This window comes from Marinobacter sp. MBR-99, assembly GCF_040547575.1.
GTDB lineage: Bacteria > Pseudomonadota > Gammaproteobacteria > Pseudomonadales > Oleiphilaceae > Marinobacter.
On sequence record NZ_JBEPPY010000008.1, the window covers coordinates 1 to 56114 of the forward strand.

Annotated in this window: 54 protein-coding genes and 2 riboswitches (1 of these 56 running past the window's edge); of the genes, 27 read left to right on the plus strand and 27 right to left on the minus strand. The window is 58.9% G+C overall.

All coding sequences use genetic code 11. The features are described 5' to 3' along the window. Nucleotides 1-464: 464 nt before the first annotated feature. From ABIE59_RS08390 to ubiE, 10 genes are all read right to left on the minus strand, one after another. Nucleotides 465-833, minus strand: a complete 369-nt coding sequence (locus ABIE59_RS08390; protein ID WP_354445983.1) for a hypothetical protein — start codon at nt 831-833, stop codon at nt 465-467. Nucleotides 834-1078: 245 nt separating this feature from the next. Then, nucleotides 1079-1801 carry a 16S rRNA (uracil(1498)-N(3))-methyltransferase gene (locus tag ABIE59_RS08395; RefSeq protein WP_354445985.1) on the minus strand — a complete coding sequence of 241 codons (723 nt, stop codon included), beginning with the start codon at nt 1799-1801 and terminating at the stop codon, nt 1079-1081. Further along, entirely contained in the window at nt 1798-2583 is a 786-nt protein-coding gene (tatC, locus tag ABIE59_RS08400; protein ID WP_354445987.1) for a twin-arginine translocase subunit TatC, read from the minus strand. The genes ABIE59_RS08395 and tatC overlap by 4 nt, the downstream gene beginning before the upstream one ends. Then, nucleotides 2580-3044, minus strand: a complete 465-nt coding sequence (gene tatB, locus ABIE59_RS08405) for a Sec-independent protein translocase protein TatB (RefSeq protein WP_354445989.1) — start codon at nt 3042-3044, stop codon at nt 2580-2582. Before tatB ends, tatC begins: the two co-directional genes overlap by 4 nt. An 11-nt stretch (nt 3045-3055) precedes the next feature. Then, entirely contained in the window at nt 3056-3286 is a 231-nt protein-coding gene (gene tatA / locus ABIE59_RS08410; RefSeq protein WP_058092479.1) for a Sec-independent protein translocase subunit TatA, read from the minus strand. A gap of 86 nt (nt 3287-3372) precedes the next feature. Then, on the minus strand, nt 3373-3702 hold the full coding sequence (locus tag ABIE59_RS08415; protein WP_354445991.1) for a phosphoribosyl-ATP diphosphatase: 330 nt from the start codon (nt 3700-3702) through the stop codon (nt 3373-3375). A 12-nt stretch (nt 3703-3714) separates the two neighbouring features. Continuing rightward, on the minus strand, nt 3715-4131 hold the full coding sequence (hisI, locus tag ABIE59_RS08420) for a phosphoribosyl-AMP cyclohydrolase (RefSeq protein WP_058092481.1): 417 nt from the start codon (nt 4129-4131) through the stop codon (nt 3715-3717). A 28-nt stretch (nt 4132-4159) separates the two neighbouring features. Continuing rightward, entirely contained in the window at nt 4160-5803 is a 1644-nt protein-coding gene (gene ubiB, locus ABIE59_RS08425; protein WP_354445994.1) for a ubiquinone biosynthesis regulatory protein kinase UbiB, read from the minus strand. Continuing rightward, complete coding sequence (locus tag ABIE59_RS08430) at nt 5800-6441, minus strand: ubiquinone biosynthesis accessory factor UbiJ (protein WP_354445996.1); 642 nt, start codon at nt 6439-6441, stop codon at nt 5800-5802. Before ABIE59_RS08430 ends, ubiB begins: the two co-directional genes overlap by 4 nt. Then, nucleotides 6441-7223: a bifunctional demethylmenaquinone methyltransferase/2-methoxy-6-polyprenyl-1,4-benzoquinol methylase UbiE gene (gene ubiE, locus ABIE59_RS08435; protein WP_354445998.1), complete on the minus strand. Its 783-nt coding sequence runs from the start codon at nt 7221-7223 to the stop codon at nt 6441-6443. The genes ABIE59_RS08430 and ubiE overlap by 1 nt, the downstream gene beginning before the upstream one ends. Nucleotides 7224-7339: 116 nt before the next feature. On the opposite strand from ubiE, the gene ABIE59_RS08440 reads away from it, so the two are divergent. Beyond that, the gene (locus ABIE59_RS08440; protein ID WP_061330695.1) at nt 7340-7618 is read left to right on the plus strand and encodes a polyhydroxyalkanoic acid system family protein; all 279 of its coding nucleotides are present in this window, start codon (nt 7340-7342) and stop codon (nt 7616-7618) included. Between the two features lie 6 nt (nt 7619-7624). On the opposite strand, the gene ABIE59_RS08445 is transcribed toward ABIE59_RS08440, so the two are convergent. Beyond that, nucleotides 7625-8374 carry a DUF8198 family protein gene (locus tag ABIE59_RS08445; protein WP_354446000.1) on the minus strand — a complete coding sequence of 250 codons (750 nt, stop codon included), beginning with the start codon at nt 8372-8374 and terminating at the stop codon, nt 7625-7627. A 94-nt stretch (nt 8375-8468) separates the two neighbouring features. Next, nucleotides 8469-9392, minus strand: coding sequence for an alpha/beta hydrolase (locus ABIE59_RS08450; protein ID WP_106693860.1), 924 nt, complete (start codon nt 9390-9392; stop codon nt 8469-8471). Between the two features lie 348 nt (nt 9393-9740). Between ABIE59_RS08450 and ABIE59_RS08455 the strand changes: the two genes are divergently transcribed. The 4 genes from ABIE59_RS08455 to ABIE59_RS08470 all read left to right on the plus strand — a co-directional run bounded on the left by ABIE59_RS08455 (nt 9741) and on the right by ABIE59_RS08470 (nt 16054). After that, nucleotides 9741-11108 carry a WS/DGAT domain-containing protein gene (locus ABIE59_RS08455; protein WP_502915340.1) on the plus strand — a complete coding sequence of 456 codons (1368 nt, stop codon included), beginning with the start codon at nt 9741-9743 and terminating at the stop codon, nt 11106-11108. Nucleotides 11109-11286: 178 nt separating this feature from the next. Further along, nucleotides 11287-12390, plus strand: a complete 1104-nt coding sequence (locus ABIE59_RS08460; RefSeq protein WP_354446004.1) for a porin — start codon at nt 11287-11289, stop codon at nt 12388-12390. A gap of 255 nt (nt 12391-12645) precedes the next feature. After that, nucleotides 12646-13806 (plus strand): nitric oxide-sensing protein NosP, encoded by a 1161-nt coding sequence (gene nosP / locus ABIE59_RS08465; RefSeq protein ID WP_354446006.1) that lies wholly within the window; start codon nt 12646-12648, stop codon nt 13804-13806. Further along, nucleotides 13790-16054, plus strand: coding sequence for a hybrid sensor histidine kinase/response regulator (locus ABIE59_RS08470; RefSeq protein WP_354446238.1), 2265 nt, complete (start codon nt 13790-13792; stop codon nt 16052-16054). The genes nosP and ABIE59_RS08470 overlap by 17 nt, the downstream gene beginning before the upstream one ends. Nucleotides 16055-16069: 15 nt before the next feature. Here ABIE59_RS08470 and ABIE59_RS08475 read toward each other — a convergent pair whose 3' ends face one another. After that, complete coding sequence (locus ABIE59_RS08475) at nt 16070-16747, minus strand: response regulator (RefSeq protein ID WP_106694070.1); 678 nt, start codon at nt 16745-16747, stop codon at nt 16070-16072. A gap of 266 nt (nt 16748-17013) precedes the next feature. On the opposite strand from ABIE59_RS08475, the gene ABIE59_RS08480 reads away from it, so the two are divergent. Genes ABIE59_RS08480 through ABIE59_RS08490 form a run of 3 tightly spaced genes read left to right on the plus strand, consistent with a single transcriptional unit; the run spans nt 17014 to nt 19479 of the window. Next, nucleotides 17014-18042 carry an ABC transporter substrate-binding protein gene (locus tag ABIE59_RS08480; protein ID WP_354446008.1) on the plus strand — a complete coding sequence of 343 codons (1029 nt, stop codon included), beginning with the start codon at nt 17014-17016 and terminating at the stop codon, nt 18040-18042. Continuing rightward, the gene (locus ABIE59_RS08485) at nt 18039-18815 is read left to right on the plus strand and encodes an ABC transporter permease (RefSeq protein WP_354446010.1); all 777 of its coding nucleotides are present in this window, start codon (nt 18039-18041) and stop codon (nt 18813-18815) included. Before ABIE59_RS08480 ends, ABIE59_RS08485 begins: the two co-directional genes overlap by 4 nt. Then, nucleotides 18808-19479 (plus strand): ATP-binding cassette domain-containing protein, encoded by a 672-nt coding sequence (locus tag ABIE59_RS08490; RefSeq protein WP_354446012.1) that lies wholly within the window; start codon nt 18808-18810, stop codon nt 19477-19479. The genes ABIE59_RS08485 and ABIE59_RS08490 overlap by 8 nt, the downstream gene beginning before the upstream one ends. 20 nt (nt 19480-19499) lie before the next feature. Here the strand turns inward: ABIE59_RS08490 and ABIE59_RS08495 are convergent, their stop codons facing one another. The 4 genes from ABIE59_RS08495 to ABIE59_RS08510 are packed head-to-tail and all read right to left on the minus strand — an operon-like array spanning nt 19500 to nt 23212. Next, nucleotides 19500-20303: a lanthanide ABC transporter permease protein PedC gene (locus ABIE59_RS08495; RefSeq protein ID WP_354446014.1), complete on the minus strand. Its 804-nt coding sequence runs from the start codon at nt 20301-20303 to the stop codon at nt 19500-19502. 1 nt (nt 20304) lies between these two features. Then, a complete protein-coding gene (locus tag ABIE59_RS08500; RefSeq protein WP_354446016.1) occupies nt 20305-21027 on the minus strand; it encodes a lanthanide ABC transporter ATP-binding protein PedB/LutE in 723 nt (240 codons plus the stop codon). After that, the gene (locus ABIE59_RS08505; RefSeq protein ID WP_354446018.1) at nt 21024-21998 is read right to left on the minus strand and encodes a YVTN family beta-propeller repeat protein; all 975 of its coding nucleotides are present in this window, start codon (nt 21996-21998) and stop codon (nt 21024-21026) included. The genes ABIE59_RS08500 and ABIE59_RS08505 overlap by 4 nt, the downstream gene beginning before the upstream one ends. A gap of 41 nt (nt 21999-22039) precedes the next feature. Continuing rightward, on the minus strand, nt 22040-23212 hold the full coding sequence (locus tag ABIE59_RS08510) for a lanthanide ABC transporter ABC transporter substrate-binding protein PedA1 (RefSeq protein WP_354446020.1): 1173 nt from the start codon (nt 23210-23212) through the stop codon (nt 22040-22042). Nucleotides 23213-23500: 288 nt separating this feature from the next. Here ABIE59_RS08510 and pedF point away from each other — a divergent pair, with 288 nt between their 5' ends. The 3 genes from pedF to ABIE59_RS08525 all read left to right on the plus strand — a co-directional run bounded on the left by pedF (nt 23501) and on the right by ABIE59_RS08525 (nt 26866). Then, nucleotides 23501-23929 (plus strand): cytochrome c-550 PedF, encoded by a 429-nt coding sequence (pedF, locus tag ABIE59_RS08515; RefSeq protein WP_354446022.1) that lies wholly within the window; start codon nt 23501-23503, stop codon nt 23927-23929. 38 nt (nt 23930-23967) lie between these two features. After that, entirely contained in the window at nt 23968-24894 is a 927-nt protein-coding gene (locus tag ABIE59_RS08520) for a substrate-binding periplasmic protein (protein ID WP_354446024.1), read from the plus strand. A 196-nt stretch (nt 24895-25090) separates the two neighbouring features. Next, the gene (locus ABIE59_RS08525) at nt 25091-26866 is read left to right on the plus strand and encodes a PQQ-dependent methanol/ethanol family dehydrogenase (RefSeq protein WP_354446026.1); all 1776 of its coding nucleotides are present in this window, start codon (nt 25091-25093) and stop codon (nt 26864-26866) included. 51 nt (nt 26867-26917) lie between these two features. Here ABIE59_RS08525 and ABIE59_RS08530 read toward each other — a convergent pair whose 3' ends face one another. The 3 genes from ABIE59_RS08530 to ABIE59_RS08540 form a co-directional block, all read right to left on the minus strand. Then, nucleotides 26918-27703 carry an ABC transporter ATP-binding protein gene (locus tag ABIE59_RS08530; RefSeq protein ID WP_354446028.1) on the minus strand — a complete coding sequence of 262 codons (786 nt, stop codon included), beginning with the start codon at nt 27701-27703 and terminating at the stop codon, nt 26918-26920. Continuing rightward, nucleotides 27703-28518, minus strand: a complete 816-nt coding sequence (locus tag ABIE59_RS08535) for an ABC transporter permease (RefSeq protein ID WP_354446030.1) — start codon at nt 28516-28518, stop codon at nt 27703-27705. The genes ABIE59_RS08530 and ABIE59_RS08535 overlap by 1 nt, the downstream gene beginning before the upstream one ends. A gap of 64 nt (nt 28519-28582) precedes the next feature. Continuing rightward, a riboswitch (guanidine-I (ykkC/yxkD leader) is annotated at nt 28583-28695 on the minus strand. Nucleotides 28696-28895: 200 nt separating this feature from the next. After that, the gene (locus tag ABIE59_RS08540; protein ID WP_354446032.1) at nt 28896-29927 is read right to left on the minus strand and encodes an alpha/beta fold hydrolase; all 1032 of its coding nucleotides are present in this window, start codon (nt 29925-29927) and stop codon (nt 28896-28898) included. Nucleotides 29928-30085: 158 nt separating this feature from the next. Between ABIE59_RS08540 and glnT the strand changes: the two genes are divergently transcribed. Beyond that, complete coding sequence (gene glnT, locus ABIE59_RS08545; protein ID WP_354446034.1) at nt 30086-31444, plus strand: type III glutamate--ammonia ligase; 1359 nt, start codon at nt 30086-30088, stop codon at nt 31442-31444. A 185-nt stretch (nt 31445-31629) separates the two neighbouring features. Here glnT and ABIE59_RS08550 read toward each other — a convergent pair whose 3' ends face one another. The 5 genes from ABIE59_RS08550 to ABIE59_RS08570 all read right to left on the minus strand — a co-directional run bounded on the left by ABIE59_RS08550 (nt 31630) and on the right by ABIE59_RS08570 (nt 38602). Beyond that, on the minus strand, nt 31630-32247 hold the full coding sequence (locus ABIE59_RS08550) for a TetR family transcriptional regulator (protein ID WP_354446036.1): 618 nt from the start codon (nt 32245-32247) through the stop codon (nt 31630-31632). A gap of 225 nt (nt 32248-32472) precedes the next feature. After that, nucleotides 32473-33540, minus strand: a complete 1068-nt coding sequence (locus tag ABIE59_RS08555; protein ID WP_354446038.1) for a putative urea ABC transporter substrate-binding protein — start codon at nt 33538-33540, stop codon at nt 32473-32475. Between the two features lie 68 nt (nt 33541-33608). Next, a complete protein-coding gene (gene uca / locus ABIE59_RS08560; RefSeq protein WP_354446040.1) occupies nt 33609-37235 on the minus strand; it encodes an urea carboxylase in 3627 nt (1208 codons plus the stop codon). Continuing rightward, on the minus strand, nt 37226-37864 hold the full coding sequence (locus ABIE59_RS08565) for an urea amidolyase associated protein UAAP2 (RefSeq protein WP_354446042.1): 639 nt from the start codon (nt 37862-37864) through the stop codon (nt 37226-37228). The genes uca and ABIE59_RS08565 overlap by 10 nt, the downstream gene beginning before the upstream one ends. Before the next feature lie 12 nt (nt 37865-37876). Next, nucleotides 37877-38602, minus strand: a complete 726-nt coding sequence (locus ABIE59_RS08570) for an urea amidolyase associated protein UAAP1 (RefSeq protein WP_354446044.1) — start codon at nt 38600-38602, stop codon at nt 37877-37879. Nucleotides 38603-38659: 57 nt separating this feature from the next. Further along, nucleotides 38660-38766: riboswitch (guanidine-I (ykkC/yxkD leader) on the minus strand. 302 nt (nt 38767-39068) lie between these two features. On the opposite strand from ABIE59_RS08570, the gene exaC reads away from it, so the two are divergent. Then, nucleotides 39069-40589: an acetaldehyde dehydrogenase ExaC gene (exaC, locus tag ABIE59_RS08575; RefSeq protein WP_044389289.1), complete on the plus strand. Its 1521-nt coding sequence runs from the start codon at nt 39069-39071 to the stop codon at nt 40587-40589. 277 nt (nt 40590-40866) lie between these two features. After that, the gene (gene acuI / locus ABIE59_RS08580; protein ID WP_354446047.1) at nt 40867-41850 is read left to right on the plus strand and encodes an acrylyl-CoA reductase (NADPH); all 984 of its coding nucleotides are present in this window, start codon (nt 40867-40869) and stop codon (nt 41848-41850) included. Nucleotide 41851: 1 nt separating this feature from the next. Here acuI and ABIE59_RS08585 read toward each other — a convergent pair whose 3' ends face one another. Then, nucleotides 41852-43963: a 4Fe-4S binding protein gene (locus tag ABIE59_RS08585; protein ID WP_354446049.1), complete on the minus strand. Its 2112-nt coding sequence runs from the start codon at nt 43961-43963 to the stop codon at nt 41852-41854. Nucleotides 43964-44190: 227 nt separating this feature from the next. Between ABIE59_RS08585 and pqqA the strand changes: the two genes are divergently transcribed. The 12 genes from pqqA to ABIE59_RS08645 all read left to right on the plus strand — a co-directional run bounded on the left by pqqA (nt 44191) and on the right by ABIE59_RS08645 (nt 54482). Further along, the gene (pqqA, locus tag ABIE59_RS08590) at nt 44191-44262 is read left to right on the plus strand and encodes a pyrroloquinoline quinone precursor peptide PqqA (protein WP_007153157.1); all 72 of its coding nucleotides are present in this window, start codon (nt 44191-44193) and stop codon (nt 44260-44262) included. A 52-nt stretch (nt 44263-44314) separates the two neighbouring features. Next, nucleotides 44315-45244, plus strand: coding sequence for a pyrroloquinoline quinone biosynthesis protein PqqB (gene pqqB, locus ABIE59_RS08595; protein ID WP_354446051.1), 930 nt, complete (start codon nt 44315-44317; stop codon nt 45242-45244). Continuing rightward, on the plus strand, nt 45241-45996 hold the full coding sequence (gene pqqC, locus ABIE59_RS08600) for a pyrroloquinoline-quinone synthase PqqC (RefSeq protein ID WP_319636620.1): 756 nt from the start codon (nt 45241-45243) through the stop codon (nt 45994-45996). Before pqqB ends, pqqC begins: the two co-directional genes overlap by 4 nt. A gap of 11 nt (nt 45997-46007) precedes the next feature. Then, nucleotides 46008-46277: a pyrroloquinoline quinone biosynthesis peptide chaperone PqqD gene (gene pqqD / locus ABIE59_RS08605; protein WP_354446053.1), complete on the plus strand. Its 270-nt coding sequence runs from the start codon at nt 46008-46010 to the stop codon at nt 46275-46277. Beyond that, entirely contained in the window at nt 46274-47410 is a 1137-nt protein-coding gene (pqqE, locus tag ABIE59_RS08610; protein ID WP_354446055.1) for a pyrroloquinoline quinone biosynthesis protein PqqE, read from the plus strand. Before pqqD ends, pqqE begins: the two co-directional genes overlap by 4 nt. Further along, the gene (locus tag ABIE59_RS08615; RefSeq protein ID WP_354446057.1) at nt 47376-48092 is read left to right on the plus strand and encodes an SMP-30/gluconolactonase/LRE family protein; all 717 of its coding nucleotides are present in this window, start codon (nt 47376-47378) and stop codon (nt 48090-48092) included. The genes pqqE and ABIE59_RS08615 overlap by 35 nt, the downstream gene beginning before the upstream one ends. After that, on the plus strand, nt 48047-49216 hold the full coding sequence (locus ABIE59_RS08620; RefSeq protein WP_354446059.1) for an alpha/beta hydrolase family protein: 1170 nt from the start codon (nt 48047-48049) through the stop codon (nt 49214-49216). The genes ABIE59_RS08615 and ABIE59_RS08620 overlap by 46 nt, the downstream gene beginning before the upstream one ends. 99 nt (nt 49217-49315) lie before the next feature. After that, nucleotides 49316-50479, plus strand: a complete 1164-nt coding sequence (ercA, locus tag ABIE59_RS08625) for an alcohol dehydrogenase-like regulatory protein ErcA (RefSeq protein WP_354446061.1) — start codon at nt 49316-49318, stop codon at nt 50477-50479. Beyond that, nucleotides 50463-52211: a PAS domain-containing hybrid sensor histidine kinase/response regulator gene (locus ABIE59_RS08630; RefSeq protein WP_354446063.1), complete on the plus strand. Its 1749-nt coding sequence runs from the start codon at nt 50463-50465 to the stop codon at nt 52209-52211. The genes ercA and ABIE59_RS08630 overlap by 17 nt, the downstream gene beginning before the upstream one ends. Before the next feature lie 65 nt (nt 52212-52276). Continuing rightward, nucleotides 52277-52564 carry a hypothetical protein gene (locus ABIE59_RS08635; RefSeq protein WP_061330666.1) on the plus strand — a complete coding sequence of 96 codons (288 nt, stop codon included), beginning with the start codon at nt 52277-52279 and terminating at the stop codon, nt 52562-52564. 33 nt (nt 52565-52597) lie between these two features. Beyond that, the gene (locus ABIE59_RS08640; protein ID WP_354446066.1) at nt 52598-53974 is read left to right on the plus strand and encodes a class II fumarate hydratase; all 1377 of its coding nucleotides are present in this window, start codon (nt 52598-52600) and stop codon (nt 53972-53974) included. 25 nt (nt 53975-53999) lie between these two features. Continuing rightward, entirely contained in the window at nt 54000-54482 is a 483-nt protein-coding gene (locus tag ABIE59_RS08645) for a CDP-archaeol synthase (protein WP_354446068.1), read from the plus strand. 6 nt (nt 54483-54488) lie between these two features. On the opposite strand, the gene ABIE59_RS08650 is transcribed toward ABIE59_RS08645, so the two are convergent. Continuing rightward, complete coding sequence (locus tag ABIE59_RS08650) at nt 54489-55463, minus strand: metallophosphoesterase (RefSeq protein ID WP_354446070.1); 975 nt, start codon at nt 55461-55463, stop codon at nt 54489-54491. Between the two features lie 371 nt (nt 55464-55834). On the opposite strand from ABIE59_RS08650, the gene msrA reads away from it, so the two are divergent. Beyond that, nucleotides 55835-56114, plus strand: the start of a protein-coding gene (gene msrA / locus ABIE59_RS08655) for a peptide-methionine (S)-S-oxide reductase MsrA (protein WP_354446072.1). Its footprint extends 371 nt past the window's final position; only the first 280 of its 651 coding nucleotides appear in the window; it begins with the start codon at nt 55835-55837; its stop codon lies off the right edge, out of view.

Below are 56114 nucleotides of genomic sequence, written 5' to 3' on the forward strand. Positions count from 1 at the left end.
TTCCCTATCGGAGTATTGGTCCCAACCACCCTCGATCATCAACGCTTCATGAAGCGCAAGCGAGTGCGGGTCTGCTATTTTGGTCACGTCCGTGTTTCCACAAGGTGTTAATCGGCACAATCCATGCCTATAGTGTTGGCAAATGTAGCGGAATTACCATAAAAATCCAAGCCAGCACTGAGCATGTTTTGGGCATGACGGAAATCCATCGTTGTTTATCGATGGATTACCGTTTCCCATTTTAAGCAATATAGATCAGCGACTTAGTCGCTCCTGCAAAACGCTGTTTTCATAAAATCTAGCTAGACAACTGCTCGAATAATCCACCGATGGAAAGGCTATTACCGAGTCTAAAAACGGAAAGAATATCGGTCCTGTATTACTGAAATCCTCCTGGGGACCAGAAAATTGTTGGGGCCACCTAGCGGATTGCGGCAACTACACCAAGTCAAGAAATGTTAAACTTAAAGGTTGTTGTAAATTATTGTTATTAATAATGGAATTAAGACAACTCCAGAGAAAACTGAAAGGAGAAGCCATAACCCATCAAGGTTCTCCCTATCGTGCGCAGAGTTGACGGTTTGTTCAACGTTATCTCGATTCTCTACGGTGTTTGGGGGCTGGGTTAAATGGATCTCGTCTTTTAACGCTTGGACTCGAAATTCTATGTAGAGAGATTTCGCCTTTTCAGGTTGCCCGTTTGACTTTGCGACAGCTTTAGCCCACAGACCATGACGGATGATGCCTTTATCGTATTCCTCAAAAACCATTTTATATAGATTTTCTTCGTCAACCCTGGCCTGAGCTGATTGCTTTTTCAAAGACTCAAACAAAACTCTTCTCCGTGAACCTTTGTCCTCTAGATACTCAGGCACTGCCCTTCTTTACGCCACATCAACTTTCCGCGATTGAAAAAGTCAGGCCCACCGAGTCTATGTATATTACAAATACGATCTCATAGTAAGGGATATTGGTCCAGTTGACGTGTTGCTTCAAATAAATCCAAAGGAGGATGGGCGATCAAACGGCTAGGAGTGTGTCTAGGATGTCTTCTTGTTGTATTTGCAAAAAGGAGAAACTATGTACAACACGCGTCAAACAGCCGGCTGATCAACACCGGAACAGCGGTTTCCACACGCAGAATACGGGCGCCCAGATGCACGCTCTGGCATCCGGCCTCTTCCAGCTTACCCACTTCGTAATCGGTAAAACCGCCTTCCGGCCCGATGCACAGGGCTGCCGGCTCGTTCAGGTGAACGGGGCAGGGTGCGCTGGTGCCGGGATGCGCCACCAGTGCGATTTTATCTGCCAGCAGGGCCGGTAGTTCGTCTTCCACAAAGGGTTTGAACAGCTTGCGGATATGCACCTGTGGCATCACCGTATCTTTGGACTGCTCAAGGCCCAGGGTCAGGTTTTCCCTCAGGTTCTCCTCTGACAGCCACGGCGTTTGCCAGAAACTCTTTTCTACCTTGTAGCTGTTGATCAGCCAGATATCCTTTACCCCCAACGACGCGCAGGTTTGCAACACGCGGCGAAACATCTTCGGCCGAGGCATGGCCAGGATCAGGGTCAGTGGCAGGGGCCGCGGTGGGCGTTGGCTCAGCGATACCCGGAGTTCTGCTTCTGTGTCTGTCAGGGTCAGGATCTCACCGGTGCCCATGGCGCCGTTGACCCGGCCAACCGGAATCTGGTGGCCGGTACTGGCTCTGAGCACGGTTCTCAGGTGTTCAAGGCGGCGGCCGCGGAGCAGCACCCGGTCTGTGCCGGTGAAGTCTTCCTCGAACAGCAGCGCCAGGTTCATGCGGAGTCGGACTCGCCCTCAGAGGCGTCATCTACCCGGCGGTGTGCCAGGCGCCCGAACAGGATGCCGAATTCAAACAGAATCCACATGGGCACCGCCAGCAGGGTCTGGGAAATGATGTCTGGCGGGGTCAGCAGCATGCCGATGATAAAGCAGGCCACCACCACGTAGGGGCGTTTTGCGGCCAGATCCTGGGGTGTGGTGGCACCTGTGAGGATCAGCAGTACTGTGGCAATGGGAATCTCGAAGGCCACCCCGAAGGCAAAGAACATTTTCAGAACGAAGTTCAGGTAACTGCTGATGTCAGGCAGCTCAACTATGCCCTCGGGCCCGATGGCGGTAAAGAATCCGAACACCAGTGGGAACACCACAAAGTAGGCAAAGGCCGCGCCGGCGTAGAACAGGATGACCGAGGTAAACAGCAGGGGAAACGCCAGGCGTTTTTCATGGGCATACAGGCCTGGCGCCACGAAGCTCCAGAGCTGATACAGGATCACCGGGATGGCGGCAAATACCGCCAGCACCAGAGCCAGTTTCAGGGGCGCAAAGAACGGCGAGGTAATGTCGGTGGCGATCATGGTCTGGCCCACCGGTAGCAGCTCGCGCAGGGGTAACGACAGCCAGAGGTAAAGGTCGTTGGCGAACGGGTAGATAAAGGCAAAACATACGATCACCGCCAGTACCATTTTCAGGAGCCGGTTGCGCAATTCGAGCAGGTGCTCGATCAGGGGCATTTCCTGTTGTTCAGGGGGGATCGGGTTACTGCCTGGGTTACCACTCATGAACGATTATCCGAAGGCCGTTCTGATGTTGTGCTGCTGGCCTCGCCGCTGGTCTCGTGATCGGCGCTGTCGCCTTGCGGAGCGGGTTGCGAAGGCTCGGCGGGGGGCTGATTCTTGCTTTCTTCGCCTGCGATCCTGCGGGTTGCCGGTGCGGGCCGTGGTTTGCGGGTCTCGCTATCTGGCAGAATCATGTGTTCGTATTTCTTGGCTTCATCGAGGGCACCGCGAACAGTTTTCTCCATGTCGTCCAGGCCGACGTCACCGGCCTTGCGGAGTTCTTCCCGCAGCTCTTCTGCCTTGAGCTGGCGATCCAGTTCCGAGGTGAACTGGCCCACCATGCGCCGCGCGCCGCCAATCCACCGGCCGGCAGCCCGGGCGGCGGTAGGCAGGCGCTCGGGCCCAAGCACAAGCAACGCAATGATGCCGCAGATCAGCAGCTCAATGAAGCCAATATCGAACATTCAGGCGGTACTCAGCTTTGCTTTTCCCGGGGCTTCTCTTCGGCCGGGGCTTCAGTTTTCTCAGCCTGCTGCCCTTCCAGCGTGCTCTGATCGGCGGATTTTTCCTCTTCGTCGCTCATGGACTTCTTGAAGCCACGAATCGCGCCGCCCAGATCACTGCCGATGTTGCGCAGTTTCTTGGTTCCGAACAACAGGATGACGATGCCGAGTACGATTAAAAGTTGCCAGATGCTGATACCCATGAGGGTTCCTCGTTCAATTGTTGCTGTTCCATGACATTGTACGCCAACGGCGGCCGTTCGCGGAAATCCCCGTTAGGGGTACCTCTTTACGAGTTCCGCGACGCTTTCTCTTCAAGGCCTGACAGGTCGAAACGACTGGCCAGTTCATCAATCACATCTTTTGGTCCGAGCCCGAGCCGGGAAAGCATCACCATGCTGTGAAACCACAGGTCGGCCGTTTCGTACACCACATCCCGGGTGTTCCCGGACTGCTCGGCGTCTTTGGCGGCCAGCAGTGTTTCGGTGCACTCTTCGCCCACTTTCTCCAGAATCTTGTTCAGCCCCTTGGCGTGCAGGCTAGCCACGTAGGAGGTTTCCGGGTCGGCTTGCTTGCGGGCTTCAAGTACCTGGGCCAGGCGTTCCAGTACATCACTCACGGTCTCTGCTCCTCAATCACTGCCGTAGATGGCGTTCGGGTCTTTCAGCACCGGTTCGGCGCTGACCCATTGGCCGTCTTTCAGGGTCCGGTAAAAACAGCTTCGCCGACCAGTATGGCAGGCAATGCCGCCTTTTTGTTCCACTTTCAGCAAAATGACATCGGCATCGCAGTCTAGCCGGATATCCCGGAGTACCTGCTGGTGCCCGGAGCTTTCGCCCTTGCGCCAGAGTTTGCCCCGGGACCGGGACCAGTAAACCGCCTGGCCTTCCTCAACGGTCAGCTTCAGGGACTCGGCATTCATCCACGCCATCATCAGGATGTCGCCGTTGTCGGCATCCTGGGCGATGGCCGGCACGAGGCCGTCTTCTGTCCAGCGAATCTCGTTGAGCCAGTCAGGCTGTACGACGTTAGCGGGGGAATCTTGCATTTTTATGAATCCTGATAAATCCATTCGTTTAACGGCTGCCCCGGAGCATGACCGCGCCGGCAAGGGCAAGCAAGGCCCAGCTCCAAAGTGGCGCATTGGCCGCCAGCTGCATGGCCTGCTCCTGAGTGCCCGCCAGGGCTGCGGCGGCGAGTACGGCGGCAATGAAACCCCGGCGCCACCGGCGGTCGCTGCGCTGTTGCTGCTCTTTCATTAACTCAAGCGTAGCGCGATTCTGTTCTTCCGTTGGGCCGCTGCTTCGAAGCTGTAAGAGCGCATCATGAACCAGTTGCGGCATCTCTGGCGACTGTTCAAGCCAGGCCGGCAGGTGCGTTTGCAGCGATTTGATCAGCCCTGCGGGGCCAATGCGCTGTCGCATCCAGTTCTCCAGGAACGGCTGAGCGGTGCTCCACAGGTCCAGATCCGGGTACAACTGGCGGCCCAGGCCCTCGACGTTCAACAGGGTTTTCTGCAGCAGTACCAGCTGCGGCTGCACTTCCATATTGAAACGGCGGGCCGTCTGGAACAGCCGCAGCAAGAAATGGCCGAAGGAGATGTCTTTCAGGGGCCTCTCAAAGATTGGCTCGCACACGGTACGGATGGCTGCTTCGAATTCATTCACCCGGGTGTCGGGCGGCACCCAGCCGGACTGTATGTGCAGCTGGGCCACCTGGCGGTAATCCCGGCGGAAGAAGGCCAGCAGGTTACGGGCCAGGTAGCTCTGGTCGTCTGGCGCGAGGGTGCCCACAATGCCGAAATCGATGGCGATGTACTTCGGGTCAGCCGGGTTGGAGACGTCGACAAAGATGTTGCCCGGGTGCATGTCGGCGTGAAAGAAGCTGTCCCGGAACACCTGGGTGAAGAAGATCTCCACGCCTTTTTCGGCCAGCACTTTCATGTTAACGCCGGCCGCTTTCAGGCTGTCTACGTCGGCAATGGGGATGCCGTGAATGCGCTCCATCACCAGCACGGATTTGCTGGTGTAGTCCCAGTCGATGAACGGGATGTAGATCAGCGGTGAGTTGTCGAAGTTGCGGCGCAACTGGCTGGCATTGGCGGCTTCGCGCTGCAGGTCCAGCTCGTCGTGGATGGTGGCGTCGTAATCGGCCACCACGTCTACAGGGTGCAGGCGTTTGCCTTCAGACCAGTATTTTTCCAGCAGGCCGGCCATCAGGTACATCAGGCCAAGGTCCTGGCGGATCACCTTGTCGATACCCGGGCGCAGCACCTTGACCACCACTCTCTGGCCATTGGGCAGGGTGGCGGCGTGTACCTGGGCCACGGAGGCCGAGGCCATCGGGTCCGGGCTGAACTCGGCGAACAGCTCCGACACCGGCGCGCCCAGGGATTTCTCGATGATGCCCCGGGCCTGGTCGCTGGGGAAGGGCGGTACCCGATCCTGCAGTTGTTTCAGGGATTCGGCCATGTCGTCGGGCAGCAGGTCCCGCCGGGTGGAGAGAATCTGGCCGAATTTGACAAACACCGGGCCGAGTTCTTCCAACGCCAGTCGCAGCCGGTCGCCCCGGCTCAGTTTCGGCTGGGGGAACAAGTGCCAGGGCGCCAGCAGGAAGAAAATCTTCAGCGGTGTGGGCAGTTCCGCCAGCGGCAGAAACGTGTCGAGCCGGTAGCGGCAGAATACCCAGGCAATTCGGAACAGGCGTTGCAGGCGGGTCACAGGGTCTCCGTATCGTTATCGCTGCCGGTACTTTCCAGTTGTGTCAGTCGGGCTTCCAGGCGTTCAGTGCGCAGGTTGAGCTGGTCAATGTCCTGGAACGTCGCTTCCAGCTCCCTGCGACCTGGCAGGGCCTGGCTTTCTTCGTGCAGATACTCTTCCAGGTTGGCGCTCATGGCATTCGCAGCCTGCCGGCTCCAATGCACGGCACTGCGGATGCGCTTGCCCAGAAAATGCGCAGGAAGGTCGCCCAGGTGTCGCGCCATGGCCGCTTCCCAGTCCGGTTCCAGCTGGTTCAGGGCCCGCTGCAGCTGGTGAGCAAGGGCGGTATTGCCATGGACGCCCAGACGCTTGTCTGCAAACACCCGGTCATCGCCCAGGGCCAGGGCAACAAAGGCCATGGGGCGGCCGGTAATGACCAACTCGGGGGCATCGGCGGGCTGACTGCGCACCTGAACCCGTTCGCCCACACGCTCCAGGGTCCACGTCAAAGGGACCGGTGCGCTGATGTTGAATTGTGCCGGCCCGGTCAGAGCGTCCAGCAGGGCCTGCCGGCCAGCTGTGTCCAGCTCCAGTGCCCGGTTGAGCGCGATCTCTACGATGGCGCTGGCAGCGGACAGAAGGGTCGGGCCGGGGAACATCAGGGTTTGATTCCCACATGCAGGGCGACAATGCCGCCAGTCATGTTGTAGTACTTGCAGTTCACCAGGCCGGCATTTTCCATCATACCCTTCAGGGTTTCCTGATCCGGGTGCATGCGAATGGATTCGGCCAGGTATTTGTAGCTTTCACTGTCGCCGGCAATGAGCTGACCCATCAACGGCAGGGCGGTGAAGGAGTAGGTGTCGTAGGCTTTGCTCAGCAGTGGATTGGTGGGCTTGGAGAATTCCAGCACCATCAGCTTGCCGCCGGGTTTCAGGACCCGGGCCATGTCCCGCAGGGCCTGGTCTTTGTCGGTGACGTTGCGCAGGCCAAAGGCGATGGACACGGCTTGAAAGCTGTTGTCCGGGAACGGCAGGTGCTCGGCGTCAGCCTGTACGTACTCAATGTTGCCAGCGTAGCCCCGGTCGGTCAGCCGGCTGCGGCCTACCTGCAACATGGAGGCGTTGATATCGGCCAGCACTACCTTGCCGGACGGGCCGACCAGGTCGGAAAATTTCATGGTCAGGTCGCCGGTGCCACCGGCAATGTCCAAAACCTGATGGCCGGGGCGAACACCGCTGAGCTCAATGGTGAAACGCTTCCACAGCCGGTGGATGCCCATGGACATCAAATCGTTCATGAGGTCGTATTTGCCGGCCACGCTGTGGAAAACTTGAGCCACCTGGCTGGCTTTCTGGCTCTTGGGTACATTGCGGAACCCGAAGTGGGTTACGTCGTCCTGGCCGTTGCCGGGGGTGCCCGGTGTTTGCTGCTCGCTCATGGGTGTTGGTCCTGTCAGAATCTCAGGTTGGTATTCTAACCTTTGAGGGGTTGGCTACAAGTTTATTGCCGACTTACACTGTAAATCCGTCTCCAAACAACCGAGAAAACTGATCCATGTCTGTCATTGATATTCATCGTGCCCATTCCCTCGACAAAGCCCACGCCCGTGAGGCGGCAGAGACTCTGGCGAAGGACCTGTCGAAGCAGTTCGATGTCAATTACCAGTGGGAGGGCGATCTGCTCACGTTCAAGCGCAGTGGGGTAAAGGGCCATCTGGACCTATCCGACAGCGATTTGCACATCCGTCTGGAGCTCGGGCTGATGCTGCGCCCGTTCAAATCCCGTATCGAGCAGGAAATTCACTCGCAACTGGACCAGATTCTCACAGCCTGAGCCCGGTTAAAGGTTGCCCGGTACCGAGAAGGGTTCCGGGTGGCTCGCCAGTATGTTCTCCATCACCTGTTTTTCCCGGCCGATCAGCCGTTCAATCAGCACGTCGACATCCTCCATCTTCCGGAATGCGCTGTAGCCCCGGTGCAGGAAACTGTGCAGATCGCCCAGCTCGGCCATTTCCGCCGGCCCCCGGCTCATCGACAGCAGCCAGCCCAGGGTGCGGTTGCGCACGTAGCGGTCCAACTGCTGGCCAGTGTCGGCCACCAGTTCCAGTTGCCGGCTGCGGATGCTCAACTGGCCGCTGGCCCGATAAGCGTCGCAATAGTCGCTGGTGGTGATTGAGGCGGTACTCAGGTTGTGCCGGTCAAACCATTGTGCCAGTTCAAGATCCAGGCTCTGGGTGACCAGGTTCAGTTCAACCAGCCCGGCGAAGGTGCCCAAGAGATGGTCTGGTAGCCACTTCACCATCTTCGGGAAGACCCGGTCGATGTTATCGTCCCGTTGGGTCATGCCAGCAGGGGCGTAAAGGTCTGTCAGCAAGAATTCCAGGCCAGTGTGATAGCCAGGGTTCTGGTAAAGGTCCTGGTGCGTGGCTTTCAGCCGTCCCGCTTGCCAGTCGGCGATGCGGCGGGTGTCTTCCAGCAGGGGGTGGGCTGACTTGAGCTGGCGAAAGTCGTGGTATTCCAGTAGCAGGCGTTTAAGCCGGTGGGCGTTTTCTGAATTCACGTCCGTTGTGACCAGGCGCTCACGATACATGCAGGGGCTCCAATAAAACCGGCGACAAGAGGCATGGCCTCAGAAAAAGGCGCTCAGTTTAGCGAAGCGGAAACCGGGCTGCACCTGTTAAGGTTCAGCCCTCGGCGGCAATGGGCAGGGTTTCCAGACCGGGCACCCATTCCTTGCTGTCCAGCGTGATGAAGTGGCTGGGGGCTTCGGTTTCGATGATGCGCATGTTGGTCGGGCTGGTACGGGCACTGGCCAGCATGGCATTGCGATCCAGGATGCGATCCGTCGCAGGTATCAGGAACGTGCCATGGCGCACATGCTGGTACACCGAGGTGTCTGTGCGGACCATCCACTCCATGATGTTTTCAATGTTGCGCACGATGGTCAGATGATCCTTGGTGGCATAGAACAATTTGTTCAGCAGCTGCCGTTTTCTCGGGTTCATCTTGCCAAAGAATGTCTGGCCATAGGCGGATTGCGGCGCGCTGTTGATCAGACGGATCAGCCAGGGCCACATGCCGTGGCTGACCGGCTCCAGCAGGGTGGTCACCAGGGCGTGCAGTTTGCCCTGGGGCAGCACTGGCGCTTCCAGCACAATTTCGACATCTTCGTACAGCTCTGGCCACTGCTTGATGGCTTCAAGAATCACCGCACCACCCCTGGAGTGGCCGTGGATCCGGATGTTGCGGGTGCTGGGCAGGTTTTGCAGTGCCTGATTCAGAATGCAGGCATCATACTCAATGGTACCTTCCAGGTGCTTGATGGGCACTTCCCAGCCCGGGTTCTCCGGCGTGACACCGTTTACCGGAATATGGTAGTTGCTGCAGGTGAGAAGAATCAGTTCGGTGGTCGGGCCGTCATAGGCCTGGGTGAAGTAACAGTGATTTTCCAGAAAGCCGTGGACGCCGATGACGGTATGTTCCGCAGCGCCGCTATGATTCCGCACCGATACGGCGCCTTTACCAACACGGTAAACCCGGCCTGAGAACATCTCTGAATAGGCGCTCTCGATAGGCTTGATCAGTTTGCGAACATGACTGGCTTTCATGATTCATCTCCCCCGGCATTGCAATGGACTGTTATTGGTTTTGGTTGTGCCGGTCTCTCATTTGTACCGCGTTTGGCTGGGCGAGTTAGTGGCACTACCGCCGGGATTTCCGGAGATCTGTAGCCAATCGCGCAGCATCGTGGTCCTTCTCTATAACCATTGCATCATTACATATAACCAGTATAGAGCCGAAGGGTTACTTGCAGGTAATTTTTTGTAACGCTGTGGGCGACGCACGGTGATGGAGCCCCGTAAAGGACTCTGGCACAATGCGGGATTGGCTTTTTACTTATCGGGCACGTTATTCATCGGGGACTATCAGGTTTGAACCAGGAGCAATCGCATCTCATGCTGCCTTCGGATTCGGCCTGGCTGGCTTTGGAACGGCCGGAAAACCCCATGACCATTACCATTATGCTCCGGGTTGACGGCTTGACGGCCGGCCGGTTCCGGGAATTTCTGGAGGTGTACTGGACCGCCTGGGAGCGTTTTCTCTGCCGCCCGGTCTGGAAGGCGCCGGCCTGGTACTGGCAGAAAGACCCCACTTTTTCCGTTTCCCATCACCTTGATGTGGTGATAGACCGGTTTGATCAGCATCAGTTGCAGGACTGGGTGTCGGCGCGGCTGAACGAGCCGCTGCCCCGGTATCGCCCGGGCTGGAAGTTCTGGCTGGCGCCTAACGCCCAGGGTGGTGCGGCCTTGCTGCTGCGCCTGCATCATTGTTACGCCGACGGGCTGTCCCTGCTGGGCATTTTCTCAACACTATGCCCGCCGTCGCCCCGGCAGTACCCGGCCATCTATGGCGCTGCCGAGTTGCCGCAGCTGGAACGGTGGACAACCTACGCCAGGCAATGGTTGGGAAATATGGCTGCCCAGGCAGGCCAGGTTTCCGGCGCGATACCGGATGATGGCCCCACCAAAGGGGCGGGGCACGCCGGGCGGGCACTGGAGGCCAGTGCCCGGATGGTGCATGAGCTCAGCGAGTTTCTGGTGGAACCGGCCGATACGCCCTCTGAGTTGCGGCGGCCATTGCTGGGCCGGCGTAGCTGTCGGTGGTCTGAACCGGTGGCGCTTGACCGTTTTCGTGCAGTCGCATCGGCCACCCATACTACGATCAACGATGTGTTACTGGCCTGTGTGGCGGCTGCTGTGCGCCCACGGCTGGGGATGTCACCAGAACAGTTGGACGATGCGGTCATGCATGCGGCCGTGCCGGTGGATATCCGGTCCCGGATGCCGGAGGGTGTTCGGCCGGAGGACGGCGAGCCCGGCAACTGCTTTGGCACGGTGTTCGTGCCCATGCCGGTGGATGGTGCCAGTGCCCTGGAGCGGCTGTTCCGCATCAAGCATGAAACCCGCAAGCTCAAGAAGAGCTGGCAGCCGGGGATCGCCTGGGGGCTGACGGCCAGCGCCGCGCTGTTGCCGGAGGTGGGGCGCAAACCACTGGCTGACCTGTTTTTCCGCAAGGCCTCTGCGGTGGTGTCCAATGTACCTGGTACGCCGGAGACCCGTTACCTGGCCGGTTGTGCCATCACCGAACAGATGTTCTGGGTGCCCCAGGCCGGCGATATCGGGTTGGGTGTGAGTATTGTCAGTTACGCCGGTCAGGTGCAGTTTGGTGTGGTGGCGGACGAGGCCATTCTGGCCAACCCCCATGAGTTTCTTGATGACTGCTTGTCTGAACTGGACCAGTTCCCGGGTGGTCTTTCCACGTAGTCGTACTTCCAAAGTTTCGTTTCAAATGCCTCCCAAATGAGCAGAAAACCTGCTCGCTGGAAGCATTCCCCCCTGTTGTTGCATCACCGACCATGGAAATCAGGCGTCAGACCTCGCCTGGAGCGATCGGATAACCGGTCCTCTTATCCCAGATTTCCTAAAAACAACCGGGGGATGTATGAAAAACAACAACTTCAGAAAGTCAGGGTTGGCCATTGCCATGATGGCGGCCATGGGAGCCAGTGCCGGAGCCAATGCAGCCATTGAACTGTACAACGAGGACGGCACCAGCTTTTCGGTGGATGGCTACTTCAATGCGTTTTACGTGAACCGTGATGACAAAGTTGCTGACGTGCGCAATTCCGACGTCAAGATGGGTTTTTTGCCGAACACCATCGGCTTCAATTTCAGTAAGGAGATGGGCGACCTGACACTGGGTGGCCGTTCATCGTTCTGGAGCACGATCAACGACAGCCTGCAGTCGCCGACCGACACCGCAATCGATGTGCGTCAACTGTATGCAACCGTGGATGGCAGTTTTGGTCAGGTCCTGATTGGTAAAGATTTCGGCCTGTACGCCCGTTCCAATATCTTCCTGGATGAGATCCTGATGGGATTTGGTTCTCCGGGGGCAGCCACAGGCGTGTCTTTCGGCAATATCCGCACCGGCTACCCCTACCCGAACCCGTCAGCCCAGATCACCTATCGCACACCGGACATGGGCGGCCTGAACGTTGCCGCGGGTATCTTTGAGCCTGCCAACACCACGCCGGGCGCCCAGTCTGAGCAGTCCGCCCCGCGTTTTGAGGCGGAAGTCACCTACAGCGCTGACCTGAACGGCGTGGCCTTGACGGGTTGGGTGAACGGTCGTCACCAGAGCTCGGAGAACGCCACCACCAAGATCGACAGTCGGGGTGTTGGGTATGGTGTGAAAGCGGCCGTGGCCGGTCTGTCCCTGACGGCTTCAGGCTTCACTTCCAAGGGTGATGTGCCGGTATTGATTACCGATGCCGCCCTGGCTTCTGAAGAGGATGCTGATGGTTACCTGATTCAGGCATCTTACACGCTGGGCGCAAACCGCTTTGTGCTGTCGTACGGTGAAACCGATTCCGATCAGGGCAATTTCGAGACCGAGAACACCTCCGTGGCTGTGTTCCATGACGTCAACAGCAACTTCAAGCTGGTGGCCGAATACAACATGTTCGAACAGGAAACCAAGTCTACCGGTGTGAAAACCGCAGACGCCAACACTCTGGCACTGGGTGCCGTTGTGATGTTCTGAGGAGCTTCGCTCCTGTCTATGGCCTTGCAGGTAGCCGGCAGGAAGCCGGTGCGCCTGCGAAGGCCGTCTCAGACTAAAGTGCCGGTTTGCTCTTGCCAAAACCTGGCTGCGTCGCCGGACATTGATTGAAGGGGATAATAATCAATGGCTTATGGAAGATTTGGCGCGCCGACAAAGTGCACTGAAGTCGCATTGGCTGGTGCCTCAGGAGGCGTAGAATCGGTATCAGATTCCCGTATTCCGAGCAGGCTACCGATGACGCCAGTCAGTCAGTTACCCGCAGTGCGAGTCGCCAGTTCCAGCGTCCGCAAGCCCGAGCTGGCCGCCGCTGAGCTTGCCGAGCGGCTTGTGCACAACAACCTGGGTTGCGTGCTGTTCTTCTGCTCTGTTGAGTATGACCTGCAGAAACTGGGGCCTGCTCTGCAGAGAGCCTTCTCTGGTGTACGTGTCTACGGTTGCACCTCGGCCGGTGAGATTACCGAGCAGGGGTACGGCCGTGGCTGCATCAGTGCCATCGGCTTTGATGCCCGTTACTTTGCCATCGACTGCGCCCTGATTCGGCAACTGGATCGGTTCACCCTTCAGGATGCCCAGGGTGTCATAGACCAGATGTTGTCCACCTGCCGCGATGCCAAGCTGGCGCCGGTCAAGGGCAATACTTTCGCCGTTACCCTGCTGGACGGGCTTTCCAGCCGGGAAGAGCTGGTGCTGGCCACCCTCAATGCGGCTTTAGGCACCATCCCTCAGTTTGGCGGTTCCGCGGGAGATGATGAACGCCTGGCCGATACCCACGTTTACTACGATGGTGAATTTCACTGTGGGGCGGCCACCGTCATGCTGGTCAATACCCCGCTGGATTTCCGGGTGTTCTCGACCCACCACATGGAACCGCTGGATGAAAAACTGGTGGTTACCCGGGCCTGCCCACAAAGCCGGACTGTTTACGAGCTAAACGCAGAGCCGGCAGCGGAGGTCTATGCCCGGGCTGTGGGCGTGTCGCTGGATGAGTTGGACCGCAAAGTGTTTGCCCTGCGGCCCCTGGGCGTTCGGGTGGGAGGAAACTATTTCGTTCGCTCCATCCAGCGGGTCAATCCTGATCGCAGCCTGACGTTCTACTGCGCAGTAGAGACCGGCATTGTGATGACCGCCATGGCGCCGGGCTCGCTCCTGGACAGTGTACGAACCCAGATTGAAGCCTCCGAACGGGTGGTCGGCACACCTCTGGTGACATTGGGGTGCGACTGTTTTTTACGTCGGCTCGAAGCTGAGCTGACCGGTCAAAGTGATGCGGTTTCTGAATTCCTTAAAGCGCACCGTGTGGTGGGGTTCAACACCTACGGTGAGCAGTTTAACGGCATGCACATCAATCAGACTTTTACGGGGGTGGTTATTGGCCAGCCTGAGTTCAGTACCTGACCTCCCCGAACCTTCCGGTGAGTCCGTCAAAGACCAACGCATTGCGGAACTGGAGTCGGAAAACCGGCGCCTGCGCGACATTCGCGATGCCCTGATTGTTCGGGTGGAGTCTGGCTCGGCCCACAAGCCGGAGCCTTATGCGGCGTTCGAGCACTCGGTGATACTGGCCGAGCAGGTGCGTGAGCGCACCGAAGCCCTGAACCTGACCATGGAAGAGCTCAAGGCCAGCAACAAGGCCCTGATGCGTGCCCGGGAAGAGGCGGAGACTTCGCGCCAGCGTCTGAACGATGCCATTGAAAGCATTGCCGACGGCTTTGTGCTGTTCGACCACAACCACTGCCTGATTCAGACCAATAGCCGTTTCAGGAGTTACTGGCGCCATGCCGGTGTGCCGGTGCCGGCAGCGGGTACCCCGATAGACAAGGTGAAATCGAAAGCAATGAGCTCCGGGCTGATCGTTGAGGAGCACAGCCACGAGGATGCGGAGGGCACAGTGTTCCTGCTGTCCAACGGCCGCTGGGTGCAGATGACCGAAAGGCCCACGCGGGAAGGCGGGCTGGTGGTGCTGTATTCCGACATCACCGACGTCAAGAACAGCGAAATGGCGCGCCGTATCAAGGCGCTGGAAGAAAGCGAGCGTTGGATTCGCGTGGTCACCGACCATGTGCCGGCACTGATTGCTTACGTGGGTGCTGATCTGACCGTGCAGTTCTGCAACAAGGTTTATCAGGCCTGGTATGGCCGCCCCGGTCAGTCGCCCCTGGGTATGCGCCTGGACGAGGTGCACGAGCCTGAATTTTACCAGCGGCTGCTACCCCAGATTCTGGAGGTCATGGACGGCCACAGCGTGACATTCGAGTTTGACGAAACCGGTGTTCGGGGTGAGCAGCGGTACATGCTCAGATCGTATGTGCCCAACGTTGATGACAATGGCGAAGTGGTCGGCTTCTTCGTGCTGATTCGTGATATTACCGATCGCCGAAAAACCGCACTGGCGCTGGAGCAGGCTTATGACAACCTGGAGAAGCGGGTACGGGAGCGCACAGCGGCTCTGACCGGCCTCAACGCCCAGCTTCGTCAGGAGATCTCGGAGCGTGCAGCGGTTGAGGCGCGCCTCAGAGAGGCCAAACTGGACGCCGAGCGGGCCAATCTGTCGAAAACCAAGTTTCTGGCCGCCGTCAGTCACGATCTGCTGCAGCCGCTCAATGCTGCCCGTCTGTTCACCAGCGCCTTGCAGGAGCAGAGCTTCGGCCCCAGGGCTGAGGGGTTGGTGCGTTCGGTCAGCACCTCTCTGGACGACGTCGAGAACCTGCTGGGCACGCTGGTGGACATTTCCAAGCTGGACGCCGGGGTGATCAAACCGGATGTGACCGCCTTTGATCTGCGGGATCTGCTTAATAACATCGCCCGGGAATTCCGCCAGATGGCCTTGGCAGAGGGGCTGCGGCTGGACTTCGTGCCGTCTTCGGCGGTGGTACAGTCTGACTCCCAGCTGTTGGCCAGAATCCTGAGAAACTTCCTGACCAATGCGATCCGTTACACCGGCCAGGGGCGCATCCTGCTGGGTGTTCGCCGCCGGCATGGTCACGTGTTACTGCAGGTGTGGGACACCGGCCCGGGTATTCCCGAAGACAAGTTGACCGAGATCTTCCAGGAATTCAAGCGTATTCGTCCCAGCGGTTCCCAGGCTGACAAGGGGCTGGGCCTGGGGCTTGCGATTGTCGACAAGATATCCCGCATGCTTGGGCATGAGGTGTCTGTGGCGTCGATTGAGGGCAAAGGCTCGGTGTTCAGTGTACGGGTGCCGCTGGGGCAGTTGCTGCCCTCGCCGGCGGCGACCACGGACATTCAGAAGGTTGAGGTGGATCACGGCATGTCGGGTGCCAGGGTGTGGGTTATCGACAACGATCTGGCGATCTGCGAGGGGATGAAAACCCTGCTGGAGGGTTGGGACTGCCGGGTGGTAACTGCGGTATCTGTGCCCGATCTGGACACCAAAGTGGATATTGCCGGGGCACCGGTAGACCTGATTCTGGCGGATTATCACCTGGATAATGATGAGAATGGCGTCGATGCGGTTGCCCAGATCAATGCCCGGCGCAGTCAGCCGGCGCCAGTGTTGATGATTACGGCCAATTATACCAATGAGCTGAAGCAACACATCCGCGAGCTGGGGTATCTGCTGATGAACAAACCGGTCAAACCCCTGAAATTAAGAACGGTGCTCAATCATGTGTTGAGGGGCTGAACCCCTCAACACAGATCAACGCTTCAGGTACTGGCTGAAATCCACATCACTGGCCGACAGAATGGCCTGCACCCGGTTGTGCACACCGAGTTTGCGCAGAATTGCTGATACGTGGGCTTTCACTGTGGTTTCTGCAATGTTCAGGTTGTAGGCGATCTGTTTGTTGGACTCGCCTTTGGACATTCGTTCCAGTACCAGCAACTGGCGACGGGTCAGGGAGTTGAGCAGCTCCGGAGAAATGGGATTGTCTTCGTGCCGGGCTCTGCGGCTGTTACTTTCCTTGCCGGTGCGAATGATGTCCGAGGGCAGGTATACGTTGCCGTTCAGAATCTGCTGGATGGCTTCGGTCATCTGGGCTCGAGGTGACGATTTGGTGATGAACCCCACTGCGCCGTAGGTGATCGCCTGCAGAACCACCTGCTTGTCCTCTTCGGCAGAAACGATGACCACCGGAATGGTTGGCGCCTCGTTACGCAGGGTGATCAGTCCGTTCAGGCCGTGCATACCAGGCATGTTCAGATCCAGCAGGATGAGGTCGAGGTCATCGTTTTCGCGGGTGATTTCCAGCGCGCTGTCCAGATCATCGGTTTCAATAATCTCACTGCCCTGGAATCCTGAGGCGATCACACTGCTGATCGCTTCCCGGAACAGGGGGTGGTCGTCGGCAATCAGAATCTTATACGCCGGCTCCATGGATGTTTCTGCCTGTTTATTGTCGTCTTCGGGAGTGGTGTCGGATTCATCATAGCGTTTTTCCGACGAGAGTGCGGCATCAAGCTCGGTTAACATGGCGGCCTCCTGTGCAGAAGGTGTCTGCATGGGTGCGATCACCTTCTGTTTATTATTGTGATGGTTTCATTACACGCCATATTGGCCTTGGGTTGAATGCGACCATCGCACCAAAAAACAGGCACCAAAGTACTATTCTTGAAGGGCTGAGGGCTTCGTATCGTGATGGTATGAAGCATCACACAAGAATAACTCAAGCCGTACACCCGGGCCTCAAGGGGTGGTTCTCACGGGGCTTTCGCGTGCTCAGCCTGGTGTTTGCCGCGGTTTTGCTGGTATCACCGGACAACGGCTATTCGCGGGAGCCGGCGGGGTTGCCCGTTCTCGGCATCAGCGTGCTTCAGTTCGGTACCGCCCACTGGGAGCTGGATCATCTGCAACACAGAAAGCTGGACCAGAAGAACGGCTACCGGCTTGACCTGAAACTGGTGGCGAATTTGCCAGCGTCACGGTTGGCAGTCACCAGTGGTTCCGTGCATGGCGCGGTGGCTGATTTGCTCTGGGCGCAGTCGCGATTCCAGGCCGGCACCCCCTACCTGTATGTGCCGTTCTCAAGCCAGATTGGGGATATCGTCGTGCCGGAGGCGTCTGCGATTCGCTCGGTGGCTGACCTGGCAGGCAAACGCATCGGCGTAGCCGGCGGGCCGGACAGCAAGGGCTGGGTGCTGCTGACCAAGGTGGCAGAGCGACAGGGTATCGATCTGGCTCGAGATGCCCGGGTGCAGTTTGCCGCCCCGCCACTACTGAACCAGGCGCTAAAGCGTGAGCAGGTTGATGCCATCGTCACCTATTGGCACTTCTCTGCCCGGCTCAGAGGCGAGGGCGGCTGGCGTTCGGCTTTCGGGATGGCGGACCTGCTCAGGGCTCTGGACCTGGACCCGAACCTGCCGGTACTGGGTTATGTCTTTCCCTCAGAATGGGCGCAACAGCATGCCGGGTTGATTGAACGCTTTGCCCGTTCGCTGCAACAGGCAAAAGCCGAGCTGGCCGGTGAATCTTCGCACTGGCAGCGGTTACGGCCTCTGATGGGGCAGTCCACAGAGGCCGTGTTCGAAGCCCTGCGGGATGGCTTTGTGGCGGGCACCCCGGCGCCGCTGACCGAGCAGCGCCGTGGCGATCTCCAGCGGCTGCTGGTACTCACAGGCGCTGATGCCGAGGCCCTGATGCCCGAAACCCTGTTCTACCGGAGCCCGCCGTGAGCAGCCAGGCAGGTCGCCCGCCGGTCTGGAGCTACTGGTTGGTACTGCCCCTGTTTATTGTGTTCTGGGGGCTGTTTGCCTGGCACCTGGAATCCCCGTTGCTACCCGGACCATTGCAGGTGCTGGAAACCTTGATGAAGGAAGCGCGGGGCGGTCAGCTCTGGTTCCATCTGGGCGCCACGCTGGCACGGGTCGCGGTGGCGTTTACCCTGGCGATGCTGCTGGGTACGTGTATCGGCATTGTGATGGGCCGGTCGCGCACCGCCAACGCACTGTTTGATCCCATGTTGGTGCTGCTTCTGAACCTGCCTGCGCTGGTCACCATCATACTGATGTATGTCTGGTTCGGGCTGGTGGAGGCGGCCGCGGTGATGGCGGTTGTTATCAACAAGATCCCGAACGTTGCCGTCACGGTCCGAGAAGGTGCACGCAGCCTGGACTACCGGCTGGAACAGATGGCTACCGTGTACAGGTTTACCCGCTGGCAGCGGCTCCGTGAGGTATGGGTGCCGCAGCTCTTTCCTTATCTGATGGCGGCCACCCGGGGAGGGCTGTCGCTGATCTGGAAAATCGTTCTGGTGGTTGAACTGCTGGGGCGTTCCAGCGGTGTCGGTTTTCAGCTGCACCTGGCGTTCCAGGTGTTCGACGTTGCAGCCATTCTGGCCTACAGCCTGGCGTTTATCGCCGTTGTGCAATTGATCGAACTGGGGCTGTTACAGCCTGTGGAAAGACGGGCCAATCGCTGGCGACAGCCGGAGCAGGCCCATGCTTGAGCTGAGAATACGCGGTCGGGACTATGCACAGCCCGTGCTGGGCGAAGTGTTTGCCACCATCAAGCGTGGCGACCGCATCTGCTTGCTGGGGCCGTCCGGCATCGGTAAGACCACGCTGATCAATGCCATCGCCGGCCTGGATCACTCAATGCCGGCCGGTGCGGTGGTTGGTCGTGAAACACTGCGAGTCGGGTACCTGTTTCAGGAGCATCGGCTGTTGCCCTGGCGAAGCCTGAAAGCCAACCTCCGGCTGGTGGGCGCGAGCGATGAGGAGGCTGAGCACCTGTTGCGACAGGTTGGTTTGGCCGGTTATGGCCATTACCTGCCGGATCAGCTTTCCCTGGGCATGGCGCGCCGTGCTGCTTTGGCCCGCTGCCTGGCGGTCAAGCCGGATCTTTTACTGCTGGACGAGCCCTTTGCCTCGCTTGACCCGGTCCTGGCCGGTGACCTGAAGCAGCTGATTGCCGGCATACTGGACGAAAGCCCGGATATGGCGATGATCTGCGTAACACACGACAGCGGCGATGCAGAGTTACTGGCAAACCGGCTATGGTACCTTGACGGTAAGCCGGCGCGGTTGCAATGGGACGACCGAGTGCTGGAATCAGGTGCAGTACCTGAGCTTCTGGAACAATTGAGGCGATTGGATATGTTCAGCTCCTGACGCCGGGGAAGCCAGCGGGGTCATGCTGACTTGCTAGCCAGAATCTTCGTTCGCTGGGGGCGGAAACCCGCAGTAGCGAACAATGACAGCACGAGGGTAACGCCGGCGGTGATGCCGACGGCCAGAGGATTCCATTCCAGGTAGAGTGAAAACCGGATCGCTTCGACCGCGTGGGTAAACGGATTGAACTGGCAGATCCAGTAAAGCCATGGGCTGGCTTCGTTCATGCGCCACAGCGGATACAGGGCGGAAGACATAAAGAACATGGGAAAGATGACAAAGTTCATCACTCCGGCGAAGTTCTCCAGTTGCTTTATCCAGGTGGCTATCAACAATCCCAGTGCGCCCAGCATCAGGCTGGTGAGGACCAATGCCGGCAGAATCGCCAGGTACCCCCATCGGGGTGGCTCTACGCCAACCAGCCATGCGATCAGCAGAAAAACGTAAACCTGGGCCACTGATACAAACCCCATGGCCAGCAGTTTGGTAATCAGCAAAAATGGCCTGGGCAGGGGGCTCATCAACAGCACCCGCATGCTGCCCAGTTCCCGGTCATACACCATCGACAGGGCCCCCTGCATACTGTTGAACAGGATAATCATGCCGCACAGTCCGGGCACGATATAGGTTTCATAGGTGATATAGGTCTGGTAGGGGGGGATAATGGAAATGCCCAGAACCGCCCGGAACCCGGCGGCAAATACCACCAGCCAGAGCAGGGGGCGCACCAGCGCACTGGCAAAGCGGGTGCGCTGTTGCCAGAACCTGAGCCACTCCCGGGTCTGAATGCCCAGGAAACAGTGCCAGTAATCAAGGGCTTTCATATCAGCCGGCTCCGGTCAGTTTGTGAAACGTGTCTGTCAGATTCTGTGCGTTTTGCTCCTCGCAGATCACCTGTCCCGTACCATTTGCCAGCAGGCGGCCCTGATGCAGGATCATCACTTTATCCTGCTCCTGAACCTCCTCAATCAGGTGCGTGGCCCAGAGCACAGTCAGCCCGTCTTGCTCGCACAGGGTCCGAACGTGTTCGTTCAGTGCCCGCCGGCTGGCAACATCGAGGCCTACAGTGGGCTCGTCCAGAAGTAACAGGGAGGGTTGATGAAGCAGTGCCCGCGCAATTTCCACCCGCCGCCGGTGGCCGCCGTTGAGCTGGCGGACAGCGTCATTGGCCCGGTCGAGCAGATTAAAGCGCGCAAGCTCCCTATCGCCCCGGGCACGGGCGTCTTTGCGGGACAAGCCATGCAGGGCCGCGTGGTAGTGCAGGTTTTGACGCGCGGTCAAGTCCAGATCCAGAGCATTTTGCTGGAACACCACACCAATCGTTCGCATGGCTTTAGCGGGTTGCTTCTTCAGAGATTGTCCAGACAGGAGCACGTCACCTTGCTGCAGCGCCAGTAGTCGGGTCAGTAAACCAAACAGGGTGGACTTGCCAGCCCCGTTCGGGCCCAGAAGTGCATGGAAACGACCAGAGGTCAGCGCGAAGCTGACCTCCTCAAGAACCGCTTTGTCACCATAGCGGAAGCTGATGTTCCGGGCTTCAATACTCATGAAGTCGGATCGATCACCACACCCCAGGGGTAGCGGCCCACTTTGATGGATTTGATGACTTTGAGCTGGTCGACATCAATCACCGAAACATCGCCAGAGACGCCGTTGGTGGTGTAGAGGAATTTCTCATCCTTATCCAGCGCCAACTGCCATACCCGTGCACCCACCAGCAGGTAATCCAGTACCTCGTATGTCTGGGCATCCACAACGGCGACGTGGTTGGACGGCCCCAAGGCCACAAAGGCGTACTTGCCGTCAGTGGTCAGCTGAATGCCAACCGGCTGAACGCGGTCCTGGGGTACGCCGCGGATCTTGAAATCAATCTTCTTGATCTCTTCAATGGTGTCGACATCAAAGATGTGCACGGTGCCGCCAATTTCGGCAGAGGCCCAGGCGATCTTGCTGTCTTTGGTGAACTCCACATGGCGGGGGCGCTGACCAACGACCACGTTCTTCTCGATTTCAAAGGTCTCGGTGTTGATCCAGTGCAGCATGCTGGTGGTTTCACTGGTGTTGACCGCCCATTTACCGTCCGGGCTGACCGCCATACCCTCTGGTTCGATGCCCACATCAATCTGCGCCAGCACATCCTTGGTTTGCACATCCACCACCGTCACAATGGCATCGTCCTCATTGGCAATGTAAAGATGCCGGTTGTTCGGATGCAGGGCAAACTGCTCTGGGTCCTCGCCGGAGGGCAGGGTGTCGATGATCTTCCGGGTGGCCAGGTCCAGCACCTGAACCGTGTCGTCATCGCTGGCACAGATATAGAGTTTGGTGAAGTCCTTGGACAGTAGAATGCCCCGGGGGCGGGCGCCTACATCAATGGTGTCGATCACCTTGTGGGTTTTGGTATCGATAACCGAGAGGGTATTGTCCTTCTCGTTGGAGACGTAGGCGAGGCTGGCCAGAGCGGGGCCGGATAGGCCGATCATGGTCGCCAGGACAGCGTGTTTAAACAGTGCTTTCATGGTGTTGCTCCTTCTTGCTCTGAGATTGGCGTCGTCCAGGATCAGCCGTTGATGCGACACTGGCTCTCGGGCCTATCAAACCCTAGGGTGTCCATTTCGGTATTGGGGTGCAGAAAACCCTCGAAGGGTGCCTGTGCGACCAGGCTTCTGGGATGAACCAGTGGAATTGGCTGGCGTAGCTGCCCGTTCCAGTTCCGAAAGCTCAGGCTGCGTCCCTTGAAGGCCGCCAGCTGGAACTTGTCGGTAAATAAAAAATCACGAATTGCACCCGCATCGGCCACGTTCAGATCGGTCACCGCCGTGCCAATGGAGCGAACGGCTGCCCAGGCGGCGTAGTCATCGCTGGTGATATCTCTTCCGGCCATGGCGCGAAAGCGATTCTGCAGCTGGCCAGCTCCCCAGTTTTCGATGGTGAAGTGCCAGGTCACCGGTGACATACCCTGAGTGCCAACCACCGGCCTTGGTAGCCAGGTGTTGAAGGGTACGTATTCGCCAAAATCACCGCGTACATCAGCCACGACCACGGCGTCGTAGTTGCGGGCCTGGGTGAAGGCTGGCAGTTCATTGGCGGCGGTGCGGCGCAGATCGGCGTCGAAAGTCCAGGGCTTGTCTTGCACAATCTTCAGCCCAAAACGGTTAGCGGACCGGCGAAACGCGTCGGCCCAGGCTCTGTCTTCGTCGGTCGGGCCGGTAATCAGGAACAGGTTGTTCCAGCGCCGCATATTCAGCCACTGGCCCAGTGAGTCGGTCAGCATGGCGAAGCTGGGCACAGTGTGAAGCAGATTCACGTGGCATTCGGTAGTGCGAAGAGCATCGTCTTTTGCGCCGGCATTGAAGACCAGCGTGTCGTCACCTGCCTGGCCCATGACGGCCCGGACGGTTTGCGCCGGCGCTTGGATGACAAACAGCCGGGTACCTTTATCATGCATCGCCTTAAACGCCGCCAGAGTTTCATCATGGGAGCCCGTCACTTCGCTTTCGAGTTCATAGTTCTGCCCGAGGAATCGGCCAGTGGTTCGGTTGTCAGCCAGCCCCAGCTCGGCTCCGCGCAGACCGGCATCCTCAGGTTCCGAGATAACATTGGATAACACGGGGCCTTTGTCGGGCACCCACTGCAGGTAGCCAATCCGAACATCGAGAGACTCGGCGTGAACGGGCGCTACGCTGAGCAAGGTGAGCAGGGTTGCGAATGCTGTCTTCAATAACAAAGACATTGGATTCTCCGGTTTTTGTTGTGATTCCAGCTTAGGGAACCGTTCGAAGCTCCGGAATATTCATAAAGTAGGAATGTGTTGGTACTAAAGAACGAAATTTGACATCGGGAAGAGGAGACTGCGCAGCAGTGAAACCTGATGACTACGACCAAGGAACTACACCGAGGGGGCCAAAGTGGCATTCTGCCGGCTGTGGCCGCTCCATAGACTACCGGTAAGCCGCTGGCAATTCTGAAGGGAAACAACAACCGCCAGCCTCGAAAGTTAAAAACAAGAGGTGGTCTGACCATGTCCATTCGTATTCTTACCCGATCCCTGCTCGTCGCGACGCTGGTTGCCGGTGCTCCCATCGCCTGGTCCCACGGGGACGTGACACCACAACCGGTTGATACCGGTGCCTTGCCGGATCTTGGCAAGGAGCTGCGCTCTGAAAACCCGTTCCGGGTCGGCAACGAACACGGCTCGCTCAACGAGGAAGCCATCAAAGTGGGTCGCAGTGGCTATGCAGGTAACTGCGCGGTATGCCACGGAATCGAGGCCATGTCTGGTGGTCTGACCCCGGACCTTCGTGAGCTGGAAGAATGGGACGACGAATACTTCATCGGCCGGGTCACCAATGGTACCGGCCGAGGCATGCCTTCGTTCAGGGAAAACCTGGATCAGACCGCCATCTGGGCCATTCGCACCTACGTTGAATCACTGCCCAAGCCTGAATAACCCGGTTTGGCAATGATATTTCGTCAGGAGGCTAGGTGATGAAAGCAGCGTTTCGTGTTCTGCTTGTGGTGTTTACGATGTTGGCGGCGGTGGCCCATGGGCAGCAGCCCCGCTTGCTTATCCCGGATCGTACCCTGGACATCATTCAGGATACCGGTTTCCTGAACGTGGGGATGTACAAGGACTTCCCGCCTTATTCTTTTGAAGAAAATGGTGAAGCAAAAGGCGTGGATGCGGACCTGGGCCGCCAGATCGCCGAGGCGCTGGGGGTGGAGTTCCGGCCCTACTGGATTATCCCCGATGAAAACCTAGGGGATGATCTGCGTAACCACATCTGGAAGGGCCATTACCTGTCCAAAACCCGGGTTGCCGACATCATGATGCGGGTGCCCTACGACAGTGTGTTCAAGTACATGCGCGACTCCACCGGCGAGATGATCAACGAGCAGGTGGTGTTTGTGGCGCCGTATCAACAAGAGCGTTGGCAGATTGTCTTCAATGCCGACAAGCTGGATGAGGTCAATACCGTTGCTAAATTCCAGTACCACCCGATCGGGGTAGAGATCGATACCTTGCCTGCAACCTACCTGACGTCTTCTTTTGGTGGCCGCATGCGTGATCAGGTGCATCACTACATGAGCATTGCCAAGGCCTTTGATGCTATGGCCGCTGGTGAGGTCAGCGCGGTCATGGGGATGCGGGCTGAGCTTGAACACAGTCTCAAGGCCTACCCGGATCGTCCGTTCAAAAAGGCCGCAAATGGCTTTCCTGGTATCAGCAAGCAGGTTTGGGATGTTGGCATAGCCATACGCCATACCCATCGTGCCCTGGGCTACGCCGTAGAGGGCGTGGTTGACCGGATGATCCGGAACGGCGAAGTGGCCCAGCTGTATCAACGGCATGGCCTGTCATTCAGTCGTCCTGGATATTACGACGCGATTCTCGGGCCGGAAGAGGCTGAGTAAACGTCGAGTTTCCCAACCAGCCCGCCATAGTGCGGGCTTTTTCGTATTTGGCGGGGTCTTACTACCAAGTGATGAGAAAACCTGTGCGTGGGGTTAATTGTTGCAAATGCAGGGGCCAACAAGAATGGGTAGAGAGGCGGGAAAAGTTCCCGGTTCGCCATCGAATCTGAAAACAAGAGAATTGGAGAACGCAACCATGAGATCTATCGCGATCGGTAAGACCTTTGCGGCCAGTGCCCTGGCATTAGCCGTTTCCTTCGGGGCCCATGCGGTCACTGACCAAGACCTGCTGAACGACCATCAAAGCATCGACAGTGTCGTAACCTACGGCATGGGTTATCAGGGCCAGCGTTACAGCCCGATGAAAACCCTGAACACCAACAACGTTAAATATCTCCAGCCAGCGTGGGCGTTCTCCTTCGGCGGGGAAAAACAGCGTGGACAGGAATCACAGCCTCTGATCAAAGACGGTGTGATGTATGTGACCGGTTCCTACTCCCGCATGTGGGCGGTCGACGCCCGCACCGGTGAGGAACTGTGGCAGTACGATGCCCGCCTGCCCGACGGCATTATGCCCTGCTGTGACGTGATCAACCGTGGCGCTGCCATTTATGGTGACAAGGTTTACTTCGGTACCCTGGATGCCAAGCTGGTCGCGCTCAATAAAGACACCGGTAAGGTCGTCTGGATCAAGAAAGTTGCGGATTACCAGGAAGGTTACGCCATCACGGCCGCGCCCATCGTGGTCAACGGCAAGTTGATTACCGGCGTGTCTGGTGGTGAATTCGGTATCGTGGGTAAGGTTGAAGCCTACGACGCCAACACCGGTGATCTGCTGTGGACCCGCCCGACAGTAGAAGGCCACATGGGTTACGTTTACAAAGACGGCAAGAAGATCGAGAACGGTATTTCCGGTGGCGAGGCTGGTAAGACCTGGCCTGGTGACATGTGGAAAACCGGCGGCGCGGCAACCTGGCTGGGCGGTACCTACGATCCGGAAACCGATACCCTGTTCTTCGGTACCGGCAACCCGGCCCCCTGGAATGCGCACCTGCGCCCCGGTGACAACCTGTATTCCGCCTCCCGTGTTGCAATCAACCCGAACGACGGAAGCATCAAGTGGCATTTCCAGACCACGCCTAACGACGGCTGGGACTACGATGGCGTTAACGAATTGATTTCGTTTGACCTGAAAGAGAAAGGAAAGACCATCAAGGCAGCGGCCACCGCTGACCGTAACGGATTTTTCTATGTGCTGAACCGTGAAGATGGCTCCTTTATCCGGGGCTTCCCCTTTGTAGACACCATCAGCTGGGCTGAAGGACTTGATCCCAAAACTGGCCGGCCGATCTTCAAGGAAGGCGGTCGACCAGGCAACCCGGCTGACGCCGGCGGCGAAAAAGGGGAGACCGTTGTTGCTTACCCGGCCTTCCTGGGTGGTAAGAACTGGATGCCGATGGCCTACAGCCCGGATACCGAGTTGTTCTATGTACCTTCTAACGAGTGGTCCATGGATATCTGGAATGAGCCGGTTTCCTACAAGAAGGGCGCCGCTTACCTGGGGGCCGGATTCACCATCAAGCCGGCTAACGACGACTTCATCGGCGTGTTGCGGGCCATGGACCCGAAAACCGGCAAAGAAGTTTGGCGCCAGAACAACCCGGCTCCGCTGTGGGGTGGCGTAATGACCACCGCTGGTGGTCTGGTGTTCACCGGCACACCGGAAGGCTTCCTGAAGGCCTTTGACGCCAAAACCGGCGAAGAGCTCTGGAAGTTCAACACCGGCTCCGGCGTCGTCGGCACCCCGGTGACCTGGGAGATGGACGGCGAGCAATTCGTCTCCGTCGCCTCCGGTTGGGGTGGTGCGGTGCCGCTGTGGGGTGGTGAAGTGGCCAAGGTGGTCAGAGACTTCAACCAGGGCGGCATGGTCTGGACCTTCAAGCTGCCGAAAGACCGGGTGGCTGCCAAATAAGCTGCCCTGCCTGATCGACCTTTGGGCTGCCCTCGGGCAGCCCTTTTTGCTTCAGGCCGCCTGATAACGAGCGGTTTTTGCCACAGAGTGGTCGATGTCCTCAAGCACCGCCCGGTCGGTTTTGCCGATTGGTAAGTCATAGGTGATGGTGGCGCCGTAAGCGTTGGGGCTGTGTGGGTCGTGTCGGGTTTTGTCGAAGACCAGCAACCGGGTGCCCAGATAGAAACCTTCCTTGAGATCGTGGGTCACCATGAAGATGGTCGTGCCCGTCTCCTGCCATAGCTTCAACAGCAGGTTATGCATGTCGCTGCGGATGCCCGGGTCCAGCGCGCCAAAAGGCTCGTCCAGAAGCAGCACGCGGGGCCTCATAATCAGGGATTGGGCAATGGCCAGGCGCTGTTGCATGCCACCGGAAAGCTCGTGGGGCCACTTGTTGGCCGACGGGCTCAGGCCAACGGACTCCAGCATGGCGTCTACCCGCGCCAGTGCATCCTTTCTGGCGCTGCCGAACAGCTTGCCGAGCAACGGCTTCTGTTCCAGTTCCAGCCCCATCAGCACGTTCTGTCGAACGGTGAGGTGGGGAAAGACCGAGTAGCGCTGGAACACGATGCCACGGTTACGGTCTGGCTCGGCAGGAAAGGCGGCACCATCCAGCAGAAGATCACCACGGGTCTGGGTTTCCTGGCCCAGCAGCATCTTCAGGAAAGTGGACTTTCCGCACCCGGAGGCGCCTACCAAAGTGCAGAACTCCCCCTGTTTGACCGACAGGTTCAAATTCTCCAGGACTACCTGGTCGCCGTATTCTTTCCAGAGATTGTTAACAGTAATAAAGCTCATCAGTGGCCTCCGGCGTTGTACCATGGGAACAGCCTGCGATTGGCAAGGCGCAGAAGCTGGTCGATGACGATGGCAAGGATGGTGATCCAGATGACGTAGGGCAGGATCACATCCATGGCCAGGTAGCGCCGCACCAGGAAGATCCGATAGCCAAGGCCTTCGGTTGAAGCGATGGCTTCAGCCGCAATCAGGAACAGCCAGGCAGGGCCCAGGCTGAGCCTGACCGAATCAATCAGACGGGGCAGGGTTTGCGGTAAGGCCATACGGGTGATCACCTGCCAGGAGTTGGCGCCCAGGGTCTGGATCTTGATCAGCTGTTCGCCGGGCAGTTCACGAACCCTCTGTGCGACATCCCGCATCATCACCGGCGCCGTGCCAATGACGATCAGCATTACTTTGGACAGCTCGCCAAGGCCAAACACGATAAACAGGATGGGTAATATCGCCAGCGGTGGCACCATGGACAGCGCTGAAACCAGGGGGGCGAGGTTGGCCCGCACCAGCGGCAGGATGCCGTTGAGCAAGCCCACCACCAGCGCCAGCGACGCAGCAATACCCACCCCCATGCCCAGGCGTTTCAGGCTGGCGGCGGTGTCTTCCCACATCAGGTAATTCCCGCTGCGGCGATCTTCCTGAAAGGCCATGCGGTCAACAGCCGCGGTCATTTGTTCAAGGCCAGGCAGGAGTTTGTCATTGGGGTTATCCGCCAGGCGCTGCTGGGAGGCCAGGCTGTATATCAGCATGATCAACAGAAAAGGCAATAATCCCAGCAGGATGGCTGAAACGCGCCCAGGGTGGCGGTTGATCAATCGCATAATAGGTCTCCTCTGGTCACACAACACGGCAAGGTGATCGCGGGGTGGCATCCCTTGCGATTCAGTCTCCCGGGCTTTTGTCCCGCCGTGTAACCTCCCAGAGGTCGGCAACTCTCGGACCAGCCATCCAGGCTGTTGCTGAAAACAGCCAGGACCGGAACCCTAGTCACCCATTTGTCTTCGTTGTGTTGCCGCACACGCTGCGGTGTTGCTGTGAACGGCCGCGCTTTTTAATGGCAGCCTTTGATTATCTGTGTCGCTACAAGCCTCTGCAGGTGGCGTGCCAGATGTTGCAATACCGCACTGCTGGTGCTGTTCGGCTCTAGACTGGGTGCCAGGCTGCGCCGTCCCGGTGCATGACTGAAGAGGACGCACCGTTATGATGCCGGTGCGGACAGAAGTTCTGCCGCGGCTGCCAGAATCTTGGTCTGGCTTTGCGATTCCCTCCCTGCGCCACCGGCAACATGGCCCCATTCGGATGGCAGCACTTCGAGCCTGGCACCGGGCATTTGCCTCGCATCATTTCCGGCATCTTCGGCTGTGAAATAGAGGTCGGTCGCGCTTGGCATCATACGGGTTGGCATGGTCATGGCGGCAAGTGCCGCCTGATAGTTGCCCTGAAATGTCGGGTTGTTGCTGATATCACCCTGCTGCCAGGTGTTGAGCACTGCCAGCAGGTTGTTCGCGTCCTGCCCCAGATGGTCCTGTTCCCAAAATTGCAGTAAATCTTCAATCGACTGGAATCCCAGTTCGCGCCAGTGCTCATGGCGAAAAAACGCCTGGGAATAAGCCCAGCCCGCGTAGACCCGACCAAATGCGCGAAGTCCGCGTGCCGGAGGCAGTTGATAGTGGCCATCCTGATAAAACTGGTCGCACGTCAGGGCGGCTTTCACGCCTTCCAGAAATACCTGGTTGTGTGGGTAGCATCGGCCGGTGCAACAGGTGGCAAGAACGGAGCGAACCTGGTCCGGGAACAGACAGCCCCATTGCAGCGCCTGCATGCCACCCATGGACCAGCCCATCACCAGGGCCAGGCTGGCACCGCCGAACACCTCGTCGACCAGTCGTTTTTGCAGCATCACATTGTCATAAAGGCTGATGGCCGGAAAGCAGCTGCCCGATTGCGACCCAGGCGTATTGGAGGGTGAAGAAGATTCGCCTGCCCCCAGCATGGAGGGGATGACGACGCAATACTTATCGGGATTGAGTGGGCTGTCCGGCCCCACCCAGGGGTAGTTGCCCCCCGCTGCACCACCATAGTACGTGGGCAGCAGGATCAGGTTGTCTTTTGGTGCATTGAGGTGCCCGATCTGATGATAGTGCAGGCATGCCGAACGAAGGGTCTCACCACTGGATAGCGGCAGGTCTCCTGCTTCAAAGTCATCTTTAACCCATTGGTTTTTCGTCATTTTGGTTCTCCCGATTCCAGTCGTTTTCAGGTTCTGGAATTCTGTCTTCTGATCTTATATATACATGCTGGCATGTAAGTTGAATGGTGAAGACGTAGAAAGAAACGTGCCAGATCACACAACGACAGCCCGCGCTAACGGGTACAAGAGGAATCACGATGACTGACCTGACCAACACCCCGGCCCTGAAACAGCAACTGACCGATGCCGGCGTGAAATACGCCATTGCCAGCTATGTGGATATCCACGGTATCAGCAAGGGCAAATTTGTCCCGGTGGCCCACCTGGGCCAGATGATGGAAGGCTCGGAACTGTACACCGGTGCGGCCCTGGACGGCGTACCCCAGGACATCTCCGACGACGAAGTGGCCGCCATGCCAGACGCCAACGGCGTCGCCATCTGCCCCTGGAACCGTCAACTGGCGTGGTTCCCCGGCAACCTGTACCTGAATGGCAAGCCGTTTGAAGCCTGCTCCCGCAACATCTTCCGCCGGCAGCTGGAAGCGGCCGCCGACATGGGTTTCCGCTTCAACCTGGGTATTGAAACCGAGTTCTTCCTGTTCAAGGACACCGAAGACGGCGGCTTTGCCCCGCTGAGCGACCGCGACACCCTGGGAAAGCCCTGTTACGACCCGCGCACCCTGATGGACAATTTCACCATCATGGACGAGTTGGTGGAGGCCATGAACGAGCTGGGCTGGGATGTGTATTCCTTCGATCATGAAGACGCCAACGGCCAGTTCGAGACCGACTTCAAATACGCCGACGGCCTGACCATGGCAGACCGCCTGGTGTTCTTCCGCATGATGGCCAACGAAATCGCCCGCAAACACGGTGCCTTCGCCAGCTTTATGCCCAAGCCTTTCGCTGACCGCACCGGCAGCGGCGCCCACTACAATATGTCCCTGGCAGACCTCAAAACCGGCAAGAATCTGTTCGAGCCCAATGGTGATGATTTGCATGACTGCGGCATCAGCAAAATCGCCTATCACTTCATCGCCGGCGTGCTGAAACACGGTGCCGCTATCAGTGCCGTGATTGCTCCCACGGTCAACAGCTACAAACGTCTGGTACGCCAGGGCAGTATGTCGGGCTCCACCTGGGCGCCGGTGTTCATGTGCTATGGCTCCAACAACCGCACCAACATGGTTCGAATCCCCGGCGTGGGTGGTCGAATCGAATGCCGTGCCGCGGACATTGCCTGTAACCCCTACCTGGGCAGCGCCCTGATCCTGGCCGCAGGCCTGGAAGGTATCCGCGAAGGCCTGGACGCCGGCGCCCCGCACCACGAGAACATGTACAACTACAGCGACGCGGAGATCGCCGAACAGGGCATCGAATACCTGCCCCGTAATCTGGGGGAAGCGGTCGAAGCCTTCGAGGCCGACCCGCTGGCAAAGGAAGTCTTCGGTGAGGCGATGTTCAGGAGCTTCGTTGACTACAAGAAAGGGGAGTGGGAGAGCTACCAGAACCACGTGTCTGAGTGGGAGGTGAGGCGATACCTGAAGATGTTCTGAGTCGCCCCTTCTTATAGAGCCGGGCGCCCGCGCTGGCAAGCGGGTAGCCTGTCAGGGACACGCTGTGAATACGTCCGTGTACGCTTGACGAAAACATCCCTGTTTTCGACAGTCCCTGACAGGCTACCCACTCACCATCGCTACTCCGGTATTGCCTGCGGCTACCGCGCCAGTCTCATAACGCTTTACGGCGATTTCCTTCCCAGGTGAGTCCAGAACTGCCGTTGAAAAAACGGCATTTCCTTCTTCAGCGAAAACAGCTTCGGCGCAAACAGCCAGGTCTGGGTGATGCCCATCAGATAGGTGTAACACAGCAAGCCCAGATCCTTTGGATCTTCCTGCGTCGAGATCATTCCATCCTCAATGGCCCGCCCTACCAGGTCCTGAAACAACCCGATGATCGACTTCGTCAAAGCCCGTTCACGCTTCAACGTCCGGCTCATGGCATCGGTCAGTTCGGTTTTGTTCAACAGAATCTCGAACGATTGCCGATACTGCCGGTTGTTGGCCAACAGACTCAGCCACTGGTCGATAAACCGGTCCATTGCCTCAATCGGCGTATCCCGCATCGCCGCACACTCGGCAACCAGCACCTCAAGCGGTTCCTGGGAGTAGCCCAGTACCGCCTCGTACAGGTCGTCCTTGGTCTGAAAATGCCAGTAAATCGGCCCGCGACTGCAACCGGCTTCCTTGGCAATCCGGCTCAGGGTTGTCAGGGAGTAACCGTCCCGGCTGAACAGGGTGAGTGCGGCTTCCAGGACGGTCTGGCGGGTTTTCTCGGCATCTTCTTTGGTGCGACGCATAAAGGGTTTTTTCTCGACGGCTTACAGTGCAGTTGGAAGGTTGGTGTGGGAATGCCTTTCCAAAACTGTGCGGAGCCAGGGATGGCGGAGCCCAAGCGTCACATGGATGTGCCGAAGGAGCGTGTTTTGGATAGGCATTCCCACACCAACCCACCTGCGAAGTTTAAACAAAAACGGGCACGAATGTTCGTGCCCGGTGGTTTTATTGGTTAAGTTTGAGTGGCGTTAGATTTCGCCATCCGCTGCCATCTGCATGTAGCTATCGTTAAACCGCAGCTTCACATTGCTGGAATCACCCATGATCGAGCCATCCGGAAACTCGATGCCAACAAAGTCAGGACTCATCGCTCCCTGGCCCAGCAAGCCCTTATCAAACGAGAACTGACGAACGCTATCCATCGCCTCCCGGGCTTCATCGCTGCGGATAAATTCCACCGAATTCTCCGGCTTCCAGAACATCTTCATGCCCGCCAGCTGCGCCTCGTAACCGGCCTGATCCGTCCCGGAAATCTCGCCCAGAAACGCCCGGGCCTCCTGCCCCTGCTCCGAGTCAGACGCCAGAATGCTCATGGTCTCATACCAGGCGCCAACCATCGCCTTGCCCAGCTTGGGATTGTCCGCCAACGTCTGTGTGTTCACCAGCGTCAGATCCTTGATATGCCCCGGAATCTGGCTGGAATCGAACAACGGCGTGGCACCGGGGTAATTGGCCACCTCGGTCAGCAGTGGGTTCCAGGTGGCCACATGGCGCACGTCGTTGGTCTGGAAGGCAGACACCAGATCGGCATCGGAAATGTTCACCACCCGGATGTCACGCTCTTCCAGCCCCACGGTATCCAGCGCCCGTACCAGCAGGTAATGGGACACCGACAGCTCAACCAGGTGTACAGTTTCACCCTTCAGGTCCTCAATGGATTTGGCGTCCTTGGATACCAGGCCATCGTTGGCATTGGAATAGTCGCCCACGATCAGCGCCGTGGTATCAATGCCCGATGCAGCCGGAATCGACAGGCCATCCATGCTGGTGGCAACGACTGCGTCAAACTGGCCGGCGGTGAATTGGTTGATGGATTCGATGTAGTCGTTCACCTGCACGATATCCACCTCGATATCGTACTTGTCTGCCCACTTCTTCATGATTCCGAAGTCCTCGGCATACTGCCAGGGCACCCAGCCAGCGTAGATGGTCCAGGCAATGCTGAAGGAATCCTTTTCCTGGGCCAGGGCGCCCATGGACAGGGAGGCGGTCATCAGACCGGCCGCAAGACGTTTTGTGAAAGTGCGTGTTTTCATGGTGTCTCTCCTCGGGCCATGCCCGTGTTTTCGGGTTTGATATTATTTCGATTTGTCACGTTTCCTGATTACTCGGTGATTTCTTCCACGATCACCACGGGGGTGCCCGGGGCGACCGCCTGGCCCGGCTCTCGCCGCACTTCAATGACCTTGCCGGCAATCGGGCTCAGCAGTTCAATCTCCATTTTCATCGACTCCACCACCGCCACCGGGCGTTGGGCGCTGATCACATCGCCGGGTTTGACCAGGCACTCCCAAACGTTGCCGGCAATGTGGCTTTCCACCGCATGCTGGCCTGCAGGCAGGTTGGCGATGTCGTCCTCCCCGGTTTCCTCGATCGGTGCTTCAGAGCTGAAGTTGATCTGGCCAGACTCGATCCAGCGCTGCAGTTCCTCGTCGAAGGCCTGCTTGCGTTTGCCTGTGAAGGCTTCGATCTCGTCGTTGTTGTCCGCCAGGAACTGTTCGTAGTCCTTCAGGTTGAACCGGGTTTCCTCGATGCGGATCGGGTAGTCACCGTTGGGGAAGTCCCGGCGAATCTGTTGCAGTTCCTCGGCGCTGACTTCGTAGAAGCGTACCTGGTCAAAGAACCTCAGCAGCCAGGGTTTGCCTTCCTCGAAGAAGTCCGTGGTGCGGTAGCGGTTCCACATCTGCAGGGTGCGGCCGACAAACTGGTAGCCGCCGGGGCCTTCCATGCCGTAGATGCACAGATAGGCGCCGCCGATGCCCACGGAGTTCTCTGCCGTCCAGGTACGGGCCGGGTTGTACTTGGTGGTCACCAGTCGATGGCGCGGGTCCAGGGGTGTGGCTACCGGCGCACCCAGGTAAACGTCGCCCAGGCCCATCACCAGGTAACTGGCGTCGAACACGGTCTTCTTGACCTCGTCGATGCTGTCCAGGCCATTGATGCGGCGAATGAATTCCAGGTTGCTCGGGCACCAGGGTGCGTCCTTACGCACCGACTGCATGTACTTGGCGATGGCGGTCTGGCAGGCCTCGTCGTCCCAGGACAGGGGCAGGTGCACGATGCGGGCGGGAACGTCCCATTCCGGCTGCTTTTCCAGTTCTTTTTCGGCGCGGATCAGCAGGTCCAGCAGGGCACGCTGGTTCAGCTTCTGGCTGTTGTAGTGCACCTGCAGGGATCGGATGCCGGGGGTCAGTTCCAGAATGGCATCGTGATTCTGCTCGCGCAGCCAGAGCATCAGCGCATGGGCACGGAAACGCAGGCGGATATCCAGCTCCATGGGGCCATACTCCACCAGCACATAGTTGTCGCCGGCGGCCCGGTACACCACGCCGGTTTCATGCACGTCCATGCCCAGGCGGTCCAGAATCGGAGTTTCCGGTTCGATGGGCGTTATGTGGGCGGTGGCAGCGGTCAGTGTGGCGACCGATTCGTCCAGGGCTTCTCGCAGGGCTACCGCCTGATCCTGGCTCACCGGCACAAACTGTACCTTGTCGCCGGCTTTGAGCTGGCCCAGTTTCCAGAGGTCGGCGCTGATCACTGTGACCGGGCAGACAAAACCACCCAGGCTCGGGCCATCGGGCCCAAGGATCACCGGCATATCACCGGTGAAATCCACGGTGCCCACGGCGTAGGCATTGTCATGGATATTGGAGGGGTGCATACCCGCCTCACCGCCGTCGCTGCGCGCCCATTCCGGTTTCGGGCCAATCAGGCGCACGCCGGTGCGGCTGGAGTTGTAGTGAATTTCCCACTCGCTGGCGAAGAAGGTGTCGATGTCCTGACCGGTAAAATAGTCCGGCGCACCGTGGGGGCCATAGGTAACGTGCAGCTTCCAGGTTTTGCCGATGGTCGGTTTCAGGTCTGCAGGCAGGGTGATCGGGTTGGCGGGTTCAGCGTCTGCCAGGGCCAGCACATCGCCGGCCCGCAGGGCCCGGCCGCAGTGGCCACCAAACTGCCCGAGGGTAAAGGTACTGCACGAGGTCAGGTATTGCGGGCAATCCAGCCCACCGCGGAATAGAACATAGGCCCGTGCGCCGTCGGCGGTGGTGGCGCCCAGTTTCAGGGTGGCGCCAGCGGGCACATCAATCACCTGCCAGAACTCAACCGGCTCATCGTTGAGTGTGGCGTCCATCGGCGCACCGGTAAGAGCAATCTGAGTGGCACGATTGAAAGTAAGCACCGGGCCCTTGAGGGTAATCTCCAGCCCCGGTGCTCCCTCTGGATTGCCGAGCAAGCGGTTGCCTAGCCGGAAAGAATAGCTGTCGAACGGCCCGGAGGGCGGAACACCGATTTCCCAGTAGCCGATTCGGCCCGGATAGTCCTGAATCATGGTCAGGGTGCCACCACTGAGCACATCCACGGTGGCGGGGCGGTACTCAAATTCATTGAGGGTGCGGGTAAACAGACGACCTCCGGCAAAGCGCGGGTCGTCCAGAACCTGGCGCACATACTTGAGGTTGGTCTCAATGCCGTAAAGCTGGCTGTTATCCAGTGCCTGCATCAGCCGCTGGCGGGCGGACTCCCGATCCTGTTCGTGCACGATGACCTTGGCCAGCATGGGGTCGTACAGTGGCGACACTTCCGTGCCCGGCTGAATCCAGGTGTCTATGCGAAGGCCGCCGTCCCGAGGCCAGGCCACGCTGGTGAGCAGTCCGGCGCCGGGCTGGAAGTCCTTGTTGGGATCTTCCGCATAGATCCGGGCCTGAATGGCATGGCCGGAAGGGCTCAGGTTGCCGCCCAGTTCGGCCAGGCTCGGAAGGGTGCCTGCGCCCAGTTCCACCATCCAGCGTACCAGGTCGATGCCAAACACCTGCTCGGTAACACCATGCTCCACCTGTAAGCGGGTGTTTACCTCCAGAAAGTAGAACTCGGTGGTATCCGGGTCGTAGATAAACTCGACCGTGCCGGCACTGCGGTATCCAATACGCTCACCCAGCTGGCGGGCGGTGGTGTGCATGCGGGTGCGAACGTCATCGGACAGCCCCGGCGCGGGGGCTTCTTCAATCACTTTCTGGTTACGGCGCTGGGCCGAACAGTCCCGCTCGCCAAGGGCCAGCACCCGGCCCCGGCCGTCTCCGAACAGCTGCACCTCCACATGGCGTGCGTGTTCCACAAACTTTTCCAGGAATACGCCGCTGTTGCTGAAGTTATTCTGGCTCAGGCGCTGGACTGACTCGAAGCTTTTGCTCAGGTCGTCCGGACCATAGCAGCGGGACATGCCGATTCCGCCCCCGCCGGCTGTGCTTTTCAGCATCACCGGGTAGCCGATGGTCTCGGCGGCTTGCAGGGCATCGTCCAGATCGGTCAGCAGCCCGGTGCCGGGCAGCAGAGGTACGCCGGCGTTCTCGGCCAGGGCCCGGGCGGTGTGTTTGAGGCCGAACTGCTCCATCTGCTCAGGCGTGGGGCCAAGAAACACCACGCCCTCGGCATCGCAGCGGCGGGCAAAATCGGCGTTCTCGCTGAGGAAGCCGTAACCTGGGTGAATGGCTCCGGCGCCGCTCTCTCGGATGACCGCAAACAGCTTGTCCTGGTCGAGATAGGTGGTGGCCGCCGAGCCTTCACCGAGGGAATACGCCTCATCGGCCTGGCGCACGTGCAGCGAATCCGCATCCGCCTCGGCGTAGACCACCACCGATGTCATGCCCATGTCCCGCAGGGTGCGAATCACCCGGCAGGCGATGGCACCCCGGTTGGCAATGAGAACCTTGTCGAATGTCCCGTTCAGCTCCATACCAGCACCTCGATCGGTGTCGGGTTCCAGCCGTTGCAGGGATTGTTCAGCTGCGGGCAGTTGGAGATCATCACCAGCACGTCCATCTTCGCTTCCAGCTCGACGTACTTGCCAGCATCGGAAATGCCGTCAGCGAAGGTCAGGCCACCGTCGGCGGTCACCGGCACGTTCATGAAGAAGTTGATGTTGTGGGTAATGTCCCGCTTGGTCATACCCAGCGCTTCATGCTCGGTGACGGCCACCAGCCAGCTGTCCCGGCAGGCGTGCATGCACTTCTTCTCCAAGGCATAACGCGTGGTGTTACTTTCAGCCGCGCAGGCGCCACCCAGGGTGTCATGGCGGCCGCAGGTGTCGGCGGTGATTTCCAGCATCACGTTGTTTTCCGAGGACATCAGTTTTGAACCGGCGGTCAGGTACACGTTGCCCTGCTCGCGGATGGTGTCCACGGCACTGTAACGCTCGGTGGGGTTGTGGGCGTTGTAGAACAGGGTGTCTGCGGCCTGGTTGCCCTCCAGGTCCAGAATCCGGACGGTTTCACCGGCCTTGACCACTTTCAGAAAGTATTCGCCTGCCGGTACGGTTTCACGGAAGGCGGCTTGTTCGGGCTTCAGTGCGCTTTGCTTGATCATGTCCGGCCTCCGTTACTGGAACAGGTGGTACAGGGCGTTATTGGCAAAGGCTCTTGCGGCCTCCGGCGACGAGGTCTTGCACGGGTCGGCATCGGTCACCGGTGCGGCTTTGAACAGCTGGTAGCGCACTGGATTGTGCGGATACTCCGTGGCAGGGTTCATCGGGTGCGGGCAAGTGTGCAGAACCACCAGGGTATCCATTTCAAAACGCAGATCGACGGTGGCACCGGCGTGGGAGTGGTCGCTGACAAACGCCATGTTGCCTTCATCGTCGGTCTTTACCTTGCTGAACCAGTTCAGGTTGGCGGTCAGGTCTTTCTTGCCCAGGCCATATTTGGCCAGTTCGTTGAGAAAGCTGGTGAAGCCATTGCGGTAATAATGGTTATGAGCTTCCTGATAGGTCTTCCTGCCCCAGCGCTGTTCCACCAGATCGGCGTTACAGGTGCCACTGACGGTGTCGTGCCAACCCAGGTCATCGCGAATGATGGAGGCAAATACCCGGCCCATATCGGACAGCAGCACATGGCCTTTGGTGAGCAGAAACGTGTGCTGGTTTTTCAGGGTATCCGGCATGTTGTAACGCTCGAGGTGATTCTCGGGGTTGTACATCAGCATGCCGACGTTGGCACCGCCGGTTTCGTCAATCAGCCGCAGCACGTGGCCGCGACGCATGATGAACGACCAGTGGGATCCGCCGGGAATCAGATCGTCGTAGAGGGGGGCTGCTGTTTCGAGCATAACCTTTTCCTTCTGGGTCGGGTGTCAAAAAAACGAGAGACGTCAGTCACTGAACGATTCTCCCGGGCTTTTGTCCCGCCGTGTAACCTTGGAAAAGGTCGTCAACTCTCGGACCAGGCATCTGTTTTGATGGCGCACAGACCGGAACCCTAGTTGACCATTGGTCAGATTGTTGCGCTTCGATGGTGGCTTCAATCACCGACTTCTCGTTGCGTGCTGAAGCTTCTGCAGGGTTTGTGCCAAAATATAACCTGCTGTTTTCATTAGTTTATTTGTGGGGTTCCCAATGCTGGGTGACTCGCGCTTGTGCGCGCGCACCCTTTTTGTGCAAGGTCATCTACTACCAAGGAACGAGTTTTTCGCCCCCAACGACGCATTCACGGAAATCGGCATGGGGTCTACATTGAATGGGTAAACGCGAAAGGCCGCGTTGCCATGCGACAAACACAACAAAGAGGTCGATATCATGATCTACGCACAACCAGGAAAGGACGGCTCCGTTGTTTCTTTTAAATCCCGCTATGAGAACTACATTGGCGGTGAATGGGTAGCGCCGGTTAAGGGCCAGTATTTTGAGAACATTACGCCGGTCACCGGCGAGGCTTTCTGTGAGATTCCTCGCTCGACCGCTGAAGATATCGAACTGGCCCTGGACGCCGCCCATAAAGCAGCACCGGCCTGGGGCAAGACTTCTCCCACCGAGCGCTCCAACATCCTGCTGAAAATTGCTGATCGTATTGAAGCCAATCTGGAAAAATTGGCCGTTGCCGAAACCTGGGACAACGGTAAGGCCGTTCGCGAAACCCTGAACGCTGATATTCCCCTGGCGGCGGATCACTTCCGCTACTTCGCCGGCTGCCTGCGCGCCCAGGAAGGTCACATGGGTGAGATCGACCACAACACGGTGGCGTACCACTTCCATGAGCCGCTGGGTGTGGTTGGCCAGATCATCCCCTGGAACTTCCCGCTGCTGATGGCGGCCTGGAAGCTGGGCCCGTGCCTTGCCGCCGGTAACTGCACCGTGCTCAAGCCTGCCGAACAGACCCCTGCCAGTATCCTGGTACTGATGGAAATCATCGGCGACCTGCTGCCGCCGGGCGTGCTCAACATTGTTAACGGCTACGGCATCGAAGCCGGCCAGGCCCTGGCCACCAGCAAGCGCATTGCCAAGATCGCCTTTACCGGCTCCACCCCTGTTGGCTCGCACATCCTCAAGTGCGCGGCGGAAAACATTATCCCGTCTACCGTTGAACTGGGTGGCAAGTCACCGAACATTTACTTCTCTGACGTGATGAAGGCTGAGCCGGAGTTCATCGACAAGTGCGTGGAAGGTTTGGTTCTGGCGTTCTTCAACCAGGGCGAAGTGTGCACCTGCCCGTCACGGGCGCTGGTTCAGGAAGACATGTTTGAAGAATTCATGCAGAAAGTGGTTGAGCGCACCAAGGCCATCAAGCGCGGCAACCCACTGGATACCGACGTTCAGGTGGGTGCCCAGGCGTCCAAGGAACAGTTTGACAAGATCATGTCGTACATGGAAATCGGCCGTCAGGAAGGCGCGGTTGTGCTGACCGGTGGTGACCGTGAGCATCTGGAAGGCGAGTTCAACAACGGCTTCTACATCCAGCCGACCCTGTTCAAGGGCGACAACAAGATGCGCGTATTCCAGGAAGAAATCTTCGGGCCAGTGGTCGGTGTGACCACCTTCAAGACCGAGGAAGAAGCCCTGGCGATCGCCAACGACACCGAGTTTGGCCTGGGTGCCGGCGTCTGGACCCGCGACACTAACCTGGCTTACCGGATGGGCCGCAACATTCAGGCCGGTCGGGTATGGATGAACTGCTACCACGCGTACCCGGCACATGCCGCGTTCGGTGGTTACAAGAAGTCCGGTGTAGGCCGTGAAACCCACAAGATGGCGCTGGAACATTACCAGCAGACCAAGTGTATGTTGACCAGCTACGACACCAACCCGCTCGGGTTCTTCTGATCTGCAAGTGGCAGTTGGGGCTCATCCACACGGGCCCCGTTTCGTGTGACCGCACAGGGACGGTGCACATTGTTGGCCTGGCATTTGTCAGGTAGCTCCTTCGCGGAGCGCGGGATCTTTCTACACTCTCCTTAGGCCCTTCCCAGGGCCTTTTTTATTCCTCTATTTTTACAGCCGTTTACGCTACAGTGAGGGCGATTTCGTAAATTATTTTTTTGGCTGAGGCTGACCGCGCGCGCTAGGGCGTTTACTTTGGCCGCTGATTCGAGGAGGGCATATGTTCAAAGGTATTCTGATCGAAGGCAGCCGGGGCGACCAGCAGGTGTCCCTGAAGTCCATAGATGAAGCGCAGTTACCGGAAGGCGACGTGACTGTGGATGTGGCATACAGCACCCTGAACTATAAGGACGCTCTGGCCATTACCGGTCGTGCGCCCATTGCCAAGACCTATCCGATGGTGCCGGGCATCGATCTGGCCGGTGTGGTCACTGAATCTTCCAATCCCGACTTCAAGGCCGGTGACGAAGTGGTCCTGAACGGCTGGGGTGTGGGTGAAAAACACTGGGGCGGCCTGGCCCAGAAAGCCCGGTTGTCCGGCGACTGGCTGATTCCCTTACAGGCTCCGTTTACGGCTCGTCAGGCCATGGCCATTGGTACCGCCGGTTACACCGCCATGCTGTGTGTCATCGCCCTGGAGAAGCACGGCGTGAAGCCTGAGTCTGGCGATATTCTGGTGACCGGCGCCACCGGTGGTGTTGGCAGTGTGGCGGTCGCCATTCTGGCCAAGCTGGGTTACTCCGTGACCGCCGTGACCGGCCGGAAGGAAGAGGAGGCTTATCTGAAGTCGCTGGGCGCCAAACAGATCATGGATCGCGCTGAGCTGAGCGAGCCGGGTAAACCCCTCGCCCGTGAAACCTGGGCTGGCGCGGTGGATGTGGCTGGAGGCCAGGTGCTGGCAAACGTTTGCGCCGGCATGAAATACCACGGTGTGGTCGCCGCCTGCGGCCTCGCTGCCGGTATGGACTTCCCGTCCACCGTCGCCCCGTTCATTCTGCGTGGCGTGACCCTGTGTGGTATCGACAGTGTGATGGCTCCGAAAGCAGACCGCCTTTACGCGTGGAAACGACTGGCCGAGGACCTGTCCCCGGAGCTGCTCGGCAGTATGATCACCGAAGTGGCCTTCGATGATGCCATCGATGCGGCCAGCCGTCTCATGGACGGCAAGATCCGCGGTCGTATCGTTATCCCCGTAGCGGGCTGATTCAGGCCCCGGCCGCGTCCGTGGCCAGAATCCGTGCCTGCTTTTGTTGCTGCTTGTTGCGCACAATCGCATCCACGCACTGGTTCTGGTCGCGGAGAATCACCACGCATTCCAGGCACTGGATACACTCGTCATAATCGATCCGGCCATCCTTGCGAATGGCGTTGATGCCACAGGCATTCTTGCAGTGCTGGCAGGGCTGTCCGCAACGGTCAACCCGCTCCAGCCAGCTGAAGATCCGGAACTTGCCAAGCACCGCCAGCCCGGCACCCAGGGGGCACAGATAGCGGCAGTAGAACTTGTGGATAAACATCCCCACCGCCAGCAGGGCCACGGCGTAGACCACAAACGGCCAGTAGCGCACGAAGAACAACGTGATGCTGGTTTTGAAGGGCTCCACCTCCGACAGCTGCTCAGCCAGGGTCAGCGAATAGAACGATGCAATAACGATGGCCAGCAGCACCGGGTACTTGATCAGGATGAGTTTCCGGTGCCAGCGTTCGGGCACCTTGATTTGCCGGAACCGGAGATTCTGGCCCAGCCAGGCGGCCATCTCCTGCAGCACACCAAACGGGCACAGCCAACCGCAGAACACCCCCCGGCCCCAGATGAACAGGGTGACGAACGTGTAGGTCCAGAGGATGAAGATCACCGGGTCCAGCAGGAACATGTTCAGGCTGAAGCCATCCTTGATGGCCAGCAGCAAGGTGTAGATGTTCACCACCGACAACTGGCCCTGGGCGTAGAAGCCGATAAAGAACAGGGTGAAGAACAGGAAGCCCCAGCGAAACCGGTGGACCAGCTTCGGGTGCCGGGTGAGAGTCTTCTGGCGGGCAAAGAAGATCGTCAACACCGTCAGGCTCAGAACCAGCAAGGCGATTTGCCACCAGCGTTCCTTCCAGAGCCCGATCCACATGGGCGCCCGCGACTGCTCCGGCCCGACAGCAATGTCCACGGCCTCAAACAATTCTTCCGGGAAGGCAACGGGCAGCTCAAAACGGGCAGTGTCCACCACCAGATGATTTCGGGCTAACACTGCATTGAGAGTCAGTGTGGATTCGGCTCCGGGGTTAAAGCCGGCGTTACCGCCTACCCGGAACAGGTTAATCGCCGTCATTTTCGGCATGCCGGCAGCGGCCAGGCCCTGACCCGTCTCCAGCCAGTTCAGGTCGCGCATCTCGACAGACAGCTGATTCTGACTCAGGCCAAAGCGGTCGGGGGTGCTGCCCGGCACAAAGTCCGCGCCAATATGGGGATATTTGCCCTGTGACATCACCAGCATTACCTTGCCATTGTCACCGAGCCGCTCCCGAAAGGCCTGATATCGCTCATCGCCCAACAGGTTGCGACCGACCATGGGAGAGTTCATGTAGGCCAGATAGAGTTCTGAGAAAGCCTCGCCTTCATCGGTTTCGAGGTTGCCGGGATAATCCGACAGCGGACGGCCCAGTTGCTGCTCCACGTCCTCGGCTGTGATCTTGAGGCGGGTGACGTAACCACGCTCCAGCAACTGCTCCCAGCCAAGCGGCTCGTATAGGTCCTGACGTGCCCGGGTGGGCGCGGCCTGGGCGAATCCCTCGAGCATATTGCGCGCCACCTTCAGGGCAGAAGAGAGTACGGAATCATTGATGATCAGAACCGATACCGTAGCCTTACTGACGCCATCAAAGTACACCACATTGCCGGCTGAGCTGCGGCCTGAACGGCCGGAGGAACTGACTACAATCTGTTCGGTGAGTGCGCGCCCCTCATACTGATCGACGAACTCATGGAGCGATTCCTCGCCAAGGCCATGCAGAAACACCGGCTCGTGGTGATGCAGCACCCGCACGCCAGTAAAGCGCCCGCGTGTATCCAGGCCGATCATCATAGTGATGGGTTTGCCGGCAAAGCCGGGCAGTTTGCTGAAGTCTGTTGAAACGTAGGCGTATCCCAGCAGTTCCTGCAGTTGGTAAACCGGATACACCGGGAAATCGGCCAACTGGTCTTCAATCACCGTGGCGGAGGGAAACAGCTCCTGTATGACTTGCCGAGTGTCGTCAGAAAGTTCTGCCCGCAAGGGCGTTGCGGCCAAACAACAAAGCAGTAGCGAGAGCAGAAAGCGCCCGGCCATGGTGGTCTCCTGAGGTTATTATTGTCCTTCTCCCATGCTAGGCCGCTGGGGGCTTGGCTCAATTCAACCTCGGGGGCAATCCCCTGCTACTTTCAGCCGGCGGAAAACAGTTCCAAAGTACCATATGGGGTGCCAGCGTCTGTGATTACGATGAGGGTGTGCTTCTGGTAAAAGCCCGGTGGCACCAACATGCAACGCACTAATAATCACGACAAGAGGTGAGCATCATGTGGACCAAGCCAGCTTATGAAGATCTGCGGATCGGTTTTGAAGTAACCATGTACTTCGCCAACCGGTGAGCCCTGGCCGGCCAGCCCTGCGGCTGGTCGTTCCCGCTCGGGAGATCTTCTGATGCACCTGCATATTCTGGGGTCGGCCGCCGGCGGCGGGTTCCCTCAATGGAACTGCAACTGTCGAAACTGCGCGGGCTTCCGCGCCGGCAAGCTGAATGCCCATGCCCGCACCCAGTCGTCGATTGCTATCTCCGAGGATGGCGAACACTGGATTCTGTTTAACGCCTCACCGGATATCCGCGCCCAACTGGCGGCTTTTCCCGCCATGCAACCGGCCCGTTCACTGCGGGACACCGGGATTTCAGCGGTGGTGCTGATGGACAGCCAGGTGGATCACACCACTGGCTTGCTGTCTCTGCGTGAGGGGCTGCCGATGGATGTGTGGTGCACCCGCCAGGTGCACGACGATCTGAGTTCCGGGTTTCCGTTATTCGCCATGCTGAGTCATTGGAACGGTGGCCTGAACTGGCGCGAAATCCCTGCCGACGAACTGCAGCCATTCCGCCTGCCTTGCGCGCCTTCCCTTGAATTGACCGCCATTCCGTTGCTCAGTAACGCGCCGCCATACTCACCGCGCCGGGACAAACCTCACCCGGGTGACAACATAGGTCTGTTTATTCGCGATACCCGCACCGGGCAAACCGTGTTGTATGCGCCTGGTCTCGGGCAGCCCGATGCCCGTATTCGCGGCTGGATGGGCCAGGCAGACCTGTTGCTGGTGGATGGCACGGTCTGGCACGACGACGAGATGATCCGCCAGGAAGTCGGTACCAAAACCGGCCAGGCTATGGGTCATCTTGCCCAGTCCGGCGCCGGCGGCATGATTGAGTTACTGGACCGCATGCCAGCCAAACGCAAGGTGCTGATCCACATCAATAATACCAATCCGATTCTTGACGAAGACTCGCCAGAACGGGCGGAACTTATGGCCCATGGCATTGAAGTCGCCTGGGACGGGATGCATTTTGAATTGACGGGGCAGCCATGAACGCCAAAGCCAACACCGCCATGAACCGGCAGGATTTCGAACAGGCCCTTAGAGACAAAGGCGCCTATTACCATATCCATCATCCTTATCACCGGGCCATGTACAGCGGCCAGTGCACGCCGGAACAGATCCGTGGGTGGGTGGCCAATCGATACTACTACCAGGTACGGATCCCACAGAAGGATGCCGCCATCATGTCGAACTGCCCGGATGCCTCGGTGCGCCGCCTGTGGTTGCAGCGCATTCTGGACCACGATGGTCATGAGGGAGATGTGGGTGGCATCGAGGCCTGGCTGACGCTCGCCGAAGCCGTGGGCCTGAGCCGGGAAGAGGTGATCGACGAGCGCCACGTTCTCCCAGGTGTGCGTTTTGCAGTGGATGCCTATTTCAACTTTGCCCGCCGGGCAACCTGGCAAGAGGCGGCCTGCTCGTCACTGACCGAGCTTTTTGCGCCGGAAATACACCAGTCGCGGTTGGACAGCTGGCCTCAGCATTACCCGTGGATTGAGGAGAATGGCTACCGCTATTTCCGTAAACGTCTATCGGAGGCCAGACGGGACGTGGAGCACGGCCTGGCCATTACGCTGGACCATTTTGTCACCGAGGCTCAACAGCAACGGGCGTTCGACATTCTGCAGTTCAAGCTGGACATTCTCTGGTCGTTGCTGGATGCCCTGACCATGGCCTACGTTCACCAGACCCCGCCGTACCATACGGTCACCGATCAGCCGGTCTGGCATCGGGGCCTGTAAGGAGCGTTACCATGACTTTGGAGAAAACGCCCAGGCTCCGCCGAGGTTTCCGGTTCCAGTGGGAACCCGTACAGCAAAGCCATGTGTTGTTGTACCCGGAGGGTATGGTCAAGCTCAACGGCAGCGCCGGGGCCATCCTGGCGGAAGTGGACGGGGTTCGCCCGGTACACCAAATTATCCACTCCCTGGAGCGGCAGTTCCCGGAGGCCGGCCCGCTGGCGGCCGATGTGGAAGCGTTTCTGACAGACGCGGTTCAGCAACAGTGGATTGAGTGGTCATGACGGCCGCCACAGAAGCACAGGTAGGGCCGCCGCTTTGGTTGCTGGCGGAGCTCACCTATCGCTGCCCGCTGCAATGTCCCTATTGCTCCAACCCACTGGACTATGCCAACCAGCAACAGGAGCTGTCCACGGAGCAATGGCTGGATGTGTTGCGCCAGGGGCGAGCCATGGGCGCTGCCCAACTGGGCTTCTCCGGTGGCGAGCCGCTGGTGCGCCAGGACCTGCCGGAGCTGATTGCCGGGGCCCGGGAGCTGGGGTTTTACACCAATCTGATTACCTCCGGCATCGGGCTGACCGAAGCAAAAGTGCAGGCGTTTGCCGAAGCGGGGCTGGACCACATTCAGGTCAGCTTTCAGGCCTCAGACCCGGAACTGAACAATGCCGTGGCCGGCTCTCGCAAAGCCTTCGACCAGAAGCTGGCTATGGCCCGGGCGGTCAAGGCGGCGGGCTACCCGATGGTGCTCAACTTTGTGATCCACCGCCATAACATTCACCAGATGAACGACATTCTGGCCCTGTGTGAAAACCTGGATGCCGATTACGTGGAGTTGGCCACCTGCCAGTACTATGGCTGGGCATTTAAAAATCGGGAAGGACTGATGCCCTCCAAAGCCCAACTGGTCCGGGCAGAGCAGGAGGTAAATGACTATCGGAACGATCTCCGTAACCGTGGTCGCCCCATGAAAGTAATCTTCGTAACCCCGGACTACTACGAGGAGCGCCCGAAGGCCTGTATGAATGGCTGGGGCAACCTGTTCCTGACCGTGGCGCCCGATGGCACCGCCTTGCCTTGCCATAGCGCCCGGCTGTTGCCGATCGATTTTCCCAATGTGCAAGCCGAAACTCTTAGCGACATCTGGTATCATAGTCCCGGCTTCAACCATTACCGTGGTGACAGCTGGATGCCTGAACCCTGCCGGTCCTGCGATGAAAAAGGCAAGGATTTCGGTGGTTGTCGCTGTCAGGCTTATCTGCTGACCGGAAACGCCGATAACGCTGATCCGGTCTGCTCCAAGTCGCCCCATCATGACCGTATCCTCGCGGCCCGCACCGCCGCTGATCACGCCACGGCGGGGCTGGATGACCTGGTATACCGCAATGCCCGGAACTCAAAACTGCTTTACCGTGGCTGATCCGATCTCCGCGCTTGACGCCTGCGCTGGTTTCTCCCAGTACGCCCAACTAAAAGTGTGCGGCGATACCATTTTCTGGCTTGCCTCCCATCCTGAAACCGGCTCTGTTGCCCTCTGGCAGGCGGACAACTCTGGTATTTGCCGGGTCAACACCGGCCCGGGCAGTATCCGAAGTCGCCTCAACGGCTACGGTGGTGGTGCCTATGCGGTACTGCCGGGGCGAGTGGTCTGGGTAGCGGAGGATCAGCGCGTCTGGCAGCTCAACCGAGTGACAGGTAAACGAACCTTATTGGTGCCGGAGGTTGACGCTACCTGGGGAGGCCTGGTGGCAGACCCGCAACATGACCGGGTGTTGGCGGTGCGTGAACGGCATCAACAGCAGGCGTTGATGGCCCTGGAGGCCACGGGGCAAGTCCGGCTGTTACACCAGGGGCTGGACTTCTACGGCGCGCCGGCGGTCAGCCAGGACGGTACCCGAGTGGCCTGGTGCAGCTGGCAACTGCCGGATATGCCCTGGTTGCAGTCAACGCTCTGGCAGGCAACGGTCACTGCTGACGGCACTGTTGCAGGTGCATCAGGGCAGCCCCCGCCGGTTTCCGGCTCGGTTCAGCAACCGCAGTTTGCCGGTGAGCAGTTGTGGTCATATCCGACCATGAGGGCTGGTGGCAGCCCTGGCAGGTAACGCGCAAGGGTGGCCGCGACCAGTGGCTGAAAAGCACGGCGCCCATGCTCGATCACGCCAACGCCCCATGGCAACTGGGAGAGCGGCATAGTTGCCCGTTGCGAGAGGGTGGTTGGGCCAGAGTGCAATACCGTCAGGGTATCGGCGAGCTTTGGCTGGAACGGGAAGGGCGCTCTCAGAGAGTCGCCGGGGGCTGGACCGATTTCCGGGATCTGAGCCCGTCAGCCGATGGCCTTGTCTGTATCGGTCGGGCTGCAGACCGGCACGATGCGGTTCTGAAGGTATGTGCGGACTCCGGCTCGGCAACCATCCTGGCTGGCGGGCAGATGCCGGATTGTTCAACCATGGCACCGGTGTCGCCCGTTGCGTTTGTGGTGGGTGCTGAGGCGGCCGATATGTCACCGGTTCAGGGGTTTCTTTACCCCCCGGCATCGGCATCCTCCCCGGCACCACCGGTTATCCTGATCGCCCACGGCGGCCCCACGTCGGCGGCCTATGCGGTCTATAACCCCCAGGTTCAGTTCTGGTGCCAGCGGGGCTTTGCCGTTGCGGAAGTGAATTATACCGGCAGCACCGGTGCTGGCCGGGACTTCCGCCTTCGCCTGGCCGGCCGGTGGGGCGAGGCTGATGTCCAGGATATGGTGCGCTGCGCGGATTATCTGGCGGCGCAGGGACTGGTCTGCGCCAACAACGTATTCATTCAGGGCCGAAGTTCCGGGGGCTATACGGCATTGATGGCGGCGGTTCAGACGGACCGCTTCAAAGCGATTGGCAGCCTGTTTGGCGTGACCGATCCATGGCGTCTCCGTGCCAAGACCCACCGGTTTGAATCCGGTTACCTGGACTGGCTGCTGGGTGACCCGCAATCACACCAGGCCCGCTGGCAGGCACGCACTCCGGCGCTGCACGCTGACCGGATAAGCTGCCCTGCGATTTTTTTTCAGGGTGGGAAAGATGCCGTCGTGGTGCCTGGGCAGACCCGGCGGATGGTGGCCGCGCTTCAGGCCCGGGGCCAACCGGTGGAACTGCACTGGTATGAGGATGAAGGCCATGGGTTTCAGAGGGCAGACAATCAGGCGCACATGCTCGAATCGCTGCACCGGTTTTATGGAGGTCTGGCCTGAGACGACCCTGAGATACGCAAAAAGGACAATGAACCAGCGCACAAACTGAGTTAAACTCTCAACTATTCCTATAACAACAAACGGTTGTCTCTGAGCGTCATGAGCTACGATATTTCCGCGCTGCGTAAGTTTGTCTCTCCCGAAATTGTCTTCGGTGCCGGTTCCCGCCGGTCGGTGGCCAACTTTGCCAGTAATTTTGGTGCCCGCCACGTGTTCCTGGTGTCCGACCCGGGTGTTGTCGCCGCCGGATGGGTTGCAGAAGTTGAAACCCTTTTGGTCGAGGCGGGTTTGCGTTGCACCACGTTTACAGCGGTATCGCCCAATCCCAAAGTAGATGAGGTGATGGCCGGTGCCGAGCTCTACCGGGCCAGCGAATGCGATGTCATCGTGGCGATCGGCGGTGGCAGCCCCATGGATTGCGCCAAGGGTATCGGCATTGTCGCCAGCCATGGCCGCAGCATCCTGGAATTCGAGGGGGTGGATACCATCCGCAATCCCTCACCACCACTGATCCTGATTCCCACCACCGCCGGTACCTCAGCCGACGTTTCGCAGTTTGCCATCATTTCCGACCCCAACCGGCGCTTCAAGTTTTCTATCATCAGCAAAGCGGTGGTGCCGGATGTTTCGCTGATCGACCCGGAAGTGACCGAAACCATGGACGCCTACCTCACCGCCTGTACCGGGGTGGATGCACTGGTGCACGCCATCGAGGCGTTTGTCTCCACCGGCAGCGGGCCCCTGACCGATACTCATGCACTGGAAGCGATCCGGCTGATCAACGGCAACCTGGAAGCGCTGGTGGCAAACCCGTCAAACCCGGTACTGCGGGAACAGATCATGCTGGCGTCCATGCAGGCGGGGCTGGCCTTCTCCAATGCCATTCTGGGGGCTGTCCATGCGATGTCCCACAGCCTGGGCGGGTTCCTGGACTTGCCACATGGCCTCTGCAATGCACTGCTGCTGGAGCATGTGGTGGCCTACAATTTCCCTTCTGCCGAGGACCGGTTCCGCCGGGTTGCCGAGGCCATGGCGATTGATACCCGGGGTATGAACGGGGCACAGGTCAAGGCACGGTTGATGACCCGCATTATTGAACTCAAGAAGACCGTTGGCCTGGAGGCGCGGCTCAAGGAGCTCGGCGTCACCACCTCTGATATTCCCTACCTTTCCGGCTATGCATTGAAGGACCCCTGCATACTGACCAACCCAAGGAAGTCGTCACTTCGGGATGTTCAGGTGGTTTATGAAGAAGCCCTCTGACCCAACCAGCACCGGTTACGACATCGGCGATCTGTTGGGGCTCAGCAGCCAGTCTGCCCGAAAAAGCTATTACCCCGCGTTGCAGGAACGCCTGGAAGAACTTGAGCAAGAACGAAACCGCTACAAATGGCTGTTCGAAAACGCCCTGCACGGCATCTTCCAGGCCAACCTGCGCGGTGGCTTTCTGGCCTGCAATCCCGCCATGGCCCGAATCTGCGGTTATGACAACCCGGAGCAATTGCAGGAGAAAGTGATTCGACTCAGGGAGCAGTTGTTCTGCAGCGCGGCGGAGTTTGATCAGGTCCGCCAGGAACTGCTCAACCATGGCAGCCTGAGCGCCCGCGAGACGCGTCTTCGGCGAGCAGACCAAACCCCCGTGTATGTGGCATTAACCATGCTCCGCCGGCCGGATCTTGGGCCGGAAGTGGTGGAAACCTTCGTTGCCGACATAACCGAGCGGGTGCAGGCCCGGCAGAAACTTGAGCAGCTGAACGCCGAACTGGAAAAACGCGTGGAGGAACGCACTGAGGCGCTGCAAAACGTCAATGTGGACCTGCGTTATCAGATTGAAGAGCGGGAAAAAGTTGAGCAGGAGTTGAAAGTGGCGGTGAACGCCGCCAAAGACGCCAATCGCAGCAAAGACAAGTATCTTGCGGCGGCCAGTCATGATCTGCTGCAACCCCTGAATGCGGCCAGGCTGATGATTTCGGCCCTGCAGGACAGCCAGTTACCCGAGGCGGAAAACCGGATGGTTCATCAGGTGCACCGGGCGCTGGAGGGAGCCGAGGATTTACTCGCCGATCTGTTGGACATCTCCAAACTTGACCAGCAGGCAATGAAGCCGGACCTGACCCACCTCAATCTGGCTGCCATGCTGAAAGGCCTGGGCGAGGAGTTTGAGGCGGTGGCGGCCAATGCCGGATTGCAGTTCCGGCTGCGGGTGCCACCGGTATCGCTTAGGACCGACCCCCGAATGCTGGCACGGATTGTCCGTAACCTGTTGAGTAATGCCTTCCGCTATACCCGCGAGGGCGGCGTGATGCTGTCCGTCAGGCAACGCCAGAATCGGCTCGCCATTGAAATCTGGGACACCGGTGTGGGGATCGAATCCCACAAGCTGCAGGATATTTTCACCGAATTCCACCAGCTACTGCCCCAGGGCACTGGCGGTCGCCAGGGCGTCGGATTGGGACTGGCCATTGTGGAGCGCATGGTACGGGTTCTGGGTTACGGAATCCGGGTGACCTCACGGCCCGGCCGCGGTTCGAGATTTGAGGTGTCGATCCCGCTTGAACACAGGGTAAATGAGGCCTGGCGAAGCCAATCTTCAGCCGGAGGTGCCATCCACGGAAACTTTGACGGACTGGCGGTGTTAGTCGTAGACAACGAGCCGGCGGTGCTTGAAAGCATGGCAGCGTTGCTCGAAGGTTGGGGTTGTGAGGTGTTTCCCGCCGACGGCGAATCCAGTGCCCTGGACATGCTGAGCGAGGGCCTGCTCCCCGACGTGATTCTGGCGGATTTCCACCTGGACAATAACGCAACCGGTTGTGAGGCTGTCTACGCCGTTCGCCGTGCACTTGACCATGATGTTCCGGCAGCCATCATCACTGCTGATCGCAGTGATGAAGTGCGCACGCTGCTTAGGGCCCAGTACCTGCCCATCCTTAACAAACCGGTTAAGCCCAACCGCTTACGGGCGCTGCTGGCGAGTCTTGCCGCGCAGTCAACCTGACCCCACGCGCTTGCGCTTTACGACTACACTTATTCCTGAACCAGTCCTTGATTCAGGAGACCGTCATGAGCCACACCGAGCATTCCCTTACCAACCATGAAGTCACCGTTTGCCTGGCCGGCGGCGCCGTGCTGGGCCCTTTCAATGCCACTTGGAGCCAGGATGAAGGCGGGGACGTGCGGGAGCTTGTCCGCGAATACGATGCCTTCCTGCAGGGTGAGAAACAGCGCCGTTACAAATTTCATCTGCATGACACCTACACCAACACCGTCCACACACTGATTCTCAATTTTGAGCAAGTCACCGGCATTTGCGACCATGTCAGGCTAAGATCGCAGGACCGAGGGGCTTAGTGTCCCGCCTGGCAAGCAAAAAGGGAGGACGCAATGAGTGAGTTCAGAACGGAAAAAGACAGCCTGGGTGACGTGAAGGTGCCCGCGAATGCCCTGTGGGGCGCGCAAACCCAACGGGCCATCGATAACTTTCCGGTCAGTGGTCAGCCGATGCCGGCCCGGTTCATTGTGGCGGTGGCGCAAATCAAGTGGGCGGCAGCCCAGGCCAACGCGTCTTTGGGGTTGCTGGATGCCCGTTTGCGGGACGCTATTGCCGAAGCCTGTGATCAACTGATCCAGGGCGAACACGCGGACCAGTTTCCGGTGGATCGGTATCAGACCGGCTCCGGCACCAGCACCAACATGAATGTGAACGAAGTGATTGCGGCCATTGCCCGGAGACAGGGTGTCGATGTCCACCCTAATGATCACGTTAATATGAGCCAGAGCTCCAACGATGTGATACCAACGGCTATACACGTCAGTTCGCTTTTGGCCGTAAAAGAGCAATTGCTGCCGGCCCTGTCGCACCTTCGGGGTGTCATTTACGAGCGGGAAGCGGAACTGAATGCCCAGGTCAAAACCGGTCGTACTCACCTGATGGACGCCATGCCGGTGACCCTGGGGCAGGAATTACGGACCTGGCGGGAACAGCTGGCCCTGGCTGAGAAACGTCTTGAGCAGGCAATGGATGAACTGGCGGATGTGCCCCAGGGCGGCACCGCAGTGGGTACCGGCGTTAATGCGGCGTCTGAATTCTCTGGTCAGTTCATCAAGTTCCTGCGCAGCAACACCGGCTACCCGTTTCGTTCCATGGAGCACAAGTTTGTTGGTCAAAGCGCTGTGGATGCGCCTGTCGCCCTGTCAGGACAACTACGGGGCGTGGCGGTGGTGCTGACCAAAATTGCCAACGATCTGCGCTGGATGAACAGCGGTCCGATTCACGGGCTGGCCGAGATCAGCCTGCCGGCATTGCAGCCGGGCAGCAGCATCATGCCGGGCAAGGTGAACCCGGTTATTCCTGAGTCGGTTGCCATGGTGGGAGCGCAAGTTATGGGGCTGGACAATGCGGTGGCCATTGCCGGCCAGTCTGGAAACTTTCAGCTCAATGTAATGCTGCCTCTGGTGGGTGGCAATCTGCTGGACATGATCGGCCTGTTAACAGGGGCTTCCGCTATCCTCGCTGACAAAGCGATGAAAGGCTTTGCAGTGAATACCGAAAATCTGAATGCCGGTGTCGGGCGTAACCCGGTACTGGTCACGGCGTTGAACCCGGAAATTGGTTATACCCTGGCAGCGGACATCGCCAAAGAAGCCTATCGTACCGGTCGCCCGGTAATTGATGTGGCCGAGGAGCGCAGCGGCCTAAGCCGTGAACGCCTGGAAACACTGATGGATCCGCTCAAGCTGACCCGTGGCGGGCTGACCTGAGCCCGCATGACCGGAGGAGCCATACTTGCTGCTGTCCCTGGAGCTGTTTGTAATGCTGGTTCTGGCCAATGGCTCGCCAGTGGTCGTGGCCAGGCTATTACATCAGACCGGCAACTGGCCGGTGGATGGCGGCCGGGTGTGGCGAGACGGTCGACCTGTGTTCGGCCCCAGTAAGACCTGGCGAGGAATGCTATCGGGCACGTTGGCCTGCTTGCTGTTCTCGGCCTGGGTGGGGCTGGGTTGGCTGTTCGGTGCGCTGTTTGGTTTGCTGGCGTTACTTGGGGATCTCATCAGCAGTTTTATCAAGCGCCGGATGGGCCTCGAATCCAGTTCCCGGGCATTATGGCTGGACCAGTTGCCCGAGGCCCTGCTGCCCATGGCCATGGCGTGGTTGTGGCTTTCGTTGCCGTTGTGGGAAGCGGTTGCCGTGGCGCTGCTGTTTGCGCTGAGCAATATGTTGTTTTCACCGATACTTTATCGCCTTGGTATTCGCAAACAACCCCATTGACGCCGGTTATCCGGGCCCCCGGGATAAGGTGTGCACGGTGACTTCCGGTGGGCAGTTCAGGCGGACATTAAGCACGGACGTGCCGGCGCCCGGGGATGTATAACCCTGCATGCCATTGACCTGCCAGAAACCCCGGCCAAGGCGGCGGGGGCAGTCGGAATCCAGGGTCACCGGAATGCCCCCGGGCAGGCAGAGCTGCCCGCCATGGGTGTGTCCGCACAGGAACAGGTCGTAGCCGGCGTGGGCCGCTTCCCGCCAGATTTCGGGCGTGTGGCTCAGGAGCAGACTGATGCCGCCCGGGGGGATGTCATCGCCGGCCCGGTGCAGGTTGTGAACCTTGTAGTAATGGGCATCGTCCACACCGGCCAGGTAGAGGGTGTTCTGGCCGCGGGTCAGGGGCGCCATTTCATTCATCAGCAGCCGGTAGCCCATGTCTTCCAGTGCCGGTACCATGCGAACGCTGTCATGGTTGCCCAGCACTGCGTAGGCGTCACCCTTGATGGCACTGCGCAGGCGGGCCATGCCCGCCAGGGCCTCGTCAATCGGCCCCCAGGTGAGCTTCCGGTAATCGCCGGTCAGCACACACAGGTCATAGTCCAGCGGTGTGATCTGATCGATCACCGCGTTCAGGTTGTGTTCATCCATATCGACGTGAAGGTCGGTCAGGTGCAGGATGCGAAAGCCCTCGAACGCCTCAGGTAAATCGGGCAGGGTAAAGGTGTTGTGGGCAGTGGTCAGTTTACGGCTGTTTTCCCGGGCCCGGGAAAACAGGCCAACGGCTTGCAGGCAAAACTGGATAAGCCTTGGGGCGTTGGTGAGGTTCTCAACGTGGAACGAGCGGCGGTCACGCCCGAACACCCGGGCCTCGGCTTCCTGTTCGATGCCCAGTCGCTGACGGGCATGCACGGGACCAAGCCGAAGGCTGAGCCGGTACTGGAGAAGTTCGTTCTGATCTTCTGGTGCGCGAACCCTTGCGGTCATGTGAATCGTCCTGATGCCGAGCGGAATCTTATCACTGATTCCTTAACTCATTATGGATGGTCAGGAAGCTAGTGCAACCGCATAGACACAATGTTCATGTTTTATTGACGCATCCCGAACCCTCGTGGGGGCAGTGCGTAATGACCTGCCCTGAAAGTCGATGCCGCCAGGCAACCGGCGGCTGTTCCGAATGTTTTTGGGCCCGAGCTTGCCAGCCTCCGGGGACTGGTGCGACCTCTGGCGCCCGCCAATGTGCTGGTGCTAGGGGTCTTTTTGTAATCACTGAACGTATAAGTGCGTGAATGTCTCGTTTGGAATTCTGATTCATAACCGCCACAATCGAACTAACAGAAAACCGCTGGAGCAATCTGATGAGTGACGCATGCAACGTTCCCGGAATGACCGTGCCTCGTAGCCGGTTTCCGGCACCTGAGAAAGACCTGCACGAGCCGGCGGGAGAGGCCCGGGTTGTGTTGGCCGGGGGCTGTTTCTGGTGTGTTGAGGCGGTGCTGGTGGCCATTGACGGGGTGACCCGTGTGGAATCGGGGTACGCCGGTGGCGCAGCCGAGACGGCTAACTATGAGGCTGTTTGCAGCGGCAGCACGGGACATGCCGAAGTGGTGAGCGTTCACTACGACCCGGCGAAGGTGA

Coding starts and splice junctions, on each gene's coding strand:
- ABIE59_RS08480 (WP_354446008.1), top strand. CDS start 17,014: ATGAAGCATCACACAAGAATAACTCAAGCCGTACACCCGGGCCTCAAG.
- ABIE59_RS08500 (WP_354446016.1), bottom strand. CDS start 21,027: ATGAGTATTGAAGCCCGGAACATCAGCTTCCGCTATGGTGACAAAGCG.
- ABIE59_RS08450 (WP_106693860.1), bottom strand. CDS start 9,392: ATGAAAGCCAGTCATGTTCGCAAACTGATCAAGCCTATCGAGAGCGCC.
- pqqD (WP_354446053.1), top strand. CDS start 46,008: ATGACTTTGGAGAAAACGCCCAGGCTCCGCCGAGGTTTCCGGTTCCAG.
- exaC (WP_044389289.1), top strand. CDS start 39,069: ATGATCTACGCACAACCAGGAAAGGACGGCTCCGTTGTTTCTTTTAAA.
- ABIE59_RS08540 (WP_354446032.1), bottom strand. CDS start 29,927: ATGACGAAAAACCAATGGGTTAAAGATGACTTTGAAGCAGGAGACCTG.
- ABIE59_RS08460 (WP_354446004.1), top strand. CDS start 11,287: ATGAAAAACAACAACTTCAGAAAGTCAGGGTTGGCCATTGCCATGATG.
- hisI (WP_058092481.1), bottom strand. CDS start 4,131: ATGCAAGATTCCCCCGCTAACGTCGTACAGCCTGACTGGCTCAACGAG.
- ABIE59_RS08650 (WP_354446070.1), bottom strand. CDS start 55,463: ATGACCGCAAGGGTTCGCGCACCAGAAGATCAGAACGAACTTCTCCAG.
- glnT (WP_354446034.1), top strand. CDS start 30,086: ATGACTGACCTGACCAACACCCCGGCCCTGAAACAGCAACTGACCGAT.
- ABIE59_RS08630 (WP_354446063.1), top strand. CDS start 50,463: ATGAAGAAGCCCTCTGACCCAACCAGCACCGGTTACGACATCGGCGAT.
- ABIE59_RS08550 (WP_354446036.1), bottom strand. CDS start 32,247: ATGCGTCGCACCAAAGAAGATGCCGAGAAAACCCGCCAGACCGTCCTG.
- ABIE59_RS08570 (WP_354446044.1), bottom strand. CDS start 38,602: ATGCTCGAAACAGCAGCCCCCCTCTACGACGATCTGATTCCCGGCGGA.
- ercA (WP_354446061.1), top strand. CDS start 49,316: ATGAGCTACGATATTTCCGCGCTGCGTAAGTTTGTCTCTCCCGAAATT.
- ABIE59_RS08555 (WP_354446038.1), bottom strand. CDS start 33,540: ATGAAAACACGCACTTTCACAAAACGTCTTGCGGCCGGTCTGATGACC.
- ABIE59_RS08615 (WP_354446057.1), top strand. CDS start 47,376: ATGCCCGGAACTCAAAACTGCTTTACCGTGGCTGATCCGATCTCCGCG.
- acuI (WP_354446047.1), top strand. CDS start 40,867: ATGTTCAAAGGTATTCTGATCGAAGGCAGCCGGGGCGACCAGCAGGTG.
- ABIE59_RS08585 (WP_354446049.1), bottom strand. CDS start 43,963: ATGGCCGGGCGCTTTCTGCTCTCGCTACTGCTTTGTTGTTTGGCCGCA.
- tatA (WP_058092479.1), bottom strand. CDS start 3,286: ATGGGTATCAGCATCTGGCAACTTTTAATCGTACTCGGCATCGTCATC.
- nosP (WP_354446006.1), top strand. CDS start 12,646: ATGACGCCAGTCAGTCAGTTACCCGCAGTGCGAGTCGCCAGTTCCAGC.
- ABIE59_RS08505 (WP_354446018.1), bottom strand. CDS start 21,998: ATGAAAGCACTGTTTAAACACGCTGTCCTGGCGACCATGATCGGCCTA.
- ABIE59_RS08530 (WP_354446028.1), bottom strand. CDS start 27,703: ATGAGCTTTATTACTGTTAACAATCTCTGGAAAGAATACGGCGACCAG.
- pedF (WP_354446022.1), top strand. CDS start 23,501: ATGTCCATTCGTATTCTTACCCGATCCCTGCTCGTCGCGACGCTGGTT.
- ABIE59_RS08445 (WP_354446000.1), bottom strand. CDS start 8,374: ATGTATCGTGAGCGCCTGGTCACAACGGACGTGAATTCAGAAAACGCC.
- ABIE59_RS08510 (WP_354446020.1), bottom strand. CDS start 23,212: ATGTCTTTGTTATTGAAGACAGCATTCGCAACCCTGCTCACCTTGCTC.
- ABIE59_RS08430 (WP_354445996.1), bottom strand. CDS start 6,441: ATGTTCCCCGGCCCGACCCTTCTGTCCGCTGCCAGCGCCATCGTAGAG.
- ABIE59_RS08455 (WP_502915340.1), top strand. CDS start 9,741: ATGCTGCCTTCGGATTCGGCCTGGCTGGCTTTGGAACGGCCGGAAAAC.
- ABIE59_RS08495 (WP_354446014.1), bottom strand. CDS start 20,303: ATGAAAGCCCTTGATTACTGGCACTGTTTCCTGGGCATTCAGACCCGG.
- tatB (WP_354445989.1), bottom strand. CDS start 3,044: ATGTTCGATATTGGCTTCATTGAGCTGCTGATCTGCGGCATCATTGCG.
- pqqE (WP_354446055.1), top strand. CDS start 46,274: ATGACGGCCGCCACAGAAGCACAGGTAGGGCCGCCGCTTTGGTTGCTG.
- pqqC (WP_319636620.1), top strand. CDS start 45,241: ATGAACGCCAAAGCCAACACCGCCATGAACCGGCAGGATTTCGAACAG.
- ABIE59_RS08635 (WP_061330666.1), top strand. CDS start 52,277: ATGAGCCACACCGAGCATTCCCTTACCAACCATGAAGTCACCGTTTGC.
- ABIE59_RS08520 (WP_354446024.1), top strand. CDS start 23,968: ATGAAAGCAGCGTTTCGTGTTCTGCTTGTGGTGTTTACGATGTTGGCG.
- ubiE (WP_354445998.1), bottom strand. CDS start 7,223: ATGAGCGAGCAGCAAACACCGGGCACCCCCGGCAACGGCCAGGACGAC.
- ABIE59_RS08535 (WP_354446030.1), bottom strand. CDS start 28,518: ATGCGATTGATCAACCGCCACCCTGGGCGCGTTTCAGCCATCCTGCTG.
- ABIE59_RS08475 (WP_106694070.1), bottom strand. CDS start 16,747: ATGGAGCCGGCGTATAAGATTCTGATTGCCGACGACCACCCCCTGTTC.
- ABIE59_RS08440 (WP_061330695.1), top strand. CDS start 7,340: ATGTCTGTCATTGATATTCATCGTGCCCATTCCCTCGACAAAGCCCAC.
- uca (WP_354446040.1), bottom strand. CDS start 37,235: ATGGAGCTGAACGGGACATTCGACAAGGTTCTCATTGCCAACCGGGGT.
- ABIE59_RS08640 (WP_354446066.1), top strand. CDS start 52,598: ATGAGTGAGTTCAGAACGGAAAAAGACAGCCTGGGTGACGTGAAGGTG.
- pqqB (WP_354446051.1), top strand. CDS start 44,315: ATGCACCTGCATATTCTGGGGTCGGCCGCCGGCGGCGGGTTCCCTCAA.
- ABIE59_RS08525 (WP_354446026.1), top strand. CDS start 25,091: ATGAGATCTATCGCGATCGGTAAGACCTTTGCGGCCAGTGCCCTGGCA.
- ABIE59_RS08565 (WP_354446042.1), bottom strand. CDS start 37,864: ATGATCAAGCAAAGCGCACTGAAGCCCGAACAAGCCGCCTTCCGTGAA.
- tatC (WP_354445987.1), bottom strand. CDS start 2,583: ATGAGTGGTAACCCAGGCAGTAACCCGATCCCCCCTGAACAACAGGAA.
- ABIE59_RS08490 (WP_354446012.1), top strand. CDS start 18,808: ATGCTTGAGCTGAGAATACGCGGTCGGGACTATGCACAGCCCGTGCTG.
- ABIE59_RS08395 (WP_354445985.1), bottom strand. CDS start 1,801: ATGAACCTGGCGCTGCTGTTCGAGGAAGACTTCACCGGCACAGACCGG.